Genomic DNA, 57,008 nt, shown 5'->3' with positions numbered 1-57,008 from the left:
GGTTCTTGATGCGGTCGTTGCCGGTCGGCACGATCCTCTTCAGCGACTCCGAGTGCACGGGCAGACCGCCGTCCCCTTGTGTCCTCGGATCCATGAGCACCGCGTTGCGCGGCTGGTCGGCGTCGTAGAAGTCACCGACGAACCACTTGCCGTCCCAGTACGCGGGCCACTTCTTCCCGCTCGCGTTCGTCGCGTCGTACCGGTACACCGGTCCGTTCATCGCGGCCTGGCCACCGCCCTTGAGCCAGGGCAGCCGGTAGGTGGCCTCCTCCTGCTTGTAGGAGGGGACGCCGTTCGCGTCGCGCGGGTAGTCGGGTGCTCCGCCCTGCGGCGAGTACCAGATGTTGTTGCCGGTGACGGGTGGCAGATTGACCAGGCCGTCGTTGTTCGGGGACTCGTTCTTCGGGTGGTCGCAGTCGTACCAGCCCAGCGGCTGCGAGGGATCGGGCAGGTTGCGGTCCCGGTAGGGCTGTTTGTCGCCCATGCAGTACGGCCAGCCCCGGTTGCCCGCCTTGGTGATCACCGCGAACGTGTCGTACTTGGCCGGCCCCCAGGTCGGCGACGGCTGACCGGCGTCCGGACCGACCCAGCCCGCGTAGAGGATGTCGGTCGACTTGTCGACGAAGATGCGCGCCGGGTTCCGCACGCCCATCACATAGATCTCGCCGCGCGTCTTGCCGCCGCCCTCGTCGGTCTCCTTGCCGGTGAAGAGGTTCCCCTCGGGGATCGTGTACGTCCCGTCGGGTTCCGGGTGGATGCGCAGGATCTTGCCGTTGAGGTTGTTGGTGTTGCCGGCGGTGCGGCGTGCGTCCGCGAAGGAGACTCCCTTGTAGGCGGGCTGGGGGTTGTTGCCCGAGTAACCGCCGCTGAATCCGCTGGAGTTGTTGTCGCCCGTGGCGATGTACAGGTTCCCCTTGGAGTCCCAGGCCATCCCGCCGCCCGCGTGGCAGCAGCTGTGGATCTGCACCGGCCACTCGAGCAGCACCTTCTCGCTGCCCAGGTCGAGCTTGTCGGTGGCGGGATCCAGTGTGAAGCGGGAGACGCGCCGCTCGGCCATGTGCGTGTCGCGGTTGATCCGCGAGTGGGGTGTGTAGTGCAGATACACCCAGCCGTTCTGTTCGAACTTCGGGTCGAGCTCGATGCCGAGCAGGCCCTCCTCGACCTTCGTCAGCTCGTCGCCGCCGCCCTTGTTGCCGAAGACCGTCAACTCACCCGCGAGCGTGACCTTTCCGGTCTTCGGGTCGTAGACGTGGACCTGGCCCTTTCCCTTTCCGACGTCGGGGTCGTTCCAGTCGGTGATCACGGGCCGGGAGGCGTCGGCACCGCCCCGGCCGATGTAGAACACCCGGCCGTCGGGCGCGGTGACCAGGCCGTGCGGCTCGCCGATCTGGTCGTTCTGCCCCGGCTGGTTGGGCTGGGTGAGGCGCTCCGCCTTGTAGTTCCCGGTGATCGTCGCCTTGCAGTCGGCCTGTACCAGCCGCGTCGTCCACAGCAGCGCGCCGCGCAGATGGGTGCGGAAGTCGGTCTCGTCGTAGGACGACACCGTGCCGCCCATGCCGGTGTAGAACGAGCGTCCGCCGTCGTAGTCCCGGCACCAGCTGATCGGATGGTCCCAGCCGTTGCGGGTCGCCCCCGGCTGGTAGGTCGACTCCCGCACCCGCGCCACGGTGTGCACCTCGCCGGACGGGTTCTTCACCCAGTTCGGCCACTGGTCGGGCCGCTTCCACTCGGACGGCAGGTCCTTGGTGGCCGGATGCCGCCGGTCGCCGACCTCGACGGTCGCCCGCTGGACGTTCGCCGGGCCGGAGGCGGCCGGGCGGGCACCGATGAGACCGGTGAACCAGTCCGAGTACGGCTCCGCGCGGGCCGCGTCGTGGATACCGACGAAGCCGCCCCCGGCCTCCATGTACGCCTCGAGACCGGCCTCCTGCTCCGGGTCGAGGACGTCGCCGCCGCCGGTCAGGAACACGACCGCGTTGTAACGGCCCAGCCTGGTCGCCCGGGTGAACACCGAGGCGTCGTCCGTGGCCTCGACCTTGAAGCGCTGGTTGGCCGGGCCGGACAGCCCGATCTGTTCGATGGCCTCGATCCCGGCGTTCACGACCGGGGACTCGTCCCCGGCCGCGGCGGATCCGTAGAAGAGCAGCACCCTCACGTCGGCGCCGCCCGGCGGTGACTTGATCGACATCGTTGTCAGATGTGGCTCCGGGGCCGGACGCGCGTCGGCGGCGGGGGCCGTCAGCAGGCCGGCGGCGAGGGCGCCGGCGGTCAAGGAGCCCGCCCAGAGGCGGCTCGTGGTCCTCTTCGTGCTCAACCCGCGTAAGAGTCCGGGCCTTTGATGCGATGTGAAGCGCACGTGGTCACCCATCCCTCCTCGGTCGCAGCAACAGCGCCAAGGAAGCTAGACGGCTTTGCGTGGTTCGCCAATAGGTATGACCGTGATGCATCGAACTTTGTCCTGAGTGTGGATAAACCGGGCCGCGCCCGGTACCGTCGCACAGGTTCATCACAGCTACGTCTTCGCACATTCCGTACCAACGTGGGGAGTTCGGCATGGACAGACGCGGCTTCAACCGGCGGGCGCTGCTGGGCGGCGCGGCCGTCGCGACATCGTTGTCCCTGCTGCCGGAGTCCGCCGTCGCGGACGTCCCGGCCAGGACGGCTCCGGCCGGGGGCGAGGTGAAACGCATCAAGCTCTACGCCGAGAAGCTCGCCGACGGGCAGATGGGCTATGGCCTGGAAAAGGGCAAGGCGACGATTCCCGGCCCGCTGATCGAGCTCAACGAGGGCGACACGCTGCACATCGAGTTCGAGAACACCATGGACGTACCGGCCAGTCTGCACGTCCACGGCCTGGACTACGAGTTCTCCAGCGACGGAACGAAGCTCAGCAGGAGCGACGTCGAACCGGGCGGCACCCGCACCTACACCTGGCGCACCCACGCACCAGGCCGCCGCAAGGACGGAACCTGGCGGGCGGGCAGCGCCGGCTACTGGCACTACCACGACCATGTCGTCGGCACCGAACACGGCACCGGCGGCATCCGCAAGGGCCTCTACGGACCGGTGGTCGTCCGGCGCAGGGGAGACGTCCTGCCGGACCGGACGTACACCATCGTCTTCAACGACATGACGATCAACAACCGGCCGCCGCACTCCGGGCCCGACTTCGAGGCCACGGTGGGCGACCGGGTCGAGTTCGTCATGATCACGCACGGCGAGTACTACCACACCTTCCACCTGCACGGTCATCGCTGGGCGGACAACCGCACGGGCATGCTCACCGGACCGGACGACCCGAGTCAGGTCGTCGACAACAAGATCGTCGGGCCGGCCGACTCCTTCGGCTTCCAGGTCGTCGCGGGGGAGGGTGTCGGAGCGGGCGGGTGGATGTACCACTGCCATGTGCAGAGCCACTCCGACATGGGGATGGTGGGGCTGTTCCTGGTGAAGAAGGCGGACGGAACGATCCCCGGATACGAGCCGCACGACCACGATCCCGCGCACTGACATCGAGGTCCGTCTCGCCGCGCGGCAGGGGCCGCCGCACTGGTGTCAGGCCGTGGCCTCGCGAATCCGTGCGAGCAGGGCCCGCAGCTCGGCGCGGTCCTCCGCGCTCAGGGCGGCTGTGGCCTCGGCCAGCGCGAGGCGGTCCACCTCCTCCGCTTCGCGGTGACACCGCCGGCCCTTGTCGGTGAGGCGGAGCAGGAAGGCCCGGCGGTCCTCCGGATGGCGCACGCGCTCCACCAGCCCGTCGCGCTCCAGGCTGTCGACGATGCTGGTCGTGGTCCGTGCCGCGACCCCCGTCATCTCGCTCAGGTCCCGCATCCGCAGAGGCTGTTCCGCCCGTGCGAGCATCCGCAGTGCGCGGAGTCGGGCGACAGAGGCGCCGCCCGCCCGCAGCCGGGACTCCACGAAGCGACGCAGTTGGTGGGTCGTCTCGTAGAGCTCGTCGACCAGGATGTCGCTGCTGCCCTGCACTGCCATGTCGTTTCCCCGCTCCGTCGCGACAATCAATTCTATGAGTACCCTCATAGTGAGTATGCTCAGTATGTGCTTCCGCTCCGCCGTCGCCCCGTCCTGCCTCGCCCCTCCCTGCGTCCCAGCCAGCGCCTGGTCGTCCCCGTGATGTGCGTCTGCGTGACGTTCATCGCGATCGTCGACGGAGCCATCACCACGGTGGCGCTCCCGTCGATCGCCCGCCAGTTCCGGCTGACCACCGCCGCCCTGGACGGAGTGGTCGTGGCCTATCCGGTCTGCCTGGCCATGGCCATCCCCGCCTCGGCCTGGCTGGTCGAACGATTCGGCGCCAAACGCGTCCTGCTCACCGCGCTGACCGGCTTCCTCGGCTCCTCACTGCTGTGCGGCGCGGCCGCCGGCCTCGGCCAGCTCGTCGCCTTCCGCGCGCTCCAGGGACTGTCCGCCGGAGTCCTCTTCCCCGCCTCGGCCTCCTTGCTGTTCTCCACCTTCAACTCCTCGGAGCAGGTGCGGATCTCCCGATACATGATCATCCCCCAGCAGATCGCCCCGGCCGCCGCCCCCATACTCGGCGGCCTGCTGGTGGACCACCTGTCCTGGCGCTGGGTCTTCTACGTCAACCTGCCGGTGGGCCTGCCGGCCGTGCTGTTCGGGGTGCTGTTCCTGTCCGGGCACCGCGGCCCCCGGCCCGGCCGCTTCGATCTGATCGGACTGCTGCTGAGCGCGGCGGCCCTGGGCGCCGTCATGTTCGGCGTCAGCGAAGGCCCCAACCGCGGCTGGTCCTCGGCCGGTGTGATCACCGCCCTGGTGCTCGGCGCGGTCCTGCTCGCCGCCACCGTCGCCTTCGAACTGCGCACCGCAGAGCCCCTGTTGAAGCTCTGCCTGTTCGCGGACCGGCTCTTCAGGGACACCAACCTCATCAATCTGGTGGGTCTGGTGCCGATCCTCGGCGCCATGTACCTGGGCCCGCTCTTCCTCCAACAGGGACAGGGCCGCACCGCCCTGGAGTCCGGCACCAGCACCTTCCCCGAGGCCTTCGGCGTCCTGCTGACCGTTCAGGTCGCCGGGGCCCTCTACGCCAGGATCGGCCCCCGGGTCATCGTCGGCTGCGGCCTGGCCGGTGTCAGCGCGGTCCTGCTGCTCTTCGCCACCTGCGACGAGCACACCGGCCTGTGGACCTTCCGTGGGTACATGTTCCTGCTCGGCCTCGCCATGGGCGGCGTCTTCATGCCGACCACGGTGGCCTCACTGGCGACCGTCGCGCGACCGGACCTGCCCCAGGCGTCCACGCTGAACACCGTCGTACGCCAGACCGGAGGCGCCCTCGCACCGGCGGTGGTGACCATGGCCCTGGTCATGAGCACCCCCTCGGCGGCCGCGGCGGACCCGCCCGTCACCGCCTACCAGCACGCCTACCTGGCCCTGGCCGTGATCGCGGCGGTGACCGCGGTGTTCGCCTTCACCGTCCCCGACGGCCCGGCCCGCGCCGCGGCACGCGGCACCACCGTCGCGAACCGGTCCACGCCCTTCCGGCGCCAGAGGGAGAACGCCCGCTAGGGCATCCCGCCTCTGCCCGCTCGGAGTGTCCCGCTCACCTGCCCGGTCGCGGCTCACCCCGGGATCGGACGGCTCCGTACGGACGGGCACGGACAACTGGACTCGAGGAGGGACCTCACAGGTCGGCGACGGCGCCGGCGCGGGCCTGTTCCTGCGGCACACCGGGTCGTTCCGGCGTGCTCGCGTGGATGACCAGGGACAGCAGCGCGGCGGCCGCGCAGGCGGCGCCCAGGGTCAGCCAGACGGGGTCGTAACTGCCGAACGCGTCGCGGGCCGCCCCGCCGAGGAAGGAGGCCGACGCCGCGCCGACCTGGTGGGCGGCGTTGACCCAGCCGAAGACGATGGCGCTGTCGTCGCCGTAGAAGGTGCGGCACAGGGCGATGACCGGGGGGACCGTCGCGAGATCGAGCAGGCCGAAGAGGGCGACGAAGGCCATCATCGGCGGGTCGACCGTGGCCGTCATGATCAGCGGCAGGCTCACCAGGAGCATGCCGCGCAGGAAGAAGCAGGCGGCGAGGAGTCGGCGCGCGTCGCTGCGGTCGGTGAGCCAGCCGGAGGCGATGGTGCCCATCACGTTGAAGACGCCGATGAACGCCAGGAGCGTCGAGGCGGTGGTGACCGGCATCCCGTGGTCGTGGGCGGCCGGTGCGAAATGGGTCCACATGATGCCGTTGGTGGACGCCCCGCAGACGGCGAACGCTGCGGCGAGCGACCAGAAGGGGATGCTCCGCGAGGCGCCGCGCAGAGCCGTCAGGGTGCGGCGCGCGGCACCGGGGGCCGCAGTCGGCCGCGGCACGGACGTCCGGCTGCCGTAGGGGCGTTGGCCGAGGTCGGCGGGGTGGTCGCGCACCACCAGGTACACCAGGGGAGTGACGGCGAGGGCAGCAAGGGCGAGGGTGACCAGGGCGGGGCGCCAGCCGTGGTGGTCGATGGTCCATGACAGGGCGGGCAGGAAGACCATCTGCCCCAGGACGCTGCCCGACGAGAGGACTCCGGTGACCAGGCCGCGGCGACGGGCGAACCAGCGGTTCGTCACGGTGGTGCCGAGCGTCATCGACAGCGAACCGGTGCCCAGGCCGACGAGGAAGCCCCAGCAGAGCGTGAACTGCCAGGCGGCGTTCATCGCTGTGGTGAGCAGGGCGCCCGCGGCGACGGCGCCGAGCGCGGCGACGACGATCCGGCGGACGCCGAAGCGGTCCATCAGGGCCGCCGCATAGGGGGCCGTGAGTCCGTAGAGGACCATGTTGACCGAGGCGGCGAGGCCGATCGATCCGCGCGACCAGGCGAACTCGTCGTGCAGGGGTTCCTGCAGGATGCCGGGCATGGTGGAGAAAGCGCCGGCCACGACGACGGCTACTGCGGTGAGGGTGGCGACCCACCAGGCACGGTGGGCCGAGGGGTTGCGGGGATTGCCGCTCGTTTCTCGCATGCGATCCATGCTTGGTGGGGCCCGCGGCCCGAAACCACTGGCCGGATGGACCGGTAGTGAAAGAATCCGGCCATGACTGTCACGGGTGGGACGGCGCACCGGGTGGTGGTACTGGTGCGCCCGGGACTGCTGCCGATGGAACTGGGTATCGTGCACCGTCTGTTCGGGACGGCCGAGGACGACCGGGGACGGCCGCTGTACTCCGTTGTGACCTGTGCCCCGTCGCCCGGCGAGATCCCCACGGACGCCGACTTCACCGTCAACGTGCCCTGCGGGCCCGAGGCGCTGGAGGACGCCGGCACCGTGATCGTGCCGGCCGCCCTGGAGGACTACGAACCCCAGGTCCGCGGCCGGTTGAGCGACGACGTGCGCGCGGCTCTGGAGCACATACCCGCGACGGCGCGGCTGGCGTCCATCTGCACCGGGTCGTTCGTGCTGGCGGCGGCGGGGCTGCTGGCGGGACGGCGGGCGACGACGCACTGGAAGTCGTGCGCCGAACTGGCCACGCTGTACCCGGAGATCGACGTCGATCCCCACGTGCTCTACACGGATGACCGCGGCGTACTGACCTCCGCCGGCGTGGCCGCCGGAATAGACCTGTGTCTGCACATGATCCGCGGCGACCACGGCGCGGACATCGCCAACGCCGTCGCCCGGCGCACGGTGGTACCGCCGCACCGCGACGGCGGACAGGCGCAGTACATCGAGCGGCCCGTCCCCGAGCCGGGGGACACCTCGACCGCCGCGGCGCGGGCCTACGCGCTGCGGCACCTGGACGAACCGCTCACCCTGGAGGACCTGGCCTGCCGGGCGGCGATGAGCGTGCGCACGCTGACCCGGAAGTTCCGGCAGGAGACCGGCGTCACCCCGATGCAGTGGCTCACGCAGCAGCGGTTGCAGTACGCGCGTCGGCTATTGGAGCGCACCGACGAACCGGTCGACCGCGTCGCGGCCAGGACCGGGTTCGGCACGGGGACCGCGATGCGGCAGCACTTCCGCGAGTCCCTCGGCGTGTCGCCACGCGCGTACCGCAACACCTTCCGGGGCGTCGAGTGAGGGCACGCGACCGGGATGCGGGCCGCCGCTGAGTCCTACGGTCGTGCGGTCGGGGGGCCGGAGCGGTTCACGGCGGACAGTGCCGCCCGCAGTGCGGTTCTGGCCTCGCTGTCGATGCGGCGGACCAGTTCGGCGGCCGGCAGGTCGCGGACCAAGGGATATGTCTGCCCCGCCCAGAGGTTGACCAGGTCCGCCTCGCCGCGGGCGCGGCCCGTCTGACGCAGCGGAGCGGTCAGATGGTGCACCTCCGGATAGGCGGCGGGAGCGTCCGCGGTGTGCCTGTCCAGGAACTGGTTGCGGATGCCGCGTGCCGCACGACCGGTGAAGGCCCGGGTGACGGCCGTGGCGCCGGGCCGGTGCAGGGCTTGGCGGTGCACCTCGGCCGTGCCGGCCTCGGGGCAGCACAGGAAAGCGGTGCCCAGTGCCGCCGCTTCGGCGCCCGCGGCGAGTACGGCGGCCACCGCCGCTCCGGTGGCGATGCCGCCGGTGGCGACGAGGGGCAGGTCGGTGTGTGCCGCCAGAAGCTGCAGCAGGCTGAGCAGGCCGGTGCCGGTGTCGTCGTGGGATCCGCCCCGGTGGCCGCCCGCCTCGCTGCCCTGTGCCACGAGCACGTCGGCGCCCGCCGTGGCGGCTTCGGTGGCCTCCTCGGAAGAGCCGACCGTCACCCACACCTCGCTGCCCACGCCGTGCAGGTCGGCCACGGTCTCCGCGCTGGGGCAGCCGAAGGTGAACGACACCACGGGGACGGGTTCGTCGAGCAGGACGGCGAGTTTCGCTGCCCAGTCGTCGTCCTCGAACACGGGATCGCCGAGCTCGACACCGGCGTGGCGGGCCGTGTCGGCGAGCGATGCGGCATATCGCGCCACCTCCTCCTGCCGGGCCGGCTCGCCGGGCACGAAAAGGTTGACCCCGAAGGGTTCGCTGGTGAGACGGCGCGTCACGGTCAGCCGCTCGGCCAGGGAGGTGGCGCTCAGATAGCCGCCGGCGAGAAATCCCAGCGCGCCCGCCTCGGACACCGCGGCCGTGAGTTCGGGGGTGGACGGACCGCCGGCCAGGGGAGCGAGCACGACGGGGACGGGGCGGCTGTCGAGAATCACCGAGTTCTCCTTTCCGGCCGTTCTCGGTGGCGACCGCAACCACAGGTACAGGGACGCCGACCACCAGCCGGCCTCTCGGCATTCCGGCGCACCGGTGCTCACGGCGCTGACCATGACGGCTGTCATAGTCAGGATGCTTTATGACAGCCGTCATAGCAAGTAGGTCGCGACCGGGGCCGGGTGACGCCCAGTCGGTTCGGCGTCGGCTGGTCGAGCGGGCAGTTGTGAGGATTCCGCGAAGCTGTACATGCACGGCTTTTCGCCCGGTTTCATCCATGCGTCGGCAGGTGACCCGAAGCGCGTACACGAAATGCACGTTTCCCCAAGGGCACGGACGACTTTCGATCGCAGGTGACTTTTCATGGACAACTGGCGAGACCACGCCGCGTGCCGACACGAGGATCCCGACCTCTTCTTCCCGATCGGCACCACGGGTCCGGCGCTGCTGCAGACTCAGCAGGCCAAGGCGGTCTGCCGACGCTGCCCCGTGCAGGAGGAGTGCCTGCAGTGGGCGCTCGAGACCGATCAGACCATCGGTGTGTGGGGCGGTACGAGCGAAACCGAACGCCGCGCGCTGAAGCGGCGCGCGGGAGCCCGGCGCCGCTCCGGGTAGCCCGAGCGGCGCCTCAGGATGCGCCGCACGCGCGATGCTTGCGGCGATCCCGGAGAGTGCGCCCAGTCAGTGGGGGCCGCGGTGTTGCAGCGGCCCCCATGCCGTCTTCACCCCACCACGAGATCCGCCCCCACGGTCCCGGCCACCGGGCTCTCCCGCCGCCCACGCCGGAAAAGCCGCGGTGGGAAGCCGCGGTGGGAAGCCGTGCGCCGAACGCAGGCATGTGCAGCGGATGCCGGGGTACACGAGGCCTCGTCAGCTTGTGCAGGCAGGGAGGCCTGCTCGGATCTGGGAGGGAACCACGTGACGGCAGCGACCACGGCGACGATGGACGCGCACATAGCCGGACTGCCGCAGCTCGCCGACCCGTCCGGGGTCGCACCCAAGGACGCCCGTGCGTTGTCGAAGCTGTTTTTTGACCAGTTGGCAGTGCTGGAGGAGGGTACGCCCGAGTACCAGTACGCGCGCAACACGCTGATCGAGATGAACATGTCCCTCGTCCGCTTCGCGGCGGCCCGGTTCCGAAGCCGGGGGCCGGAGGAGATGGAGGACATCGTCCAGGTCGGCATGATCGGGCTGATCAAGGCGATCGACCGGTTCGAACTCTCGCGGGAGGTGGAGTTCACCTCCTTCGCCATTCCCTACATCGTGGGTGAGATCAAGCGGTTCTTCCGTGACACCTCGTGGGCGGTGCACGTGCCGCGGCGCCTGCAGGAGGCCCGGGTCCAGCTCGCACGCGCCACCGAGGAGCTCCGCAGCCGCCTGGGCCGCGCTCCGACGGTCAAGGAGCTGTCGGAGCTGATGTGCCTGTCCGAGGAGGAGGTCATCGAGGCTCGTCTGGCGGCCAACGGCTACAACTCCTCCTCGCTGGACGCCGCCATCAACAACAGCGAGGACGGGGAGACCGCGCTCGCGGACTTCATCGGCGCCGACGACCAGGCGCTCGAACTGGTGGAGGACTTCCAGGCGTTGGCCCCCATGATCGCCGAACTCGGCGACAGGGACCGGCAGATCATTCACCTGCGGTTCGTCGAGGAACTCACGCAGGCGCAGATCGGCGAACGCCTCGGCGTCTCCCAGATGCACGTCTCCCGTCTGCTGTCCCGCACGCTCGCCCGGCTGCGCGAAGGCATGCTCACCACCAATTGAGAGACGCGCACTCCGGAATCCCCGCTTGACGAGCGGCCCCTGGAACGCCCCTGAGGCGGTCCAGGGGCCGCCTGGCGCCATACCTGCGCCCTCACAGCATCGACAGCGGCGCGCGGCGCCACGCCTGACCTGACGGTTCAGCGCCGCGGATGCGGTCAGCGGGTGGCGAGGAACTCGAGTGTGTCGATCACGCGGTTGGAGAAGCCCCACTCGTTGTCGTACCAGGCGACCACCTTGACATGGCGGCCGTCGACGCGGGTGAGGGCCGAGTCGAAGATCGACGAGGCGGGATTGCCCGTGATGTCGGACGACACCAGCGGGTCCTCCGAGTACTCGAGGATCCCGGCGAGCGGCCCCTCGGCCGCGGCGCGGTAGGCCGCCAGCACGTCGTCGCGCGTCACGTCGCGGGCGACGGTCGTGTTGAGTTCGACGATCGAGCCGACGGGGACCGGCACCCGGATCGAGTCGCCGGAGAGCTTGCCGTCGAGGTTCGGCAGCACCAGTCCGATCGCCTTCGCGGCGCCCGTCGTGGTCGGCACGATGTTGACAGCCGCGGCGCGGGCGCGGCGGGCGTCGCGGTGCGGACCGTCCTGCAGGTTCTGTTCCTGTGTATAGGCGTGCACCGTCGTCATGAAGCCGTGCTCGATGCCGGCGAGCTCGTCCAGCACCGCGGCGAGCGGTGCGAGCGCGTTGGTCGTGCACGAGGCGTTCGAGACGATCGTGTGTACGACCGGGTCGTAGGCGTCGGTGTTGACCCCGAACGCCAGGGTGACATCGGCACCGTCCGACGGCGCACTGACGAGCACCTTCTTCGCGCCCGCATCCAGGTGGGCGCGGGCGGCCTTGGCCGAGGTGAAGCGGCCGGTGGCCTCGAGCACGATGTCGACGCCCAGCTCCGCCCACGGCAGCTGCGCCGGTTCCCGCTCGGCGAGCACCGTGAGGCGACGGCCGTCGACGACGAGAGCGTCCCCGTCGACGGTCACCGGGCGGCCGAGCCGGCCGGCCGTCGTGTCGTAGGCGAGCAGCCGCGCGAGCGTGGCGGGTTCCGTGAGGTCGTTGACGGCGACGACCTCCAGGTCGCTGTCGCGTTCGAGGAGTGCGCGCAGCACATTGCGTCCGATGCGGCCGAATCCGTTGATGGCGATGCGAGTCATGAATGTGTCCCTTCGGTCCGCCACCAGGTTCCCGTGCGGCAGCCGCCCGTGACAGCGGCGCGATCGCCACGGTTCGCAAGGATCGCGCCACCCGCGGCGGGCTACTCGCCCCGGGCGAAGGTGCGCCGGTACTCGCTCGGAGTGGTGCCGAGGATGCGCTGGAAGTGCAGCCGCAGATTGGCACCGGTCCCGAGACCGACGTCGGCGGCGATCTGCTCGACACTCCGCTGCGAACGCTCGAGCAGTTCGCGGGCCAGGTCGATGCGGGCGCGCATGACCCACTGCATCGGCGTGTACCCGGTGTCTTCGACGAAGCGCCGCGAGAACGTACGCGGTGACACCGCCGCGTGCCGGGCGAGCACGTGGAGGGTGAGGGGCTCGTCGAGCCGGCGCAGCGCCCACTCCCGGGTGGCGGCGAACCGCTCGCCGAGCGGCTCGGGCACGCTGCGCGGTACATACTGCGCCTGACCGCCGCTGCGGTAGGGGGCGGCGACCAGGCGCCGGGCCGCGTGGTTGGAGGCGGCCACCCCGAGGTCGCCGCGCAGGATGTGCAGGCACAGGTCGATGCCCGAGGCGGCGCCGGCCGACGTCAGCACACTGCCCTCGTCGACGAACAGGACGTTCTCGTCGACCTGGACGAGCGGATGCCTCGCCGCGAACGCCCGCGTGTAGTGCCAGTGGGTCGTGGCACGCTTGCCGTCGAGCAGGCCCGTGGCGGCGAGCGCGAAGGCGCCCGTCGAGATGGCGGCGAGCCGCGTGCCCCGAGCGTGGGCGGCGATCAGCGCGTCGACGACGGCCTGCGGCGGGTCGTCGCGGTCCGGGAACCGGTAACCGGGGATGAAGACGATGTCGGCCCACTCCGGCGTGTCGAGGCCGTGGGCGACGTGGTACGACAGGCCGTCGCCGCCGGTCACCAGACCTGGTGCTGCGCCGCACACCCGCACCTCGTACGGCATGCTCGCCCGGGTCGTGAACACCTGTGCGGGGATGCCGACGTCAAGCGGCTTCGCGCCCTCGAGCACCAGGACGGCGACGCGACGCAGACGGGAGGCTGACACGGGGAACAGGGTACGCAGGCGCGTGGCTGTGGCTGTGTCTGGCCGCCGAGCAGGCCGGATAGGTGAGCGGACCCGACAGGCTCACCCGCGGAGGCCGGCGACGAGCGGCTCCTCCTCACGCGCTTCTGCTTGAGCGGAGAGCCGGGGCGTTTTCCGTACCCACGCCTGACGAAACACGTCCGGATGCGGGGATGAGGCGCCATGACGGTCGCGTGGTGTTCTCAAGCGATACGGGGCGCGGTGTTCGCGGCCGTCTGCGTGCTCGCCGCCCACCTGCTCTCCTCGCTGCCGGACGAGCGCCGGGAGGCGTTCATCCTCGCCCAGCCGCTCGGTCTGCCGTACGCGGAGGCCGCCGAGGTGAGCCACTGCCCGGTGGGCACGGTTCGCTCACGGGTGGCGCGGGTCCGGGCCACGCTCATGGACCGGCTGTCCGACGCGGACGAGCCCGCCGCTGTAGCGGCCTGAACCGGCGGAGGCGTACGGCGGCGTACCGCGGCACCGGCCGGCGTCACCGCCTGTGCGACACCGCCAACTCGATGAGATGACGCTTCGTCACCCGGCCGCCGTACCGGCCGTCGCTCAGGCCCGCGATGCACTCCAGCAGCCCGTTCCTGGCGGCTTCCGGCAGAGCCCGGTGGCCGGAGTAGGTCCGCAGCAGCTCCAGTGCCGGCGGCCGAGGGAGGCCGTAGCCCCGTTCGCCGGGGTCGAGAGTTGCGGCTTTGACCATGAGCCGAGTCGGACGGCATGGCAGCGAGAGCGGAGGCTTCTTTTATCGGGTGGCACGTGCCCTGTCGCACTGCGAGCATCTGCGGATGCTCACTCTTACCGATGATCTCGGTCACCTGTCCTACGTCGTCGACGGCGACGGACCTCCCGTCGTACTCGTGCACGCCGGCGTCGCAGACCATCGTATGTGGGACGCCATCGCGCCCGACCTGGCGGAACGGCACACCGTCATCCGCTACGACCTGCGTGGCTTCGGTGAGTCCGCACCCCCGACCGGCCCGTTCAGCGAGACTGACGATCTGTGCCGTCTCCTGGACCACCTCGGCCACGAACGTGTCCGGCTCGTCGGCGCCTCTTGGGGCGGTCGCGTGGCCCTGGACTTCGCCCTCACCCACCCCGGCCGAGTGCACTCCCTGGCAGTGCTCGCCCCGCCATGGCGGGGATACCACTGGTCTTCGGAAATGGTCACGTACGACGAGGCGGAAACGGCGGCGCTGGCTTCGGGCGACCTGGAGGCCGCCGTCCGTATCAACCTGGACATGTGGCTGCGCGGGCCGGCTCGGCAGTGGGAGGACGTCGGCGTCGGACTGGCCGACCGGCTCCGGGACCCGATACGAACGTCGCTGGTGAACCAGGAGATCGTGGGAGAGCACTCCCAGGGCGGCGCAACCGGCGACATCGCCGTCATCTCCGTCCCCACGCTGGTCGGGATCGGCAAGCTCGATGTCGCCGACTTCCAGGACATCGCCCGCCGGTACGCCGCCGAGATCCCCGGTGCCACCTTGGTCGAGTTCCCCACCGCCGCCCACCTCATCGCGCTGGACGCGCCGGCCGAACTCGTCTCGATACTGGGCCCGTTCCTCGATCGTTAGTGCCGGATCGGGATGTGTGGCTCACCGGGTGTCATGCCGCCTCGACGCTGGGCCGGACCCGCAGTCGTCGAAGGCATGTTTCCGGCGGGCGCTGCCGGCAGCCGCCCGTATGCGGCTGATCGGACACCGGCATAGGGTGGCAGGGTTGCACGACCTCCCGCCGCGTCGGGCGAGGACGAGGAGGCGTTTCCGTAATGGTGAAGCTACTGTTCGTGATGACCGGTGCGACGTACTGGACGCTGAAGGACGGCTCCAGACATGCCACCGGCTACTGGGCCGAGGAGTTCGCGGCCCCGTACAAGGCGCTCACGGAAGCCGGCCACCAGGTCGTGGTGGCCACTCCCCACGGCGTCGTCCCGAACGTGGACATGATGAGCCTGCGCCCGGAGATGGCAGGCAGTGCGGAGACCGCCCTCGAACTGGAGGGCATCATCCGCTCCGCGGAGGAGATGCGACGGCCGATTCAGCTGTCGGACGCCCGCCTGGAGGACTACGACGCCGTCTACTTCCCCGGCGGCCACGGTCCGATGGAGGATCTGTGGGCCGACGCCGACGCGGGCCGGCTGCTGACCGCCGCGCTCGCCTCCGGTAAACCGCTCGCCGTCGTCTGCCACGCGCCGGCCGCGATGCTGGCCACCAGGGTGCACGGCGTTTCGCCCTTCGCCGGCTACCAGGTCACGGCCTTCACCAATGACGAGGAGAACGCCGTCGGACTGGCCCCCAGGGCCCGGTGGCTGCTGGAGGACGAGCTCAAGGAGTTGGGCGTCGACTTCACCCGCGGCGAGATCTGGAAGCCGTACACGGTGGTGGACCGCAACCTCTACACAGGGCAGAACCCCGCATCGGCCGGTGTCCTGGCGGAACGGCTGCTGAAGGCCCTGACGTAGGCGTCAACACGCCCCGGAAGGCCCTTGCGCCGCCGTCGTGCCCCGGGTCGGCCAGGTGCCGGCCCCGACGAGCCGGGCGACGATCGACCGGCCCGGCCGAGACAAGGGCGCTGAGTGGAGCACGGGACTTCAGCGAGGCAGGCTGTAGCCATGCGGTCGCTGTTCGGCTCATCTGATCCTGCAGGAGCGGGCGGGCACAGCGGAGTCCTCCTGAGACTCGCGCAGTGTGTGCCGTTCATGATCATCATGCTCGCGCTGGGCATCGAGCTCTCGCCCGCACACGCCGTGGTCACCGGTCCCATCCTCGCCGCGATGCCGGCCCTGGCATCGCTCACGATGGGGCCGAAAGGCACCCTCTCGGCAGCGGCCGGAGCTCTTGCCGTCACCGTGATCACGGCGACCCTGCACGACAGCTGGGCCGGCCAGGCCTACAGCAACCTCCTGTCCCTCTTCGTGGTGTCAGTGGCCAGCATCGCCATGAGCAACACCATGCGCATGCGCAGGCAGAGCGAGCTGGACCAGGTACGCCGCGTCGCCATGGCAGCGCAACGGGTGGTCCTGCCACCCGTGCCCCCCCGGCTGGGTCCGGTGCAGATGGCCAGCATGTACCGCGCGGCAGAGACGGGGGCCCAGATCGGGGGAGATCTGTACGAGGCTGTGCACACCCGGTACGGGGTGCGGATGATCGTGGGGGACGTCCGTGGCAAGGGACTGCCCGCCGTGCGGTTGGCCGCTGCGGTGCTGGGTGCCTTCCGGGAGGCCGCGCACTATGACGCCGAACTGGTCGAGGTGATGAACCACTGCGCGGCCGCACTGGAACGGCAGAGCACCGGGAGGAACGCGATCGATCAAGGCTGTGAGGAAGAACGGGCCGAGGACTTCGTCACCGCCGTCGTTGCCCAGGTGTGCGACAACTGCACGGTCCAGGTGGTCAATCGCGGCCATCCACCGCCGCTCGTGCTGCGCAAGGGCAACGTCGAGGCCCTGATGCCCACCTCGCCGCTGCCGCCCCTGGGCCTGGAGGACTTTCTCACCGTCACGCCGACCAAGGCGGAGAACTATCCGTTCGAGCCCGGTGACCGTCTGCTGCTGCACACCGACGGCGTGATCGAGGCACGCAGCCCTGACGGGGTCTTCTTCCCCCTGCACGAGGCCGTGCAAGCTGTGCACCCGTGCACACCCTCGGAGTTCCTGGAACAGCTGCACGAGGGGTTGATCCGCCACACCGGGGGCCGCCTGGCGGACGACGCGGCGATGCTCCTGGTCGAACGGCTCGCGCAAGGAGGCGAACACGGAGGGGAAGTCATCGGCTCCTCCACGGACGGGCACAACTGACCGAAGCGGGCGCTTCACACGTCGTCGTCTGCGATCGACGCGGGGCGCGGACGGGCGGCACAGGCGGCTGTCCCCTGCCGCCCCCCTGCGGTTGCCGCGTCCCGCGCGGATTCCGCCCCACCCCGACTCGAATGCGTGCCATGGTTTGTCAGCCAGGCGTGCGCGAAAGGTGCGCCGATCGTACGCGATCCGTACGTTTCCCTGAGCTAGGGTAGGGGCCGGAGGTCTTCCATGTCGGAGTTGTTCGAGGCGGTCGAGGCGTTGATCGCGTCCGCGTCGCCGCTGCCGCCGCCGGCGGAACGCAAGCGGCTGCGCCAGGCGCATGGGCTGACGCTGGACCAGATCGCCGGCGCGTTGAAAGTGCGGCGCGCCACGGTGAGCGGCTGGGAGAACGGGAAAACCGAACCGAGGCCGCCCGAGCGCGAGGCCTACGCGCACCTGCTGAAGAAGCTCGCGGAGCTCTACCCCGCCCACTCCGCCTCCTCCGACGACCCCGCCACGGCAGCCGCCATGCCGGTCGACCAGACGTCCGCGACCGTGCCTGCGCCCTCGGTGGCCGCACCGGCGGAGGAACGGACTCCGTCCACCGGGCCGGCGCCGGATGCTGCGGCCATGACGGCCCCCAAGAACCCCTCGCCGCCCCCCACCCTCGTAACGGAGTCACGTCCGGCGGCCACCACAAGGCCGTCGATGACGCGGCCGGGTGCGCAGAAGTCCGCCCGGCAAAATCACGCGCCGCAAAAGGCCGCCCCGCACAAGGCCACCCCGCAAAAGGCCGCGCCGCAGAAGGCCACTGCGACCGAGCCCACACCGACCGAGGTCGATCCGCGGTTCGAGAAAGGGCCGCTCGCCGTCGTCGACGCCGACCGGGACGGCCAGGTCCTCGCATACTGCGTCGGCGGCCTTGTCCTGGACGTGCCCGCCAAGTCCCTCCCCTCCCTGGTCGAGTGGACCCTGACCGAAGCCGGGCTCGGCGCCCCGCGCCTGAACGGCTCGGGGAAGGACGCGGACCCCCTGCTCGTGCTCACCGCGTCCGCCTGCGAGCGCTACGGGCTGCCGGACCGGCTCGCTCAGGAGGAACGCCTCGCCGGGCGGATCCCCGACTCCCACAAGGTCGTCAAGCAACTGCAGCGGGCCCACTGGCAGTTGACCCAGCGTGGGTTCGGGCCGTGGGCGCGGATCTACCGCCCGGCCGAGGGCGGCAGGCGCCAGTGCGTGCAGCTGTGCATCCCTTCCTGGGACGCCCTGGACACGCGCCACTGGGACGGCGCGGCGCAGCTTCCGCCGGCGGAGCTCGCCCGGCTCCTGGGCACCTATGCGCAGCGGGTGATGACCCCGCGCGGCTCCACCGCGGTGACGGGCCTCGAGCTGATGACCGCTCTGCACCCGCCCACGAGGGCGAGCGAGCCGGACGCCGACGGCCGCCGTCACAGTGAGCACAACCCCGGTTCGCTGGGCAGCCGTCCGGTGGACTGCGCGCCGTGCGAGGCGCCGGACGGGCACCCCCTCCTCGCCGACCTGCCGCGGTTCCACCAGCGGGGCCCGGCCGAGATGCTGCTGGAGGAGGCGTACGACTGGGCCCGGCCGCTCACGGATGACGAGTGTCTGAAGCGCTACGTGGTCGGCATCGACGTCAACCTCGCCTTCGGCGCTGCCGCCAACGGAGCGGTCGTCGGCCTCGCCTGCGAGCCGGTTCACGTCAAGCACCCGACCTTTGACCCGAAGCTGCCCGGCTCCTGGCTGGTCGACCTCTCCCATGTCGACCTGTCCCAGGTGCTGGTCGCCAAGGAGTGGAAGCACCTCGACGGGGACCTGCTGCCCAGCCCGTTCACCCCCAGGGGCGACCGGCCCGAGGGACCGGCCTGGTACGCGACGCCGACCGTGGCCTATGCGGTCGAACTGGGCTACGACGTCGCACCCCTCGAGGCGTACGTCCGGCCCACGAGCGGCCGCTACCTGGACAGCTGGTACAAGCGGCTCCGCGACGCGTACGTGGCCACCATGGCCGACCTCGGCGTGCCGGAGGGGCTGACGCCGGAGGAGTTCCTGACGGCGATGGACGGCTACAAGCAGCGCGATGTGGAGATGGCAGTCGTCCTGTCGGCGATCAAGGCGACCGTCAAGGGCGGCATCGGCAAACTGAGGGAGCGCCCGCGCGGCGGCGGATGGCGCCCCGGCCGGCCGTGGCCGGCACTGTCCCGGCCGACATGGCGGCCCGACATCCGCGCCGCCGTCATCTCCCGGGCCCGTGTCAACATGCACCGGAAGATGCTCGCCCTCGCCGCGGCCACCGGACGGTACCCTGTGGCGATCCTGTCGGACTGCGCCGTCTACGCCGCCGACGGACCGAGCCCGCTGGACGTCCTGCCCTACCAGGGCGGCAAGACCGTGCCCGGCAGTTTCCGGCTCGGCGTCCTGCCGGGAATGGTCAAGCACGAGGGCACCCAGACCACCCTGTGGGCCGAAGAGGTGCGTGAGAGGTACGGCCAGGACCTCAACCTCGCCCGGTACATCAAGGACGGCCACGTCACCGCCACCGACGGCGGAGAGTGAGAAAGGGGCTGACCGATGGACACGGTCGGGGACGGCCTCGAAGAGGTCCTGCGGAAGGCGTTCACCCGCCCGATCCCCCAGAGCGCCGGCGCCCGGATGCGGTACCTCGTCAAGCAGCTGAAGGGCACCAGGCCGGTGGCCGAGCTGCTCGGCATCACCCAGCGCACCGTCGAACGCTATGTCAAGGACCAGCTCAAAAAGCCCAGACCGGAGCTCGCCGAGCGGCTCGAGCGCGAAGTCCGCAGACGCTGGCAGCCGCAGGTCCGCGCCCGGGCCAAGCAGCAGGCGGCCACCACGACGGGCATCGTCATCGACACCCGCGCCCGCTTCGGGTACACCGCCGCCCCGGGCACGACCGACGATCCGCGGCAGCGCCACCTCACCGTGGCGCTGCCCCCCGAGTTCGCGGCCCGTCTCTTCGATGCCCAGGAACAGGGGGCCACCGAGCAGCAGTTGCGCGACATCGCAGCCGAGGGCTTGGGCGAGATCTACTTCCGTGACCGCGGCCGCCGCGCCCAGGGCCTGGAGGTGCAGTTCACCGACGTGGAGCACGTGGAGTTCGACCTGTAGGCGCACCTCCACGACGCGAGCCCCTACCGGCGCCTGAGCCCCGCACCACGGTCAGGGTCAGTTGGGCTTCCTACGGGCCTGTTTCACCTCCCGGTCGACGGCCCAGGCATCGGCGACCGGCCCGAGGTGGCCGAGCTTGTCGGGATTGATCACCACGCGGATGGCCTGAATCTGCCCGCCGAGCACCTCGAGGACCAAGGTGTGCAGGATCCTGCCGTCGCGGTCGCGGAAGATCGCGCCGGGCTGGCCGTTGATCTCGTGCGGCTCGAACGTCACATCGATCCGGATCAGCCAGGGGAAGACGCTGCCCAGCACCCGGGCCACGTTCTCCGCGCCGATGACGGCCTTGGCCAGTTGCGGGGCCTTGCCGCCGCCGTCCCCCTCCAACTGCACGTCGGCGGCCAGCAGATTCCGCAGCCCGCCCACATCGCCGTGCTTCAGGGCGTCGAAGAACCGCGTCGCCAGCTCCTGCCGCTCCTGACGGTCCGCCGCGAACCGCGGCCGCCCGGCCTCCATGTGCCGCCGCGCCCGTACCAGGAGCTGCCGGCAGGCCGCCTCCGAACGCCCCACCGCGGCGGCGATCTCGTCGAACCCGAAGGCGAACACCTCACGCAGCAAGAAGACGGCCCGCTCCAGCGGGCTGAGCCGCTCCAGCAACAGCAGCGCCGCCATGGACACCGAGTCGGCCAGTTCCACCGACCGCGCCGGGTCCTGGTAAGGATCGCTCAACAGCGGCTCCGGGAACCACGGTCCGACGTACTCCTCGCGCCGCACCCGCGCAGAACGCAGCACATCGATCGAGATCCGTGTCACCGCGGCCGACAGAAAGGCCTTGGTCGACGTGGGTCGGGTCGCTGAGGCGTCGAAGCGCAGCCACGTCTCCTGCACCGCGTCCTCGGCCTCACTCACGCTGCCCAGAATCCGGTAGGCGATCGAGAACAGCAGCGGCCGCAGCTCCTCGAAGTCCTCGACCTTGCCCACGCCGACTCCCTCCCCGTCATCCTCGCCACCCGGCCGAACCGGCCGGCGTAGGCGGCTTCTTCCGTGCTCTTGTCCGTGCCCGTGACGTTCAGTGGAACTGTCCGGGTTCGTAGTCGCCGGCCGGCTGCCGGTTGATGACGTTCAGCCGGTTCACCATGTTCATGAAGGAGACCAGGACCACCAGGGCGGTCAGCTGCTCCTCGTCGTAGTGCTTGGCGGCATTCGCCCACACCTCGTCGGTGACCCCGCCGGCCGCGTCCGCGATCCGGGTGCCCTGCTCCGCCAGCTCCAGCGCGGCACGCTCGGCCTCGGTGAAGACCGTGGCCTCCCGCCAGGCCGCCACCAGGTTCAGCCGCACCGAGGTCTCGCCGGCGGCGGCGGCCTCCTTCGTGTGCATGTCGATGCAGACGGCGCAGCCGTTGATCTGGCTGACGCGCAGCGCCACGAGTTCCTGCGTCGCGGGCGGCAGCGGCGAGTCCTTGATCGTCTTGCCTGCCGTCATGAGGTGCTTGAGGGCCTTGCCGGCGGTCGGGTCGGCGAAGTAGTTCAGTCGCGCGTCCATGCTGTGCTCCTCCGTGGTCGTCGGTGGCTACACCCCTGAGACGGGGTAGCCGGGCTCCCTGTGACATGGACGGATGTGACCCGCGTCTCTCCGTCGCCCCTCGACGGCGTGACGCACTGACCGGGCACCGGCTTGACGCCTTCACGTCGAGGTGGGCGCGTTCGCGTCGCGGCTCTGGTCGATGAGGGCGGCAAAGGCGTCGAGGGTGCGTCGCAGCCCGAAGGCGTAGGCGTGGTCGGGGTCGTAGGCGGTGCCGTGTGCTGCGCCTGCCGCCGTGCCGACGCGGACGGCGGTGGGGTAGGTGTCCGGGTCGAGGACCCGGGCCAGGAGCGGGGCGTTGAGCTGCCACCACTGTTCGTCGTTCATGGCACTGTCGTGCTGGGCGGCCCGGGCGTCGGCGGCGGCGCGGGCGCATGCCTGGACGAAGGTGAGCAGGTAGGTGAGGCAGTCGTCCATGTGGATGTCGCTCAGGCCGAGACCTTCGAACGCGGACAGCTCGTGCTCGTACTTCCGCATCAGTCCCGGCCCCAGCGGTGGCCTGGAGGTGGAGACGGCCGCGGCCCAGGGGTGGCGTTCGAAGAGTGCCTTGTTCTCGTCGGCGATGGCGGTGACCCGTTGGCGCCAGGGCTGCCCTGCTGTGTCCGTGCGGGGCATGCGGGCGTAGGCGGCGTCGAGCATGAGGTCGAGCAGCTCGGCCTTGCCGGGGACGTAGGTGTAGAGCGTCATCGGCACCACGCCGAGTTCCTGGGCGACGCGGCGCATGGTCACCGCGTCCAGGCCTTCGGCGTCGGCGATGGCGGTGGCCGCTTCGACCACCGCGTCGATGCTCAGCCCGCGCCGTGGCCCGCGGCCGCGGTCGGGGGCGGCCTCACGCCACAGCAGTTGCAGGGTACGGGCCGGATCGCCGGCGCTGGTTCGGTCGGTAGGCACGAGTCCAATCTTCTCGCATCCGATCTCTGTACGATGTACATTGTACGTCGTACAGAGAACCGATATCGAGGAGCTCCCGTGAAGGTCACTTCCAGTGCCGTGTCACTCAACGTCGACGATGTCCAGGCCTCCAGCGCCTTCCTCCGCACGCACTTCGGGTTCCGTGAGGAGATGGCCGCCGACGGCTTCGCGTCCCTGACGCGCGACGACGTCGGCATGAACGTCGTCTTCCTGCGGCGGGGGCTTCAGACCCTCCCAGCAGACCAGCGCGACGAGCACGCCGCCGGACTCATCCTCGCCTTCGTCGTCGACGACCTCGAGGGCGAACTGGCGCGCCTGCACGCCGAAGGCGTCACGGTCACCATGCCGCTGACCGAGGAAGAGTGGGGCGAGCGCGCTTTCCAGGTACGGGACCCCAACGGCGTGATCGTCCAGTTGGTCGACTGGAACGCCACCCCGGCCACTGAGACGGCCGGGTGACCCACTGTCACAAACGCGTGCCGCGCGCCTCGTGGAGACACGGAGCGTTGGCCGACCCGCGTCGCCACGGGCCTTGTAGCCCTCGCGGCCGAGGGCCGCAGGCGGAGGGCCGGCGGGCGCCCGTGCACTGCCGGGCGCCCGCCGGCCCTCCCGCGTCGCTCGGCGGCACGGTCCTCTCCTGGTCGAACGCATGAGCGAGCGTCCGAGAGGTCTTCCGTTTTGGCGAGCGGAGGCGTATGTTCCGGATACCCCGCGACGGCGCCTCTCGAAGCGCCGGCCCGCCGGTCCCGGGACGGCGGGCCACGCGGGGGCCAAATGCCTGGTGTCTTCATCGGGCGCCGCTCAGGCGCCCACCACCGGCAGCCGCCACGTACGCGGGCGTCTGCCGACGTCAGCGGTGCGGGAGGCAGTGGATCATTCGGAAGCGGGCTTGGCTGACGCTGGCCCGAGGGCCTTGCCGACCTCTCCGACGACAACACGTCGGCCCTCGGCCGCGTAGTGGCCTTCCTGTCGGGCAAGGCGGCGAGGTGGCCTTCGCCGACACCCCCATGCGCTTCTGCGGGTGTTGGGCCCGTTCGAAGGACGACCTCCCAGTCCCCGCCCCTCGTCGCCGAAATCGGCCATGCCCGGGAGGCGGTCATCGCCGGTCTCACCCGTGGGCCGTCAGGGGCAAAGCGGCCCGCGCCCACGCGTGCCTGTCACCAGGCCGCCCCCGCCGCGCTGAACAATCGGCCTGGTCTGCAGGCAGGCACGGGTTCCAGTGGCAGAGGGGAACGACCGATGGGCACAGCAGGGCGGCCGAACCGTAGAGCTCTGTTCACCGGCTCACTCGCGGGGGCCACGGTCGCGCTTGCGGGGTGTTCGTCGACGAGCGCCGGCACGTCGGGGAGCAGTGCTTCGCCCGGAGCGCGGCCGACCACGCCCGCCACCGCGTTCGCGAGACTGATGGACGGCAACGGACGCTGGGTGAGCGGAAGCCTTCAGCATCCCGACCGGGATCCGGACCGGCGTCAGTTCGTGGCTCAGGAACAGGAGCCCTTCGGGGCGGTTCTGTCGTGCATCGACTCCCGGGTGCCGCCTGAACTTCTCTTCGACACCGGGCTGGGTGACCTCTACGTGATGCGCACGGGCGGGCAGGCGGTCGACCCGGTGGTCACGGGTTCTGTCGAGTACGGACCCATGACGAGTGGCACCCCGCTCATCGTCGTCCTCGGTCATCAACGCTGCGGCGCCGTCAAAGCGGCGTACCGGTCCATGCGTGACGGCGGACCTCTGCCCGGCAACCTCCAGACGATCGCCAAAGCTCTGAAGCCTGCGTACGAGCAGGCAGTGAGGGAGGGCGGTGCCGACCCGGTCGAGACGATGGCACGGGCCCAGGTCAGGTTGACCGCTACCGCCCTTCGCTCCAACCATGACCTCGCCCCACTGGTGCGCAAGGGCTCCCTGGCGGTCGTCGGCGCCTACTACTCACTCGACACCGGCAAGGTACAAGTCCTGACCGGCGCGCCTTCCTGAACCCGCGCGGAGAAGGCGGACGGGCATTGCCAGGCGGTGACCGGCTTCCAGCACCTCGGAGTCATCCGATCAATGACTGAACTCGTCTTCGGTACCTCGTCATTGACAGCTCCTCAACTCCGCTGAATCATCAGACATCCGATGAATGAGGAGCCGCTCATGAGGATGTATCCAAGACGTCAGGTCCTGGGCACAGCGGCGGGCGTCGCCGCCGCGGCCGCCCTTCCGCTCACCGCGGCGACGGACGCACAAGCTGCCGGCCCCGACAGCGACCGGGCGGAGGCCTGGGTGCCCGTCCCCGACCCGGTGCCCGTTCCGCTCGACGCCCTGTACGACAACGACGGCATCGACACCGCCGCGGGGCGCGGCGGTGACTTCGACGGCTCCGGGTACACCTTCCCGGGTGAGGAACTGCCCACCGGCCGGGTCGAGGTCGACGGCGTCCCGTTCCTCTTCCCCTCTGCGGCCGCGGGTGCGAGGAACAACGTCGTCGCGCTCGGCCAGCGCGTCGAACTCCCCAAGGGCCGCTACCTGTCGGCCTTCTTCCTCACCGCGGGCAGCTACGGCAGCGCCTCGGGCACCGCCACGGTGCACTACTCGGACGGCTCCGCCACGACCGCCGGCCTCGGCGGCGCCGACTGGTACGCGGCGGGCGGCACCCTGTCGGCGCCCTACCGCTACCGGCCCGACGGCGCCAGGGACGAGCACCGCGTCGGCATCGGCACCGCCGAGGTGTGGATCGACCCGCAGCGCGAGGCGGTCGCGCTCACCCTGCCGGTCACCAACCCGGCCCAGGCAGGCAAAGCGTCGCTGCACGTCTTCGCCCTCACCCTGCAACCCGTCGCCCAAGGGCGGGCGCTGGCCCTGCGGGACGCACACTCCACCGCCTCCCTGCTCTCCTCCAGCGGCGCCCAGAGCGTCGAGGCCACCGTCGTCAACGCGGGCACCATCGTCGTTCTGGCGGACGACGCCGTGTCCGTGCGTGTCGACGTGCCCGGCGCCCGCACCGTCGAACCCGCCCGCGTCCGCCGTCTGGACCCGGGTGAACAGGCCCGCGTCCGCATCGGCATCCGCAACAGCCCCGGCACCGTGCCCGGCACGACCCGGAACGGCTCGATCACCGTCACCGGCGGTGGCAGCCAAGTCGCCAGCGCGCAAAGCCCGTTGACCCTCGGTGTCGCCGACTACCGGCCCACCGGCGACTCCCTGTCCGCGCACCAGGCGCCGTACTGGTTCCAGGCCGCCAAGTTCGGCATCTTCATCCACTGGGGCGTTTACTCGGTCCCGGCCTGGTCACCGGTGGGCAAGCAGTACGCCGAGTGGTACTGGAACCACATGCAGGACCCGGCCAACGCCGTACACGCCCACCACCGCGAGACCTACGGCGAGGACTTCGCCTACGACGACTTCATCCCGCGCTTCACCGCGGAGCGGTTCGACCCGCGGGCCTGGGTGGAGCTGTTCCGGGACGCCGGTGCCCAGTACCACGTCCTCACCTCCAAGCACCACGAGGGCTTCGCCCTGTGGGACACCAAGGTCTCCGACCGAAACGCCGTGAAGATGGGCCCCCGACGGGACCTGGTGAAGGAGCTGTTCGAGGCGTCCCGACGGTACGCCCCCGAACTCCACCGCGGCCTGTACTTCTCGATGCCCGAGTGGTTCAACCCCGACAACCCCTGGATGGGCCACGCCCCGCGCAATCCGTACACACAGCAGCCGGTGCCGTACACCGGTTACACCGCCGGCAAGGACTACGTGAAGGACTACCAGGCCCCGCAGATGCTGGAACTGATCCACGGCTACGACCCGGAGATCATCTGGTGCGACATCGGCGGCGCCAACGACAGCCTCCATGTGCTCGCCGATTACTTCAATCACGCAAAGAACCGCTCCCGGCCCATCGACGTCACCGTCAACGACCGCTCAGGGATCGCCTTCCACGACTTCACGACCCCCGAGTACACGACCTACGACAACACGGTCGTCGCCAAATGGGAGTCCAGCCGCGGCCTCGATCCCTTCAGCTACGGCTACAACCGTGCCACGCCCGACGACGCCTACATGACCGCCGAGGAGGTCGTGCACAGTCTCGTCGACATCGTCTCCAAGAACGGCAACTTCCTCCTCGACATCGGTCCCCGCGCCGACGGCACCATCCCGGAGATCATGCAGACCCGTCTGCTTGAGACCGGCCGCTGGCTGCGGACCAACGGCGAGGCGATCTACGACACGACGTACTGGTCGCGGATGGCCCAGCTGGGCGAGGACCTCAGGTTCACCGTCCGCCCGGGCGAGGCGTTCTACATCCACTCGCTCGCCGAGCCCGGCGCCACGCTCACCGTCGAGGCCCCCGTGCCGGTCCGCAGCGGCGACAAAGTGACCATGCTCGGCCACGACCGGCCCCTCAACTGGACCCTCCGCAACGGCGCCCTGGTCGTCGACGTACCGGCGGCGGCTCGCAGGGCGGGCCGGTACGTGTGGGTGTTCAAGGTGGAGTGGCGCGACTGAGCCTGCCGGGAACGGGCGGTACGGCCTCACGAGGTGGGCGGGGAGGCGGGGGTGAACAGCAGGTGGCTGCTGTTCATGGAGCCGGCCCGAAGCGCTGGACCCGACCGGGCCGGATCCACGGCAGTGCGCCGGGGCGGCAGGGAGGGATGGCGAAGTCGACGGCGTGCTCCCCGCTGCCCTCGATGATCATGTACGCCCACCGAGAGGCCGCTGTCCATGCCCGCCAGCAGCAGATCGGCGCCGCCGAGCCGTGTGCCTCCGGCCGGCAGCGAGACCCCGGGGGAGTAGCGGTCCCTGACCACCTTGCCGAACTCGCCGCGCTCGGCGGCCGCGAGCGTGTCACGGGCTTCCCGCCAGCTGGCCTCCGTACGGCGCAGCGCGTCCTCGTGCGCCGTCGCCGCGGTGGCGGTGAGGGCCTGCGCCAGAGCGGTGCGTGCCTGCTTCAGCCGGTTGCGCACGGTACCGACGGGGATCGTGCAGGCTTCGGCTGTCTGCTGACAGGAGGTGATCCCGGTGGAGAAGTAGCGCAGGACGACGACCGCCAGGCGCAGGGTCGGTGGCAGCGCCTCTACGGCCTCCCAGACCCAGTCCCGCAGTGCATGGCTCTGCAGGACCTGCTCGGGCGTGCCGCCGTCCGGCGGCAGCGGAACCTCCGCCACCGGCTCGACGCGCCGGGAGGCAGATCTCAGTACCAGTGGTTGGCCTGCCAGAACGACCAGGCCTTGCAGGGACTGCCGTAGCTGGTGTTCATGTAGTTGAGGCCCCACTTGATCTGGGTGGCCGGGTTGGTCCGCCAGTCGGCGCCGGCCGAGGCGTACTTGCCGGCGGGCAGGGCCTGGAAGAGACCGTAGGCACCGGAGGAGGCGTTGACCGCGTGGTAGTTCCAGCCGGACTCGTGGTCCACGATGTTGCTGAAGCACTGGAACTGGTCCGCGGCGACCATTTGACTCGCCATCGCCTGAATCTGCGCAACCGTGTAGCTGCTCTGGACGGGGAAGCTGGAGGAGCCGCCCGCGCCGACGCTGCTGGACGCGGCCTTCGCCTCGGCGCGCTCCTTGGCCGCCTTCTCGGACGCCGCCTTCTTCGCGACCGCGGTCCGGGCGGCCGCCTGGCGGGCCGCCTCCTCGGCGTCCTTCTTGGCGCTCGCGTCCGCGGCGACGGCCTGGGCGTCGGCCTGCTGCGTCAGCGACGCGGACTGCACCTGCGCCTGCTGGCCCGCGGGTATGTCCGCGAGGAGCGTGGTGTCGTCCGACGCCGCCTCGGCGCCGTTCGACTGCTCGGTGTCGGCCGAGGCGACTCCGACGACGCTTCCGACAGCGGTGACCGCCGTGGCCGAGGCCACCACGACTCCCCGGACCGATATCCGACTCACGCGCTCACCTTCCGGTACGTCCGTGACGTCACGACGTGACGGCGAGAGCGTATCTCCCTTGCCGGTTCCGGCAGTTGGAAAATGGCCATCTGCGCAACACGTGGTACCTGGAGCACGCCGCCGCGGCCCGGCTCGGCTTCCTGGCCTCGAAGTCCTGAGCCCGCGCATCCCCTCCCGGGCCGCCCCGGTGCCCGGCGCTGGCGTGTCCGGTCGGCTGCCGTGGGCGGAGCGGTCGCGCCCACATCGGGGAAGAGCCCCGGCTTTGACGGTGGTGGCAGTGACGGATCACCACCCCGCGGACGGCGCGTACCCCGGGATTCCGGCACAGGCGGCCCGGGCGGTGTGGCCGCTGCGGCCCCCTGTGCGCTGCGGGCGGCCAACATTAAGTCATTCGACTGTCGCCCCTGGCCCGTGCCTCGACGATTCTGGAACAGTCGCCCGCGTGCCAGGTGCCGGGTGGTCGTCATCCTCGGAGGAGCCAGCCGTGAACCGTACTCCCGTCGTCTTCATCCATGGCGCATGGGTCGATGCGCTTTCCTGGGAGTCGTGGGCAGAGCGCTTCGCCAGCCGGGGGTTCCTCGTCTTCACTCCGGGATGGCCGGGGGAGGCCGCCGTGGCCCGGGAGGTGCGCAAGTCGCCCGAGACGCTCGGCGGCATCGGACTGGACGCGCTGACGGACCACTACGCCGACATCGTACGGTCGTTCGAGGTTTCGCCGGTGATCGTCGGCCATTCGGTCGGTGGGCTCATCGCGCAGCATCTCATCGGCGCCAACGTCGGCCGGGCAGCGGTGGCCATCGCACCCGCTCCGATCAACGGCGTCCCGCTGCCCGCCTCCGGGACCCGCTTGTGGACCCCCGACCAGGCGGACACCGCCGACCCGCTGGTGTCCCTGTCCCCGGAGCAGTTCCACCACGTCTACGCCAACACCGTCGAAGCGGCGGAGTCCGACCGGCTCTTCGAGCGCTATGTGGTGCCGGCACCGCGCCGTCTGCTCACCGACCTCGGGTGCGCCGACGCGGACCGCAGCCCGCGCGCCGTGGCGGACATCGCCAACGCGCGTCGTGGCCCGCTCCTGCTGATCTCCGGGCAGGAGGACCGGCTGGTGCCCGACGCCGTCACGCGCGCGGTCTACAAGCAGTACGGCGACTCCACGGCCGTGACCGACCTGAAGCAGTTCGCGGACCGTGCCCACTCGCTGGTCATCGACAACGGATGGCGCTTCGTCGCCGACTACGTGCTCGGCTGGCTCGACGAACGCGGCGTCCGCGGCCGTCCCGCGGATGGATGAACACACCGCCGCCGACGGACGGAACCGGTCGTACCGGGCCGTCGGCCACCAATGTGGTCACACGGCAGGGGGTCACAGCTTCCGGTCACACGTTCTGCTCACCGGGGATCTTGCCCAGTGCGTCGCGCAGCGCGGCGCGCGAGGTGATGCCGAGCTTGGGGAAGACGCGGTACAGGTGGGAGCTGACCGTGCGCGGCGACAGGTGCATGCGTTCGCCGATCTCCTTGTTGGTCAGCCCGCCGGCGGCGAGGTCGGCGATCCGGCGTTCCTGCCAGGTCAGCGCCGCGAGGTGCGCGGAGGAGGCGAGGGTGGCCGCCCCGGTGGCACGGAGCTCGGCCCGGGCCCGTTCGGTCCAGGTGGGTGCGCCGAGCCGTTCGAACGCCTCCGCGGCCAGGGTCAGGGACAGCCGCGCGGCTTTGCGTCCTCGGGTGTGGCGCAGGCGGATGCCGTGGGCGAGGCGGATGCGGGCGTGTTCGAAGGGGAAGACGGCGGCGGCCGGGTGGGTTTCGGCACGGTCGTACATGGCGTCGGCTTCGGTGGGATCGGTGGCGGTCATGGCGAGCGCGCCGTAGGTGATCAGGGCGAGCCGGGGGGAGATCTCGGGGAGGTTGGCTTCTTGTGCGGCGAGGGCGTGGGCGCGGGCTTGTTCGGCGCGGCCGGTGTGCAGGGCTGCTTCGACGAGGTCGAGGAGCGTGCGGGAGGCCTGGTGGGCGTAGGGGGTGAAGGCGCCGGGGGGTGTGATGCCGATGGCGTGGAGGTAGGCGGCTTCGTAGTCGCCTTCGCTGAGGGCGGCGGTGGTGCCGATGGCGTCGGCGATCTGGGTGAGGAAGCCGACGCCGCGAGGACGGGCCCAGGCGTCGACCGCGGCCTGGAGTTCACGTGCGCGCTCGACCTGACCGCGCATCGCGGCCAGCAACCCGAGATAGGCACGCGTGTGATGAGCGAACAGCGCATTCCGATGAGACGTGGTCAGTTCCAGGCAACGTTGTCCTGTGCGCTCGGCCTCGCCCCACTCGCCGACCGCCATCTGGTCGAGCATGATCTGGTGCAGCATGGTCATGCCGACCGACGCGGCCCCCGTCTCCACCTCGCGGTCCACGGTGCGCTGCAGATACGGCCGGTACTGGCTGAGCGTGTCCACGTGGTAGGCGGCGGCGCACAGGCGGGTGACGTCCCACGGTTCGAGATTGCCGAGGCCGGCGAAGGCGCGCTCCACCCGCTCGCGCACGCCCGCACCGCGCCGCACCACGTCGCCCCAGGCGTCCTGGTAGATGCGTGACATGAACGGCACCAGGTCGCCCAGGGAGTCGAAAAGCTCGTGAGTCCGTACCCACGATGTCTCGTCGCTCGCGTACTGGTTGATGGCCAGGAGCAGGTTGACCAGTCGTGTGAGCATCTCGTCCGGCTCCCGTACGCCGCCGGCTCGCATGCCCTCGATCGCCGCCAGCACCTGACGCTGCGAGGACCGTACGTCCCCGTCCTCGTACAGCGCGACGTAGGCCGATGCGACCACCGATGCCGGGGACTGGCTCTGCCCGAATCCGGTGTCGGAGCCGACCAACCGCTGGGCCCGGTCCAGTTGGCCGGCGTGTCCGGCGATGAACGCCGCGCTGCCGAGCCGCCTGGACCGCTCCTCGTGGCTCTCGCTCAGCTCCGCGGCACGGGTCAGCCAGGCCACCGCGGCAACGGCGCCGCCGCGCCTGGTGGCGGAGTCCGCGGCTGCTTCCAGTACGGCCGCGACCTGCTCGTCGGGATCGACCGTCGAGGCCGCCAGATGCATGGCGTGCCGTTCCAGGTCCTCGCGGTGTACTTGGGCGAGAACGGCGTGGGCCGCGCGCCGCTCGTTGGGTGTGGCCATCTGGACGACCGTCGACCGCACCAGGGGATGCCGGAAGACGAAGTTCCCGGTGAGCGGATCGATGCCCAGCAGGCCGCAGGCCGCGGCCTCGTCGGCGTCCATCATGCGGTAGCGCGTGCCCTCCGGGCGGCCGGCCGAGGCGCCGGCCCCGACGCCGTCCAGGGCGCCGCGCAGCAACTCCGCGCGCACGGCGTCGCCGAGGGTCTCGATGCGTGCACCGTACACATGCTGGAGTCGGTGCGGCAGCGCGATGCCGGTGTATCCGGGCAGTTCCCCGGGGTCGCGTCCCACCCGGCCGCCGCGGACGTGGGGCGGCAGTTCCAGCAGGGCCAGCGGATTTCCCTGGGCCTCGTCCAGCACCAGACGGCGGATCCGGGGGTCCAGCCCGGGATGGCGCATGTCCAGGAGCTGTTCGGATGCCTTCTCCGACAGCGTGGTCACGGGCAGTTCGGGCAGCGCGGCGGTGTCGAAACCCGAGCGCACGGCGGCGCGCAGACCGACTATCAGCTTCACCGAGCTGCCGGTGAGGCGGCGTCCCACGAAGCCGCAGACCTCGGTGCTTGAGGCGTCGAGCCACTGACCGTCGTCCAGCACGAGCAGGATCGGTTTCTGCGACGCCGCGAGCGACAGCAGGTCGAGGACGGCGATGCCGAGGGTCATGACCGACGGGGGAGTCCCCTCGCTCCTGGCGAACACGACGTCGAAGACTCTCCGGTGCACCTCGTCCAGCCGGTCCAGGTAGGACAGCAGCGGATACAGGAACTGGTGCAGGCCCGCGAACGGCAGTTCCGACTCGGCCTCGACGCCGGCCGCCCGGATCACCCTGTGCTGCGCACCCGTTGCGAGTTCGGCCACGTGGTCCAGCAGGGCGCTCTTGCCCACACCCGTGTCACCCCGCAGGACGAGAGCCCGTCCCCCGGAGGCCGCCACGAACGCCGACAGCGTCTCCTGCTCGCTCTCGCGGCCGACCATGGTCCCGGTGATCGACTCCACTGTCCCCCACTCCCTTCCCCGCCGAACCACTCCGGTCCGCACGCCGACGTGCCCCTGCGTACGCACCGCGACACCCATGACGTGCTCGCCACCTCTGTCGGCCCACCTGGGACGAAGACTAAATGCCCCCACGGGTTCACGTCACTTGGTATGGCCGAAATGTTGCTTGTCGGACATGTGGCGCGCCATATGCCGGGTGTGCCTTCGGCCTGCGGGTCATGGGCCGTTGGCCTGACGCACCGCCCTGTACGAAGACGTACCAGGCGGACGCCCTCGCGGGGCCGGTGCGTGCCGCGGTCACCGGCCCAATCGTAGCTGCCTTCACATGTGAGCTACTGTCATACGTATCGACGGTGCGCGTGAGTACGGGCACCGTCAGGTGGAGGCCGACAGGTGCACCAAGCGCCGGAGGCCGAGAGACCGGCTGGGCCGGCAGACCGCCCCGCGCCCGCGTGGCAGGTGTGGCGCGATGATCGAGCGGGAGCGTCGTGCGCTGTTGCGCCGCCGTCCGGCAGTGACATCGAACCCGCGGCCCCGGTGGCACACGTTTCCCGATGGTGTGCGCCGACCACCGGTGGTCGGCGCACACCGCTCCCCTACTCGACCGCTTGGCCGCCCTCATGGCGCAGGCCAAGGCGAGGAGTCCGCCACGGCTGACGGCGCGGCGCGCTGTGAGCTGTGGCGGCACGGATCCGTACCGCCGCAGCACAGGCCGACCGACCCTCGGGACCCCCTGGACGCATGTGTTCCTGAGGGCCGTCGGTGTGTCAGGACGCTCCGAGGCCGTTCAGCAGAGTGTCGACGACGACGTCCGCCGCCTGTGCGGGGCTCAGTTCGGGCAGCTGCCGGGACACGAGGTGCATGAGCTGGGGCAGCAGCGCGCTCGCCCATCCCTCCGGGAGGCCGGGGCGCAGGAGGCCTTCGTCGGTGGCGCGTTCGAGGAACGCGTCGACCTCGGCGACACAGGCGTCCCGGCGCCGGCGGACGGCCTCGTCGGTGAGCATGCGGGCGAGGTCGACGGGCCAGGTGCGGTTGACGGCGATGATGTTCTCGACGTAGCGGTGCAGGGCGACGGCGACGGGTGCCTCGCGCAGTCGTGCGTCCTCGATGGCGTGCTCGATGGCTGTGAGGCGGGATTCGTAGATGGCCGCGAGGAGTTCCTCGCGGGAGGCGAAGCGGCGGTAGACGGTGCGCCGGTCCACACCTGCTTCGGCGGCGATGCTGGCGATGCTCGCGCCGGGATCGGCGGCGAGCATGCGCGCTCCGGTGGTCAGGACGGCTTCCAGGTTGCGTGCTGCGTCGGCTCTCACCGCACCGAGTCTAGTGGCGGAATGTGGAGCCTGAGCCACCTATTGCCTCTCGAGAGTAGAACCCCATCCCGTAAGTGCTACAGTGAAGTGACAGATAAGGCAGGTAGTGCCAGATCGATGGGTCTGATCGTCCGGCGGCGGTCGGCATACCGCCCATGTGCACCACTTCCAGAAAGGCAAGTTCCGATGTCGAAGGCATACAACTCCCCATCGCCCAAGGCGGGTGGTGTCGCCGCCGCGATGAGCGCGCTGTTCCTGGCAGTCCTCCTCGCGTCCCTGGACCAGACGATCGTCTCGACCGCGTTGCCCCGGATAGCGGAGGACCTGAACGGGTTCGACGACATCGCGTGGGTCAGTGCCGCGTATCTGCTCGCGTCGACGGCGGTGACACCGCTGTGGGGCAAGCTCGGCGACATGTTCGGCCGCAAGCGGCTGTACCTGGCCGCGACCTCGATCTTCCTGATCGCGTCGGTGGCCTGCGGCCTGGCGCAGAACCTGCCCGAGCTGATCGGGGCCCGCGTGCTGCAGGGCATGGGCGGCGGCGGCATGATCGTGCTGACCTTCGCCCTCGTCGGTGACATCGTCGCCCCGAGCGAACGCGGCCGCTACCAGAGCATGTTCGGTTCGGTCTACGGCGTCGCCAGTATCGTCGGCCCCCTGCTGGGCGGCGTCTTCACCGACCAGCTGTCCTGGCGATGGGCCTTCCTGGTCAACCTGCCCGTCGGCCTCGTCGCCCTGACCGTCGCCGCGCGGGCGCTGCCCGCAGCCACCCGGGGCGCCAAGGCCCGCATCGACTACCTCGGCTCCACCATCCTGGCCGCCATCTCCACCGGCCTGGTCCTGATCACGTCCTTCGGTGAACGCTGGGGCTGGAGTTCGCGGGCCATCGTCGGCCTGACCCTCGCCACCGTCGCGCTGGCCGTGCTCCTGGTGCCGGTCGAGCGCCGCGCCGCCGCCCCGGTTCTGCCGCCGGCCATGTTCGCCTCCCGGACCGTGGTCTTCTCCTCGCTGATCGGGTTCTTCGCCAACGCCACGATGTTCGCCGTGCTGGTCTACCTGCCGACCTACCTCCAGATCGTCCACGGAGTCTCGGCCACGCTCTCCGGCATCCACATGCTGCCCCTGGTCGCCGGTCTGGTCGTCAGCCAGTCCCTGGCCGGACGCTGGGCCGCACACGTGGACCGGCTGCGAGCGATCCTCCTGGGGGGCCTGCTCGCCAACCTCGCCGGGCTGCTCCTGCTGGGCACCGTCGGGGCGGCCACCGACACCCTCGTGCTGAGCGTCTACTTCCTGATCACCGGTGTCGGTATCGGCATGGTGCCCATGGTTGTGCTGACCACCGTCCAGAACAGCGTGCCCGCCGCCGATCTCGGCGCCGCCAGCGCCGTGGTCACCTTCGCCCGCTCCATCGGCGCGGCCTTCGGTGTCGCCGTCTTCGGCACCCTCCTCAACAGCGGCTTCGCCGGCCGAACCCGTGGCCTGCCGACCGCCGGCGGCTTCGACGCCGCCCGCCCCGACACCATCGGCCATCTGCCCGCCGCCCTGCGAGACACCGCACTGGACGCCTTCGCCCACGCCACGGCCACCGGCTACCTCTGGATCGCCCCCACCCTCGCCGTCGGCATCCTCCTCGCCCTCTTCCTCAAGCCGGCTCGGAAGACGAGTGAGACGGTCGGCAGTCCCGCGCCCGCGACCGCCAAGGACGTTTGCCCGGCCGCCTGACCCACCGGACAACGCGCCCTCGACCGGCCGACGCCCTCACCGGGTGCCGGCCGGCGGCGTTTCCGGACGGCCGCCGGCCTCGCGTGGTGGTCCCGACTACGAGCCGCCGTCCGCAGGGGCACTCCCCGAGAGCCTCTTGAGCTGGGCGAGCCACAAGGCGTTCGGGCGCCTCGCCCACAGGGGGACAACGCGCTGAAAGCACCCGCGAGATACGTATTTAATGAAACCTACCCCGCCCCGCCACCGGGGCGGACGCGAACCCCGAAGCATCGACAGGTCGTCCGACCGGGTACCGCAGACACATATCACCCGCGCTGAGCAGAAGGCCATCGATTCCCGTGTCCCGTTTCCCATGACACAGCCGCTCCTCGCGCCGCCCCGTAACGGCACACGCCGAACGAGGGGAATTACGAGGCTGAGTGCTCCGACCCCCGCGCACTCGGTGCAGCCCTGGTCGAGGTCCTCGGCGAGGGCGGCGGTCGGACAGGTGAGCCGTTCCACGCCCGCCCCTGTCGCCGCGCATTGTCAGCTCCCAGCGGTACCGCGTCTTCCCCAAGCCCGTCATTCCCCTCGGCGCCGCACTGCGCGACGCGCCGGCCAGGCTGGAGGAGGACCCGAGCAGCTGACGCAAGCCGCCGAGGTGACTGCCTCAGTCGAATGACCCAAGCCTCCAAAGACCGGGACCCGGGGGAAGAAGGCGGCCTCCCACGGCGGTGGGGTTGTCCGATGTCCCCACCTGCGGCGCCGGACGGCAGACCGCTGCCTCGCACTCACCGGTTGCCTTTGTCCGCGTTGTACCGTCACATGACTGATGTGTCTGCTTTCATCACGGCGAGAGTATGCGGTGTGTCGGCCCGACCGGATGTGGCGTTCGGCCGACCTCGCGGAAGAAACGGTCCCGAACCTGCCATCCCACGCACGGCACGAGCATTCGTCACCTGTTTGACAGGTGACGAAGCGTGTGGGAAGGTCATCGCCATCGCGCCAAGGCGCCGCGATGATCTCGTTCCGCCGGTGTGAGCGGGAGGTCCCGGGCGCGAGCCGGTCACCGGAAACGCACGACGGAGGGCTTCACATGATCAACAGGCGTACATTCAGCAAGGCCGTCGGCCTGGGCACCGGCGCGGCCGCGGTCTCGCTGTCCGGCCTGCAGGCCAACGCGTCCGCCGCCACCGGCGCGACCGCCTCCCCCCAGCCGAGCGGCACACCTACTCCCACCGTGCCCACCATCACTCCCGGCACCCACACCAGCTTCCGCACGCTCAAGCAGGTCAAGGCAGGTGTCCTCGACATCGGATACGCCGAGGCCGGACCCTCCCACGGCCCGGTCGTCATCTGCCTGCACGGCTGGCCGTACGACATCCACAGCTACGTCGACGTCGCCCCGCTCCTGGCAGACCTGGGCTACCGCGTCATCGTTCCCTACCTGCGCGGCCACGGCAGCACCCGTTTCCTGTCCCGGCACACCCCGCGCAACGCCGAGCAGTCCGCGATCGCTCTCGACATCATCGCGCTGATGGACGCCCTCAAGATAGAGAAGGCCGTGCTGGCCGGCTTCGACTGGGGCTCGCGCACCGCCGACATCATCGCCGCGCTGTGGCCCGAACGCGTCAAGTCCCTGGTTTCCACCACCGGCTACGTGATCACCAACGTCAAGGCGCAGCTGGCGCCCGCCGCCCCGGCCGTCGAGCACAACTGGTGGTACCAGTGGTACTTCGCCACCGACCGCGGCAAGCAGGCCATGGAAAACGAGGATCAGCGCATCGCCCTGTGCCGCTACGTGTGGACCCTCGTCTCCCCCAGCTGGAACTTCGACGAGGCCACCTTCCAGCGCACCGCCCAGGCCTTCAAGAACCCCGACTACGCCGCCATCGTCCTCTACAACTACCGCTGGCGCATCGGCCTCATCAAGGGCGAACACCGCTACGACCGCTACGAGGAGCAGCTGGCGGCGCAGCCCTCCATCCACGTACCCACCATCACCCTCGACCCGGCCCTCGACCCCTTCACGCCGCCCGGCGACGGCGCGAACTACCGCAACCACTTCACCGGGCCCTACGAGCACCGCACCATCGCGAACATCGGCCACAACCTGCCGCAGGAAGCACCCACCACCTTCGCCCAGGCCGTCGTCGACTCCGACCACCTCTGAACCCCCGCGTCCGCCACCGACGCGGCAACCGACACACCGCTTCGGTCACTCCCGGGAGGAGTCCCAGATGGGCGAAATGCAGTGGAACCGTCTGACCGCCGCGCAACTGCGTGACCTAGCGGCAACTTGACGCAACGGTCGGCCAATTCACGCCGTCACCACCTTGACAGGTGACGGATTGCATGAAGATTCGTCACCAGTCAAGACGGTGACTAATGGCGAGGAAGTCAGCCCGCCATCGTCGAAGTACCTGAACCTGAAACGCCTGAAAGGGGTTTGTCGTGGTGAGCATCAAGGGTGGACGCAAGCGAGTGGTGACGGGTGTCGTCTCGACGCTGACGGCGGGTCTCGCGCTCGGCGCGTTCGCCCTCAGCGGCACCGCCAACGGGGCGACCAAGACCTCCGAGGCCGCCGCAGCCGGCAGATACGCCAAGCCGACCATCGTCCTCGAGCACGGCGCCTTCGCCGACGGCTCCAGCTGGAACGGCGTCATCGCCGACCTGCGTGCCGACGGCTACCCCGTGGTCGCCGCCGCCAACCCCCTGCGCGGCCCCGCCTCCGACGCTGCGGCCCTGCGTACCCTCCTCGACCACATCAAGGGGCCCAAGATCCTGGTCGGTCACTCCTACGGCGGCAGCGTCATCAGTGAGGCCGCGACCAACGACCCCGAGGTCAAGGCCCTCGTCTACGTCGCCGCCTTCCTCCCCGCCCCCGGAGAGAGCGCCCTGGAACTCACCAACAAGTACCCGGGCTCCACCCTCCCCGGTGCCCTCGACCCGGTCACCTACAAGCAGGCCGACGGCACCACCGTCACCGACCTGTACATCCAGCAGGACAAGTTCCACCACCAGTTCGCCGCCGACGTCCCCGCCGCCCAGGCGGCCCTCATGGCCGCCGAACAGCGCCCCATCGCCCAGGCCGCCCTGGAGGAGAAGGCCACCACCGCCGCTTGGAAGAGCAAGCCCAGCTGGGACATCGTCACCACCGAGGACCTTAACATCCCTGCCGCCGTCCAGCGCTTCATGGCCAAGCGGGCCCACGCCCACACCACCGAGGTGGCCGCCTCCCACTCCGTGGCCGTCTCCCGCCCCCACCTCGTCGCCGACGTCATCGAGCGGGCCGCCCGCGCCACCGTCCGCTGACACCCCTTGAAGGACGGCGGGACTCATGTCCCGCCGTCCTCGCGTGACGCCGCAGACATCAGCGGCATGTGAGACGCCTTTTCGCCGGGCCCGAGCGCCGTCCGGATCACCGTCTCAGGACGCTCCGACGCCGCGCAGATACGTGTCGACCACCCTGTCGGCAGCCTGCCCGGGGCTCAGATACGTATGTTGATGCGACACCAGGTTCTCCAGCTCCGGCAGCAGCGGCCCCGCTCATCCCTCCGGATGGTCCCGGCGAGGGAGGCCCTCGTCGCGCGGGATGGCCCGGCGCAGGAACGCGTCGACCTCGGCGACACAGGCGTCCCGGCGCCGGCGGACGGCGTCGTCGGCGAGCATGCGGGCGAAGTCGACGGGCCAACCTGGAAGCCGTCCTGACCACCGGAGCGCGCATACTCACCGCCGATCCCGGCGCGAGCATCGCCGGCATCGCCGCCGAAGCAGGTGTGGACCGGCGCACCGTCCACCGCCGTTTCGCCTGCCGTGGGGTACTCCTCGCGGCCATCTACGAGTCCCCGCTCGCGGCGATCAGGCACCCGTCGCCGTCGCCGTAGCCCTGCACCGCTACGTCGAGAACATCATCGCCGTCAACGGCACCTGGGCCTTAAGAGCACCGTCTGTGAGGAAAATCAGCGAGTTGCCACCTCTCTTATGTGCGTATAGCAAGTAGAAGTGCTACATTGGAGTGACAGTTGAACGAGTAGTCCGAACGAACCGACAGCACCGGAAGAGAGAAAGCGCATGATCACCTACGACCGGCTTTTCATCGGTGGTTCCTGGGTGGAACCGAGCAACCCGGAACTGCTCGACATCGCCTCGCCGCACGACCAGTCGGTGGTCGGCCGTGCCGCGCAGGCGCAGCCGGCGGACATCGACCGCGCGGTCGCCGCGGCGCGGGCGTCCTTCGAGACGGGCGAGTGGCGTCTGACCCCGCCGGCGGAGCGGATCGCGGTCCTGCGGCGCTTCAACGCGCTGCGTGAGGAGAACGCGGAGAAGATCGCGCACCTGATCTCGCTGGAGAACGGTTCGGCCGGCTGGTTCACCCGCGCTGGGCAGCCCAGTCTGACCCGGCAGGCGAACGCCTACCTCAAGGCGGCGGAGGAGTTCGGCTGGGAGGAGACGCTCGTGCCCTCCGACCCGGCGTCCCCGGTGCGCAGCGTGGTGCGCCGCGAGGCGGTCGGCGTGGTGGCCGCCGTGATCCCCTGGAACTCGCCGTTCTCCTCGGCCACTTCGAAGATCATCCCCGCCCTGGTCGCCGGCAACTCCGTGGTCCTCAAGGTGTCGCCGGAGAACTCGCTGAGCATGGGCTTCCTGGCCGAGTTGCTGGAGCAGGTGGGTCTGCCCGAGGGCGTGATCAGCGTCCTGCCCGCGGACCGGGAGACCAGTGAGTACCTCGTGTCGCACCAGGAGGTCGACAAGATCGCCTTCACCGGCTCGACAGGGGCGGGCCGCCGCATCGCCTCGATCGCGGGTGAGCAGCTCAAGCGGGTCAGCCTGGAGCTGGGCGGCAAGTCCGCCGCCATCATCCTCCCCGACGCCGACATCGAGAAGGCCGTCGCGGGCGTGAAGTTCGGCTCCCTGCTCAACAACGGGGAGTCGTGCATCGCCCAGACCAGGATCCTGGCCCCGCGCAGCCGGTACGAAGAGGTCGTGGCCGCGCTGAAGGAACTGGTGGAGTCGCTGAGGGTGGGCGACCCGAACGACCCGGACACCTTCATCGGCCCGATGATCCGCCCCGACCAGCAGCAGCGGGTGCGCAACTACATCCAGCTCGGCATCGAGGAGGGCGCCCGCCTGGTCACCGGCGGCCCGCAGATCCCCGAAGGGCTGGAAAAGGGCAACTACGTCACGCCCACCCTCTTCGCAGACGTCGACAACTCCATGCGCATCGCGCAGGAGGAGATCTTCGGCCCCGTCCTGGTCGTCATCGCCTACGACGACGAGGACGACGCCGTCCGCATCGCCAACGACTCCGAGTACGGCCTCTCCGGCGGCGTCTGGTCCTCCGACGAGGAGCACGCCCTGGCGGTCGCCCGCCGCGTCCGCACCGGCACCATCACCATCAACGGAGCCCCCATCGGCTTCGACGGCCCGTTCGGCGGCTTCAAGGCCAGCGGCATCGGCCGCGAGTTCGGCGCGGTCGGCCTCGGCAGCTACACCGAGTACAAGACCATCACCGTCTGACCCGGTCGTACGACACGCGCCACGGAGCGTTCCCGTTCCCCTTGGTGCCCATAGAGGTACGCGCCCTGCTACAGCGCACGCCATGCTGCGGAGTTCGTCTCCTCGGCACCGAGGCCGATCAGGGCTGCGGCCATGGTCGCGGCAGCGGTTGCCCTACGGAGTCTCGCTTTGGAGCGGCTCCGCCGGTGTTCTTCACCACTCCGTCACCATCTTGATCGGTGACGAAGGATGGTGCACGCTGACAGTGGTCGCCGAAGGCGGCACGTAGGACTCCATCCACGATCAACGAAGTGGAGCATGGTCATGGACAAGGAACTCGCCATGGATGCGGACGCGGCGGCACGGCACGCGCGCTTCGGGGCGCTTCCCGAGCGGATCCGCTTCGAGGATATGACCGAAGAGGTGAAGGCCGCGCCGAGTGGTGGGGGTCCTGCCTCGTTCAACCCCGAGGGCTCGTGGCAGTACTACTCGTGCCTGGCCCTCGACCTGGGCCTGTAGAGCCTTCACTCCGGCCGGCGACTGCCGTGCCTCTCTCGCCGACCGGGCCGCCCGCCTGAGTGCCGGCTCTGGACCAGGTCGGCCAGGTGAACCGTCATTCATGCGGCTGGTTCCATCCGGGGCCCCGCTGCTCGGACGCCTGGCGTACAGGCCGGCCGCGAAGGTCCTGTACAACGCGTCGAACGGTGTGGGCCCGTCTGTCGCCGCCAGGCGCAGCCACTCTGAAGCGTCGGCGGGTTGACCGGTTCGGCGTGACACGTGGCGGAGACCGCCAAAAGACATCAGTCACCACCTTGACGGGTGACGCGAAGAAGTGCCATGATTTCATCACCGCCTCAGCCGGTGATGAAGGAGAGCGTCCTGGTCGGGAGGTAGGTGGCCCAAGAGATCACCCTCATCCACGGCGACGACGGCGAGTTCTCCCTCTCCGCGGTCCTCAACCCCGTCCTCGGCGGCGTGGACCAGGCCACCGCCGAGGAACTCGCGCACGCCGCCCACCAGATCTGCCCGTACTCCAAGGCCACGCGCGACAACGTCCCCGTCACCATCAACGCCGGTGCCGCCGCCTGACCCGTCCTTTCCCCAGGCCGCGGGTCCCGTGCCCCTTCCCCCGGCACGGGACCCGCCCCCTTCCCGGCCAGACCCACCACACACCTACCGAAGAGCGAGGGCACGACATGGCCGCCACGGCGCACACACCTGTAGGGCACGTCAGGCTCCGGCGTCCCGCTCGCAGCAGCGTCTCCGCCGCCGTCCCCGCCGAGCGGCCGCCCCAGAGCGCGGCAGACTCCGAGGAGCGTGCGTGGCCCACCGTCTCGCAGTTGTGGACCTGGGCGGAGAGCGTGGTGCTCTTGGGATACGGTCCGCCCGCATCCAGCTTCCTCTGACGGGCGGCGCCCCACGGGGAAGGCCCGTGGGTGCGGCTGGCCCGTGGGGGTCCCGCCCGAGCGGGCGACCGCACGACGCGGAATGTCAGCGGTGTCGGCCGTGACATGTGAGGGCGCCCTCGACGGCGGTGGCCCATGGAGGGCGGAGCGCCCAACCCTCACACGTATCCCAAGACTGTTCGGTGCCGGTGTGTTCAGTAAGGAATTGGTCACCGCTGTCGGAGCGGGCCGGTGGGACACACCAGGAGCCGCATGGCTTAAGGGCCCGCGACGGAGGACCGGCAGGGACACACCGTCAGGTGACTGATGCGGCACACATCGCTAGCGGCCGACAGTGAGGGCACAGCGCCCATCGACGTGGCCGTGAGTGCCGGTAGCGGGCGTGGTCACGGTGCTCACAGCGGGGCTCACGCTCAGCACGTTCGTCCTCGGTGGCACCGCCACCGACCCAACCTGTCCGATCGTCCGAACCATCGAAAGCAGGATCACAGCCGTGGACATGAAGCTCGAAGTCGTCGTTCTCCCGGTGTCCGACGTGGACCGTGCCAAGCGCTTCTACGTGGAGCGGCTCGGCTGGCGCCTCGACGCCGACTTCCCGATCAACGACGGCTACCGGATCGTGCAGGTGACCCCGCCCGGCTCCGAGTGCTCGATCATCTTCGGCGAGGGTCTCACCCGGCAGGAGGCGGGCACGCTCCACGGCCTGCAGCTGACCGTCACCGACATCGTCGAGGCCCAGAAGGAGCTGGAATCCCGCGGTGTGGAGGTCTCCGGCCCGTTCCGTGACGAGACAGGCGCCTTCCATCACGCCGGCGACTCCCACCGCGTTCCCGGTCTGCACCCCGAGCGGGCCAGCTACGGCACCTTCGCGGCCTTCAAGGACCTGGACGGCAACGAGTGGTTCCTCCAGGAGGTCACCGTGCGCGCCCCCGGCCGCTGAGCCCCGGTCCCGGCGCGGCCGGCCTGCCCGCCGCGCCGGGACCGCCACATCAACCGGGTAGGACACCCATCCGACCGACCCCCGTCCGACCGACCCCCGTCCGACCGAGCCCATCCGACCGGCCCTGTCCGACCGAGCCCATCCGACCGGCCCTGTCCGACCGATCCCCGTCCGACCGGCCCTGTCCGACCGACCGACGTCCATCCACCGGAGCACACATGACGACCGAGAACATCCGCACCTACGACGTCATCGTGATCGGCGCAGGACCGGTCGGCGAGAACGTCGCGGACCGCACAAGCGCCGCGGGCCTGAGCACCGTCATCGTGGAGAGCGAACTCGCCGGCGGCGAATGCTCGTACTGGGCCTGCGAACCCAGCAAGGCATTGCTGCGCCCGGCCCTGCTCCGCGCCGACGCCGTACACGTTCCCGGGCTCGGCCCCGCCGTCAAGGGCCCGCTGGACACCGAGGCCGTCCTGGCGCACCGCGACCGCATGGCCGCCGACTGGAAGGACGACGGCCAGGTCGAGTGGATCGAATCGGCAGGCATCGACCTGCTGCGCGGTCACGGACGCCTGGCGGGGGAGCGCGAGGTGTCGGTGCGGACGCCGGCCGGCGACACCGTCCGTCTACGCGCCCGGCACGCCGTCGCCGTGTGCACCGGCAGCCGGGCGGCCCTGCCCCCGCTGCCCGGCATCGAGAACCTGAGGCCCTGGACCAGCCGGGAGGCGACCAGTGCCCGGAAGCCGTCCGGCCGCCTGGCGGTCGCCGGGGCCGGTGTGGTGGGCGTCGAGATGGCCACCGCCTGGCAGGCGCTGGGCAGCCGGGTGACCCTGCTCGCCCGGGGGGAGGGGCTGCTGCCCCGCATGGAGCCCTTCGCGGGGGAACTGGTCACCGAGCGGCTGCGAGAGGCCGGCGCGGACGTGCGGTTCAACGTCTCGGTCGTCGCCGCGCAGCGGGTGCGCGACGGAGAGGTCCGGATCACGCTGTCTGACGGCGGTGAACTCACCGCCGACGAGATCCTCTTCGCCACCGGCCGCGCCCCGCGTTCGGAGGACATCGGGCTCGACACCGTGGGACTGGCCCCGGGTGACTGGATCGCCACCGACGACAGTCTGACGGTCACCGCCGTCCCCGGGAACTGGCTGTACGCCGTGGGAGACGTCAATCGCCGGGCGCTCTTCACCCACCAGGGCAAGTACCAGGCCCGCATCGCCGGTGCCGTGATCGTCGCGCGGGCCCGCGGTGAGCGACTGGACACCGGCCGCTGGGCGCCGCACAGCAGCACGGCCGACACCGAGGCCGTCCCGGGCGTCGTCTTCACCGACCCCGAGGTCGCCTCCGTGGGCCTGACCGCCCGCGAGGCCGAACGCACCGGTCGCGCCGTCGAGGTCGTCGACTACGAGATAGGCCACCTCGCGGGCGCCCTCCAGTACCGCCCCGACTACCGGGGCAAGGCCCGCGTCCTCATCGACCGGGACCGTCAGGTCGTCGTCGGCGCCACGTTCGCCGGGCCGGGCGTCGCCGAACTGCTGTACTCGGCCACCGTCGCCATCACCGCGGAAATGCCCGTCGAGCGCCTCTGGCACGCCGTACCCGCATTCCCCACGATCAGCGAGGTGTGGCTGCGCCTGCTGGAGACCAGGAGGGACTCATGACCACCGCACACGACCTCGCGCTGATCGCCCTGGGAGTGCCTCCCGACCGGCCCGTGGAGCAGGGCGACCTCTCCCTCGCGCTGGCGGGGGCCGAGGCGGTCGATCTGCTGGAGAGCGGGGCGCTGACGCTGGTCGGCGACCGCATGGTGCCCGGTACGCGGGTGGCGACGGGTGACCGCCTGCTGGACCAGGCACTCGCCTTGCTCGTCCGGCGGGAGCCGTACGAGACGGTCGAGGACTGGCTGTGGCGCCGCGGCAGCGAACTCGCCGCGGCCTACGTGGACGACCTGGAACGGGCCGGGCTCATCGTCCACCCGCGGGGTCACGGTCTCCGGTCGCGCTTCGCGCGGACCGTGCCGGCAGACTCCCCGGAGCGCCGGCGGGCGGAGGAGCGTCGGGCCTCGGGCGATCCGGTCCTCGCCACTCTGACGGCCGTCCTGAGGATCGGCGACACCCCGTCGGACGCGTGTGAGAGCCCAGAGGGGGACGCGGTGAACACGGTTCTGGCCGCCGTCGGGGAGGCGGTGACGGAGTTGGAGGCAGTACGGTTGCGCCGGGGTGTCGAGCAGGGCGCGTTCGACAACATATGGCGAGGTTAGGAATCTTGCGACGGACGCGCACCCCGACGAGGTCACACCTGTGAGTGCGGCAACCGAGTGTGTGTTCCGGGATGGGAGCCCGGCTCTACCTTGCCCACACCGAACTCAGCGACGACCACGGTAGGCCGCTCCGCCCAACTGGTCGACGGTCCCGGGTGGCGGCTCTGGCGGTACGGCTGCAGGAACCCGTGCTCAACGTGGGGAAGTGGCGGTCGGACGTGGCACTGGACGTCCCGGCCTGAGCCCAAGGTCGTGGAGGCGGCCGGTTTCAGCTCGCGCGGCTCGCTCGGGCGCACATGTGCCTCTCCGTCCCGCGGCGGACAGCGTCGCACGGCACACACCCGCGTCCGGTCGCGGGAGCCACCGCGCGCGGGACGAGCGGAGGTGTCAGCCGGCCACCCGCGACTTGACGAGGGTGTACATGACGGAACGCTGTTGCTTGTGACGCTGGATGCGTCCCTTGGCGACCAGGGACTCGAGGGTGTTCCGCACCACCTGCGGCGTCGGGTTGCGGTCCGGGTACCTCTCCAGAAGTTCGTCCCGCAGTTCCTTCGCCAGGCGCGGCCCGTCGTGCTTGCCGAGCAGCTCCAACAGGAGGTCACCGAGCAGAGGACGGCGCGACTTCCCCTTCGCGCCGGCCTTCGCCGCGTCACCCGCCGGAGCGGTCCTGGCCGAGGCCGAGCGTCGCGCAGCGGCTCCGGCAGGGGATCGCTTCGGCTTCGCGACGACGGGCTCGTCCTGCAACTGTTCGGGGAGACGTGACGAGTCTGCGAAGCCCTCATACCGCTGGGCGAGGCTCAGGATGTCCGACAGGAGGGCCTCCTCCTGCTTCAACACGGTGAGCTTCTCCGTCAACTCCTGCTGTCGACGGCGGTTCTCCTCCAGGTCCGACGCGGCTTGTTCTACCAACCGCGATCGGAGCGTGCCGGCTGATTGGCTGGTCACAACCGTTTCACTCCCTCGATATGGATGACGTTGCGCATGGTACCCACGCCGAGGGTCCCGTGCAGATAAGTGTCAATGCCGGACGGTACGCCGGGCATGTTCACCTTTCACGATAAGCGCCGATGTACTTGTGCATGTAGCTGGTGCCGATTTCTCTTCGGCCGCTCAAGGCACGCGGCCGCCACCCGCACGAGGCTCCTTCGCGCAGACTGCCCGGCAAGTGTGTCACCGAACCTTCCGTGACGACCCTTTACGCGGATTTGTGTGTCGGGCCTGAGCATGGTGGGCCCGGATGACCTGACTCTCCCCGATATGTGGGTCCGGATCCGTCACCCTGTGGCACGCCCACGGGCCGCAGGGGCCGCCTCCTTCGCCGAACCGTGGTGCACGGGTCCGTAGTCGGGAAGCAGCACGTCCGCGTCCATGCTCTCGATCGGGCCAGCGAGTCGAGGGTGCGGGAGCGTTCGGTGTGAAATATGGCGGGCAGCAGTTGCGGTCCGTTCATCCGTGACGTCGGGTGCGCGGTCACCCGGGCGTCGCCGGTGATCAGGGATGCCGCTGTCGGCCAGGTGGTAGGCGCAGTGGCCGCGGGTGTGCCCCGTTGTGTGCACGGGAGTGGGGCCGCCGGGCAGGTCGAGCGCCCCACCCGCGGGTGGAATGCCCGCAGTTCGGAGACGGGAACGTGGGCGGTTCCTCCGGCGCACAGGACGTACACGGCCCGCGGGAGCACACCGGCCACCATGCCTGCGTGTGTTCGGCCGCGCCGATGTGTTCGCGTGCGTGGGTCTTGGTGCATCCTCCCCCGCAGCGGCTGCTCACCCTGCTGAGACATGTCGTGCTCCGGGGAACGCCCGTCTCCGTGACCCTGCCGGACGAGCGGGAGACGGCGTACCGGCGCTTCTGCGAGGACATCGTGACCATCCTCAGCTCCGGCGACGCCTTCGCCTACCGCGGCCACCGAGCCATGTATTTCTGAGACACCTCGGGCCTTCCCGGAGACCTCCTGCCGGGAGTCGTTGAAGCGGTCTCCTGTGGGCCCCTCGGACAGGTCCGGCGGCTCCCCGGCTGCCTCCCCACCCAGTGCACGGGAGGCGGCACCCACCGTCCGCGCGCGGGACGAGGGGCGTGCTGCTCTCAGGTTCCGCGAAACCCTCGCAGCGCTGCGGGCGCTGGTTCCGGCTAGCGCCGCGATCGCACGATGCCCGCGATCGCACCATGCCCGCGATCGCACGATGCCCGCGACCGCACGATCCCCGCGACCGCACGATCCCCGCGGTCGAGGGGTCAGCGCGCGGTCACGGCGGACGCGGTCTTCTTGCGTGCGCGGTAGGCGGCGGCCTTGTACTTGTTGCCGCAGGACTCCATGCCGCACCACTGCCGCCGCATGCCTCGCGACCGGTCGATGTAGACGCGCGTGCACTCGGGGTTGCCGCACTCCTTCATCAGGGGGACGTCCGGGCCGCTGAGCAGTTCGACGGCCTGCCGGGCGACGGTGGCCAGGGCCTGCTCGGGGGTCGCCTCGGTGTGCCGGCCCGTGAGGGTGAGCTGCGGAGTCGCGGGGGTCTTGCGCGCGGCGCCGTTGACCACGGCGAGTGCCTGGCGGTCGAACTCCTCGCCGAGCCTGCGGTTGGTGACGAGCTGGTAGATCGCCTCGCGCACGGCGATCGCCTCCCGGACGTCTTCCTCCTCGCCAGGGGTGATCGTGTCCACCAGTCCCGACTCCAGGTACCAGGCGTTGAGCCGCTCCGGGGTCACGAACATCTCGAACCGGGTCGAGCGCCGGGCGCGGAGGGTGGCCGCGAAGTCCAGCGCCGGATGCCCGCATACGAAGACATGGTTGAGATTCACATCACCATTTTGACAGGTGACGCCCGTGGAGCGCAAGCACCGCCACGAGAACCGTCATCCTTCGATGCGGTCAACCGGGTGAGACGGGGAAGTGATCGTACGGCACCGAGCGCGCCGGGCGCCGGTCAGGCGGCCGGGAGCCGGCCACCGCCGCCCTCTCCCGCTGTCCGCCTCCCGCCTGAAGCCGCAACTCGCGCCCCTGCCACCGCCGACGCAGCCAGCGGTCGTGACCGGCCAGGACGATCGCGCCGGGACCCGTGCCCAGCGCGGCCTCCGGTTCGTCGCACAGCACCGGGGACAGGCGGGTGGTCGGCTCGTCAAGGAGCAGCGCCGACGACCTGCGCTTGAGCAGCGCGGCCAGGGCAAGCCGGCCGCGTTGCCCGCCGGACAGTGAGCCGAGCGTGCGGTCGTGCCCGAGCGCGCCGAGCCCAGGCCGTCCAGCACCAGCGCGGCGAGCCCAGGCCGGTTCGTCCACGCCGGCGAGCACCCGCAGAGGGGTGGACTTGACGGCGCCGTTCTCCACGATCAGGGCGAGCCGGTGGCCGGGGGAGGCGGTCAAGGAGACGCCGTCGAGGACACGCCGTCCGCCCAGGGAGCGGACGAGGCCGTGGGCGAGCAGAGCGGGCTGGGGCACAGGAATCCGTCCAACGCGATCGGTGGTCGGCCCGCCGGGCGCACGGGCCTCGGACGCGGGCCACTGCACGCTCCCGGCGGCTCACACCGCGGGGGCCCCCGTCTCCTTGAGCACGCCGTCGGCCAGCCGCAGCCATCGGCTGACCCCGATCTCGGCGAGGAACCGCTCGTCGTGGCTGACCACCATGAAGGCGCCCTGGTAGGCGTTGAGCGCGCTCTCGAGCTGCCCCGCGCTGACCAGGTCGAGGTTGTTGGTCGGCTCGTCGAGCAGCAGGAGGTGGGGCGCCGGTTCGGCGCACAGTACGCAGGCCAGGGTGGCGCGCAGCCGTTCCCCGCCGGAGAGCACCCCGACCGGCAGGTGTGCCCGTGCGCCCCGGAAGAGGAATCGGGCGAGCAGGTTCATCCGCTCCGCCTCGGGGCGCTCGGGGGCGAACGCGGCGAAGTTCTCCGCCACGGTGCGGTCCAGGTCCAGCAGGTCCAGGCGCTGCGAGAGGTAGGCCATCCGGCCGTCGTTGCGTTTGATCTCCCCGCTGTCCGGGGCGAGGTCGCCGGTGATCAGACGCATCAGGGTCGTCTTGCCCGCGCCGTTGGGGCCGGTCAGCGCGATGCGCTCCGGACCCCGGACGGTCAGGTCGACACCGCCCTCGGCGAACACGGCCTCGTCTCCGAGACGCACCTGCATCCCTTCGCCGAGGAACAGGTTGCGACCGGCGGGCACCTTGGTGTCGGGCAGTTCCAGGGTGAGGCGCTGCTCCTCGCGCAGCGCGCGCCCGGCCTCGTCGAGGCGGGCCCTGGCCTCGCTGACCCGGGCCGCGTGCATCTGCCCGGCCCGGCCCGCGGACTCCTGCGCGCCCCGCTTCATGTTGCCGGCGAAGATGCGGGGCAGACCGGCGTTCTTGAGGTTGCGCGCGGCGTTGCTCGCGCGGCGCTCGGCGCGTTCGCGGGCCTGCTGCATCTCCCGCTTCTCCCGCTTCAGCTCCTGCTCGGCGTTGCGGACGTTCTTCTCGGCGACCTCCCGCTCGGCGCGGACGGCCTCCTCGTACTCGCTGAAGTTGCCGCCGTACAGGCGCAGTTCGTGGCTGCCGAGTTCGGCGATGCGTTCCATGCGGTCGAGCAGCGCGCGGTCGTGGCTGACCAGGAGCAGACAGCCGTTGAAGTCCGACAGCACGTCGTAGAGCTTGTGCCGGGCCTGAAGGTCGAGGTTGTTGGTGGGCTCGTCGAGCAGGAGCACGTCGGGGCGCTTGAGCAGCTGGGCCGCGAGGCCGAGCGAGACGACCTGGCCCCCGCTGAGCGTGCTCAGACCGCGGTCCAGGGAGAGGTCGGCCAGGCCGAGACGGTCGAGTTGGGCGCGGGTGCGCTCCTCGATGTCCCAGTCGTCGCCGATGGTGGTGAAGTGCTCCTCGCTCACGTCGCCGGACTCCACGGCATCCAGGGCACGGATGACCTCGGCGACGCCGAGCACCTCGGCGACCGTGAGGTTCGCGCTCAGGGGCAGGCTCTGCGGGAGGTAGCCGAGCGTGCCGCTGACGGACACCGAGCCGGTGGCGGGCTCGAGTTGGCCGGCGATCAGCTTGAGCAGGGTGCTTTTGCCGGAGCCGTTGGGGGCGACCAGGCCCGTACGGCCGGGGGTCGCGGCGAAGGACAGGTCGTCGAAGACCGGGGTGTCGTCGGGCCAGGCGAAGGAGAGGTTCGAGCAGACGATGGCGGCGTCGGACATGGAAGCGACCTCGGAGGTACTGAGGGCAGAGCTTCGAGTTCTGCCCTGGGCAGACATGGGAAAAGGGGTACGACGAAACGGACCACCTTGGCAGCGCCCCTGAGCGCCGGCCGGTGGCCGTCAGATCCGGATCTCACCCGGAGATGTCGTCGTCACCCGCCACGTCTGCGACTCCTCGATACACGGTCTACGTCTCTCGGAGCTTAGCACCTGTCGTGGCCTTGCCCGGTTCCGGCCGTCCGGAGCGCATGTGTGCCCGTGGGCACATGTCGAGCGGGGCACATGCCGCGCTGCCCCCGTTCGCCGTGTTGTTGACAGCCGGACGTCGACCATGACACTATCGTCACCAGTTGAATAGGTGACGCTGTCGTTGTGTGGCTCGACCATGTTCACACGTGTGGACCCGCCCGGCCGGCGCCGTCTGCCGTGCGTCCGCACCTCGCCGGGATCGTCACCACTTGGAAGGGGCACACTGACCATGGCAGGAAAGCCGAAGCCGAGGGCCGAGGGCGCACCGGTGGGACGGCGGGCGATGCTGGGCATGCTCGGCGCGGGCGCCGCGGGGCTCGCCGCCGCGCCCTACCTCCAGCGTGGCTGGGAGGGGTTCCTCGGCGCCGCCTCCCAGGTCGACGCCACCGGGCTGACCGGCCTGCTGCCCGATCCGGGCGGCTTCCGGTACTACAGCGTCGTCGGCTCGGTGCCGCACAAGGACGAGACGAACTACGAACTCACGGTCGGCGGACTGGTGGAGAAGCCGAAGACCTACACGCTCGCCGACCTGCGTGCGATGCCGCAGACCCGGGTCGTCCATGACGTGCTGTGCACGGATGGATGGCGTGTGGACAAGACGCCTTTCGAAGGGGTGAAGCTGGCGGACATCCTGGACGCCGCCGGAGTGCGCTCCCCGGGCGCGGCGGTCCGCTTCACCTGCTTCGACGGTGCCTACACCGAGAGCCTCACCCTGGAGCAGGCCCGCCGCTCCGACGTCCTGGTGGCACTGAACATGCAGGACAAGCCCATCACCCACGACCACGGCGGACCCGTCCGTCTCTACGTGGCCCCCATGTACTTCTACAAGTCGGCCAAGTGGCTGTCCGGCATCTCGGTCACCGACAAGGTCGTTCCCGGCTACTGGGAGGAACGCGGATATGCGATCGACGGCTGGCTCGACGGCGCCGACCGGCACGGCGACGCGGCCTGATCCCTCCGACCGGGTCCGCCGTTTCAGCACCGCCGAGCGGATGGTCCACCGGGCCACCGGCTACCTGATGCTGGTGTGCCTGGTCTCCGCCGCCTGCCTGTACCTCGGGCCGCTCGCCCAACTGGTCGGGCGCCGGCACCTGATGGTCACCGTGCACGAGTGGTCGGGCATCTCGCTGCCGCTGCCCTTCCTGCTGGGACTCCTCTCGGCCGACTTCCGCGCGGACGTGCGCAGGCTGAACCGGTTCGCGGTCTACGACCGGCAGTGGCTGCGGGCCGTCCGCAGGCGCAGGACCGCGCCCGAGGCGCGCCCGGCCGGCAAGTTCAACGCGGGGCAGAAGCTCTACGCGGGCTGGATCGCCGGCGCCGTCCTGGTGATGATGTTCACCGGCCTGCTGATGTGGTTCATGGGCCTGCTGCCCTTCATCTCCCGCACCAGCGCGATCTTCGTCCACGACCTGCTGGCCTGGGCGATCACCTTCGTCGTCCTCGCGCACATGCGCAAGGCGTTCGAGGATCCGGAGGCGAGGCTCGGGATGCGTACCGGATACGTTAGCCGGTCCTGGGCGCAGCGGTACCACTCCCGGTGGCTTCGGGAGGAGCGCGACGGCAGCGTGACCGGGGGAGCGGACGAGGTGTGACGTTGCCCGGGCGGCGGGCGATTCCCTGAACGGCCGGGGCAAGACCGCCTGGTTGGAGACGGGCATCCCGGGCCCCCGGACGCTGCCGGAATGACCTAACACGTTCGTCACCGTCCTCGTCCGAGGCCCGTGGTCGCGGACCGTCATCTGACTGTTGTCGGGTGCTCGGCGTGCGTACAGAGTGGGAGCCGGTCGACGGAGTCCGGCCACTGGTTCACCTGAAGTTCAAACCAACCCTCCGTCACCGTCTTGACCAGTAATAAGGTCCGGATCATTCTCCGGCGGACCCGAGGCTGCCTCGGGTCGCACACCCAGGTCAGGGAGGCGCACGCGCGGACGTCGTCCGCGGTGAGACCGCCGCCCCGGCCACTGTCCTGCTCATCCGCCATACACATGTGTCGCCGCGCCACCAGGCGCACACCTACTTCCCGGATGGATACCCATGAGACGACGACTTCTGACCGCCCTCGCGGCCGGTGTGCCGCTGGCTGCGGCGGTGTACCTGCCGACCGCGTCGGCGGAACCCCAGAACTCCGCCTCCACGCCGCTCAATTGCGACACGGTGTCGGTGAAGGCCCCGCCCGGCACCGAGGTGCAGTCCGTGACGGCGGTGCGCCAGGAGGGCGGCACCATCCAGGGCACCGGGGTCCTGCAGGGCACGGTCACCGACGTCCCGGCCTTCTGCGAGGTCACGGTCACCCTCACCCACCCGGGCGACAGCGACCGCGCCAAGGTGCGGACCTGGCTGCCCATCAGCGGCTGGAACGGCCGCTTCCAGGGACTCGGGGGCGCCGCCTACCTCGCCGGGGACAACAATGTCGGCCTGGCCACCGCGGTCAAGAACGGCTACGCGGCGACCACCACGGACGCCGGCGTCGGCGACGCCCTCGACACCAGCTGGGCACTGAACACCAAGGGGCAGGTCAACGCCGCCCTGCTGAAGAACTTCGCCTCCCGCTCCCAGCACGAGGCGGCGGTCGTCGGCAAGGAGGTCGTCGACGGGGTCTACGGCAAGCGCGCCTCCTACTCGTACTTCACCGGCTGCTCCACCGGCGGACGCCAGGGCTACATGGAGGCCCAGCGCTATCCGACCGACTACGACGGCATCCTCGCCGACGCGCCCGCGATCAACTGGGACGAGTTCGAAGTTGCCACCCTGTGGCCGCAGGTGGTCATGAACAACGAGAAGACCTACCCGACGCCCTGCGAGTTCAATTCCTTCACCGACGCCGCCGTCAAGGCCTGCGACTCCCTCGACGGCGTCAAGGACGGCCTCGTCAACGACGCGTCCCGCTGCGACTTCGACCCGCGCCGGCTGATCGGCACCAAGCTCGTGTGCAACGGCAAGGAGCTGACCATCACCGCGGCCGACGCGGCCGTGGTGCGCAAGATCTGGGACGGTCCGCGCACGCCATCGGGCAAGAAGCTGTGGTCCGGCGTCCCGATCGGGGCGAACCTGGCGGCTCTGGCGGGCGTTTCCGACCCCGACGCCGACGGGAACGTCAAGGGAGCGCCGTTCCCGGTGCCCGCCGACTGGGTCAGGCTGTGGGTGGCGAAGGACTCGTCCCTCGACATCTCGAAGATCACTTACAGCCGATTCACGCAGCTGTTCAAGCAGTCCGAGGCCGAGTACGACAAGGTCATCGGCACGGACGACCCGGACCTTTCCGCCTTCCGCAAGTCCGGCGGCAAGCTGCTGACCTGGCACGGCCAGGCCGACCAGTACATCCCCACCCAGGGCACCGTGCAGTACCGCAAGCAGGTCGAGCGGGAGATGGGCGGCTCCAAGCGGGTCGACGACTTCTACCGTCTCTTCCTCGCCCCGAACACCAACCACTGCGGCCTCAACGGCCTTGACGGTTCGGCCGACGGCCTCGCCGCGCTCACCGCCTGGGTCGAGCACGGCAAGGCGCCCCAGACGCTGCCGGCCACCCTCGTCAACGCCGATGGTCAGCCGATCACCCGCGACCTGTGCAGCTACCCGTCGGTGTCCCGCTACGAGGGCCACGGCGACACGGCTGCCGCCTCCAGCTTCCGCTGCGTCTCCCCGTCCCGGCACTGACCGGCCGGGCCGCCGCCGACTCCCCGACCTGAGAAAGGCCGAACCATCATGAGCACGCAGACAGCGACGCCTTCGAGCCCGGCGACGACGGGCGAGCGCTCCTCCCTGATGAGGCTGTACCTGAGCCGCGGCGTCCTGGCCGCGGCGTGGGCCCTGGCGTTCGCCGGAGCCCACGAGCACGTCGACGCCGTGGCGATCACGCTGCTGGTCGTCTATCCGCTGATCGACGCGGTGTCCTCACTGATCGACTACCGTGCCACCCCCGACGGTTCCGAGCGCCGGGTCACCGCGCTCAACGGGGTGCTCAGCACGCTGGCCGCCATCGCGGTCGGCCTCGCCGGCGTGGGCGGCGAGGCCCCGGTGCTCCATGTGTTCGGTGCCTGGGCCGTCATCTCCGGTGCCGCCCAGGTGATCGTCGGACTGCGGCGGCGCGGCCCCGAGCTGGGCAAGCAGTGGCCGACCCTGATCTCGGGCGGGCTGTCGTTCGTCGTCGGCATCTTCTACAACATCCAGGCCGCGGGCGACAATCCCTCGCTCGACGTGCTGTCGGTGTACGCCACCGGCGGCGGGGTGTGGTTCATCCTCCAGGCCCTGCTGCTGGGCTGGAAGTCCCGGCAGCTGCGCACCCGGACCGTCTGACCGCAGGACTCCCTTCCGGTGCCGTCCCGGCCCGCGCCCCGAGGCGCGGGCCGGGATTTTCGTGTCGCACGGACGGGACTTGGACCGTCAGGTGACGCGGTAACGCACCGGGAGGGACGTCACACCGCGGATGATGCAGGAGTTGAACTCTTGGGGCCGAGCTTCCGCAGCCGGGCGTACGGTCCGGGGGTGTGCGACATGAAGACCGGATCGAGGTCCACTCTGCCGTCCTGATACGGGGACTGCTCGTGCGGCTCATGGCGCGTCTCTCCCGTTCCGGCGGTCTCGTGGGGCCCGGGGGGTGCCCGGGCGGCGCCCCCGGGCCGTCGTCATGGGAACGAGCCCGGTTCCGGTGCGGAGTTCAGGCCCGCGCGGGACGGGGGTGCGGACACGCCGCAGGGGCATGCGCGGTGCGCATGCCCCTGCGGCGTCGGAGAACTCAGTTGTCGCTTTTGAAGATCGTCAGCACCCGCAGCACCTCGAGGTAGATCCACACGAGCGTCGTGGTGAGACCGAAGGCGGCCAGCCAGGCCTCCTCCCGCGGGGCGCCGTAGGCGACGGCGTCCTCGACCTGCTTGAGGTCCAGGGCGAGGAAGGCCGCACCGAGCAGGATGCCGATGACGCCGAAGACGATGCCGAGGCCGCCGCTGTGGAAGCCGAGGCCGTTGCCCGCGCCGAAGGCGGTGAAGAGAGAGTCGGCGACCAGCAGCAGAAGGAAGCCGGTCGCGGCGGCGGCGAGGAATCCGGCGAACCTCTGGGTGACCCGTATCCAGCGCATCCGGTACGCGATGAGCACGCCCGCGGCCACGGCGAAGGTGCCGAGCACCGCCTGGACGACCACGCCCGGCGCGATGTAGGTCGAGACCGTGCTGGAGAGCACGCCCAGGAAGGCGCCCTCGAACGCCGCGTACCCGAGGATCAGCGCAGGAGACGGCGTCCGCTTGAACGCCTGGACCATGGACAGGACGAAGGCGACGACGGCGGCGCCCACGGCCAGGCTGTAGGACCGGCCGATGTTCGCCTCGTCGACGGGCAGCAGGAGCCAGGACAGCACCGCCGTCAGGGCCACGGTGCCGAGGGTCGTCGCGGTGCGGACGATGACGTCGTCCATGGTCACCGCGGTCGAGCCGGCGCGCAGGCCGGTGTCGGCGGGGGAGGCGCAGGGGTTGGTCCGGTAGTCACCGGCCGGGCTGCCGTCGACCGTGGCACCCACCGGCTCGCGGTGATACGCGCCCACCGGGCGTGCGTCACGGGTGGCGCCCCAGCGGGAGAAGATCGGGTTGCTGGTCCTCACGTCATTCCTCCTCGTTCGCCGCATTAGCGGCTTGCCGCACAGCGTTGTCGTCGGGCGCCGGTGGCGGCACACGTGTGCCCGTGGAACATCCACCGGGCCGACGACGGCACCCTGTGCGTCACCACATTGACAGGTGACGTGATGGGGGGCAAGTCCCGCCCGCCCGGGCCGGACGGGCGGTCATTCGGACGGTGCTGCCGGTTCGTCGAGCAGTTCCCTGAGGAATCCGTCCCAGTTCAGGCCGTCCATCTCCGCCTCGGCCGAGACCGTCCGGTAGGTGGCGTCGAGCCACTCCGCCAGCGGCGCGGTGGGCAGCTCGAACAGGGCCTCCATCTCCTCGGACTCCAGAAGCAGCCACGACGTGGGCCGCTCTCCGGGCAGGGCCGGCCACATCC

At 70.4% G+C, this 57,008-nt stretch carries 48 protein-coding genes and 3 pseudogenes (2 of these 51 cut by a window edge); 30 read left to right on the top strand and 21 right to left on the bottom strand.

The window, feature by feature from the left end:
• Positions 1-2,368, bottom strand: partial view of a ThuA domain-containing protein gene (locus ACIRC0_RS25670; RefSeq protein ID WP_403619765.1) — the 5' portion only. Its footprint begins 158 nt before the window's first position; the window shows 2,368 of its 2,526 coding nt (coding positions 1-2,368); its start codon is at positions 2,366-2,368; its stop codon lies beyond the left edge, outside the window.
• A 185-nt stretch (positions 2,369-2,553) separates the two neighbouring features.
• Here ACIRC0_RS25670 and ACIRC0_RS25665 point away from each other — a divergent pair, with 185 nt between their 5' ends.
• Positions 2,554-3,510 (top strand): multicopper oxidase domain-containing protein, encoded by a 957-nt coding sequence (locus ACIRC0_RS25665; protein WP_403619762.1) that lies wholly within the window; start codon positions 2,554-2,556, stop codon positions 3,508-3,510.
• Between the two features lie 45 nt (positions 3,511-3,555).
• On the opposite strand, the gene ACIRC0_RS25660 is transcribed toward ACIRC0_RS25665, so the two are convergent.
• Positions 3,556-3,987, bottom strand: coding sequence for a MarR family winged helix-turn-helix transcriptional regulator (locus tag ACIRC0_RS25660; protein WP_403619759.1), 432 nt, complete (start codon positions 3,985-3,987; stop codon positions 3,556-3,558).
• A gap of 141 nt (positions 3,988-4,128) precedes the next feature.
• Between ACIRC0_RS25660 and ACIRC0_RS25655 the strand changes: the two genes are divergently transcribed.
• A complete protein-coding gene (locus ACIRC0_RS25655; protein ID WP_403620336.1) occupies positions 4,129-5,535 on the top strand; it encodes a DHA2 family efflux MFS transporter permease subunit in 1,407 nt (468 codons plus the stop codon).
• Between the two features lie 115 nt (positions 5,536-5,650).
• Here the strand turns inward: ACIRC0_RS25655 and ACIRC0_RS25650 are convergent, their stop codons facing one another.
• Complete coding sequence (locus tag ACIRC0_RS25650; RefSeq protein WP_403619756.1) at positions 5,651-6,964, bottom strand: MFS transporter; 1,314 nt, start codon at positions 6,962-6,964, stop codon at positions 5,651-5,653.
• Positions 6,965-7,036: 72 nt separating this feature from the next.
• On the opposite strand from ACIRC0_RS25650, the gene ACIRC0_RS25645 reads away from it, so the two are divergent.
• Complete coding sequence (locus ACIRC0_RS25645) at positions 7,037-8,020, top strand: GlxA family transcriptional regulator (RefSeq protein ID WP_403619753.1); 984 nt, start codon at positions 7,037-7,039, stop codon at positions 8,018-8,020.
• 35 nt (positions 8,021-8,055) lie between these two features.
• Here the strand turns inward: ACIRC0_RS25645 and ACIRC0_RS25640 are convergent, their stop codons facing one another.
• The gene (locus ACIRC0_RS25640) at positions 8,056-9,114 is read right to left on the bottom strand and encodes a nitronate monooxygenase (RefSeq protein ID WP_403620334.1); all 1,059 of its coding nucleotides are present in this window, start codon (positions 9,112-9,114) and stop codon (positions 8,056-8,058) included.
• A gap of 364 nt (positions 9,115-9,478) precedes the next feature.
• Between ACIRC0_RS25640 and ACIRC0_RS25635 the strand changes: the two genes are divergently transcribed.
• Both ACIRC0_RS25635 and ACIRC0_RS25630 read left to right on the top strand, forming a co-directional pair.
• Entirely contained in the window at positions 9,479-9,730 is a 252-nt protein-coding gene (locus tag ACIRC0_RS25635) for a WhiB family transcriptional regulator (RefSeq protein ID WP_403619751.1), read from the top strand.
• A gap of 327 nt (positions 9,731-10,057) precedes the next feature.
• Entirely contained in the window at positions 10,058-10,879 is an 822-nt protein-coding gene (locus tag ACIRC0_RS25630; protein ID WP_403620331.1) for an RNA polymerase sigma factor SigF, read from the top strand.
• 155 nt (positions 10,880-11,034) lie between these two features.
• Here the strand turns inward: ACIRC0_RS25630 and gap are convergent, their stop codons facing one another.
• Together gap and ACIRC0_RS25620 are read right to left on the bottom strand one after the other, a co-directional pair.
• Positions 11,035-12,033: a type I glyceraldehyde-3-phosphate dehydrogenase gene (gene gap / locus ACIRC0_RS25625; protein WP_403619748.1), complete on the bottom strand. Its 999-nt coding sequence runs from the start codon at positions 12,031-12,033 to the stop codon at positions 11,035-11,037.
• Between the two features lie 101 nt (positions 12,034-12,134).
• Positions 12,135-13,091 (bottom strand): GlxA family transcriptional regulator, encoded by a 957-nt coding sequence (locus ACIRC0_RS25620; protein WP_403619745.1) that lies wholly within the window; start codon positions 13,089-13,091, stop codon positions 12,135-12,137.
• Positions 13,092-13,349: 258 nt separating this feature from the next.
• Here ACIRC0_RS25620 and ACIRC0_RS25615 point away from each other — a divergent pair.
• Positions 13,350-13,556 (top strand): annotated as a pseudogene (locus tag ACIRC0_RS25615) (sigma factor-like helix-turn-helix DNA-binding protein); the annotation flags it as partial.
• Positions 13,557-13,599: 43 nt separating this feature from the next.
• Here the strand turns inward: ACIRC0_RS25615 and ACIRC0_RS25610 are convergent.
• A pseudogene (locus tag ACIRC0_RS25610) lies at positions 13,600-13,755 on the bottom strand (SAM-dependent methyltransferase); the annotation flags it as partial.
• A 148-nt stretch (positions 13,756-13,903) separates the two neighbouring features.
• On the opposite strand from ACIRC0_RS25610, the gene ACIRC0_RS25605 reads away from it, so the two are divergent.
• The 5 genes from ACIRC0_RS25605 to tpg all read left to right on the top strand — a co-directional run bounded on the left by ACIRC0_RS25605 (position 13,904) and on the right by tpg (position 20,034).
• The gene (locus ACIRC0_RS25605; RefSeq protein WP_403619742.1) at positions 13,904-14,689 is read left to right on the top strand and encodes an alpha/beta fold hydrolase; all 786 of its coding nucleotides are present in this window, start codon (positions 13,904-13,906) and stop codon (positions 14,687-14,689) included.
• A 194-nt stretch (positions 14,690-14,883) separates the two neighbouring features.
• Positions 14,884-15,576, top strand: a complete 693-nt coding sequence (locus ACIRC0_RS25600; RefSeq protein ID WP_403619739.1) for a type 1 glutamine amidotransferase domain-containing protein — start codon at positions 14,884-14,886, stop codon at positions 15,574-15,576.
• Positions 15,577-15,813: 237 nt separating this feature from the next.
• Positions 15,814-16,911: a PP2C family protein-serine/threonine phosphatase gene (locus tag ACIRC0_RS25595; RefSeq protein WP_403619736.1), complete on the top strand. Its 1,098-nt coding sequence runs from the start codon at positions 15,814-15,816 to the stop codon at positions 16,909-16,911.
• 231 nt (positions 16,912-17,142) lie between these two features.
• Positions 17,143-19,464 carry a telomere-associated protein Tap gene (tap, locus tag ACIRC0_RS25590; RefSeq protein ID WP_403619733.1) on the top strand — a complete coding sequence of 774 codons (2,322 nt, stop codon included), beginning with the start codon at positions 17,143-17,145 and terminating at the stop codon, positions 19,462-19,464.
• A gap of 15 nt (positions 19,465-19,479) precedes the next feature.
• Positions 19,480-20,034, top strand: coding sequence for a telomere-protecting terminal protein Tpg (gene tpg, locus ACIRC0_RS25585; RefSeq protein WP_403619730.1), 555 nt, complete (start codon positions 19,480-19,482; stop codon positions 20,032-20,034).
• A gap of 57 nt (positions 20,035-20,091) precedes the next feature.
• Here the strand turns inward: tpg and ACIRC0_RS25580 are convergent, their stop codons facing one another.
• The 3 genes from ACIRC0_RS25580 to ACIRC0_RS25570 form a co-directional block, all read right to left on the bottom strand.
• A complete protein-coding gene (locus ACIRC0_RS25580) occupies positions 20,092-21,015 on the bottom strand; it encodes an RNA polymerase sigma-70 factor (protein ID WP_403619727.1) in 924 nt (307 codons plus the stop codon).
• An 88-nt stretch (positions 21,016-21,103) separates the two neighbouring features.
• The gene (locus tag ACIRC0_RS25575; RefSeq protein WP_403619724.1) at positions 21,104-21,577 is read right to left on the bottom strand and encodes a carboxymuconolactone decarboxylase family protein; all 474 of its coding nucleotides are present in this window, start codon (positions 21,575-21,577) and stop codon (positions 21,104-21,106) included.
• A 141-nt stretch (positions 21,578-21,718) separates the two neighbouring features.
• Complete coding sequence (locus ACIRC0_RS25570) at positions 21,719-22,507, bottom strand: TetR/AcrR family transcriptional regulator (RefSeq protein WP_403619721.1); 789 nt, start codon at positions 22,505-22,507, stop codon at positions 21,719-21,721.
• 78 nt (positions 22,508-22,585) lie between these two features.
• Between ACIRC0_RS25570 and ACIRC0_RS25565 the strand changes: the two genes are divergently transcribed.
• The 3 genes from ACIRC0_RS25565 to ACIRC0_RS25555 all read left to right on the top strand — a co-directional run bounded on the left by ACIRC0_RS25565 (position 22,586) and on the right by ACIRC0_RS25555 (position 27,010).
• Positions 22,586-22,987, top strand: coding sequence for a VOC family protein (locus tag ACIRC0_RS25565; RefSeq protein ID WP_403619719.1), 402 nt, complete (start codon positions 22,586-22,588; stop codon positions 22,985-22,987).
• A gap of 966 nt (positions 22,988-23,953) precedes the next feature.
• On the top strand, positions 23,954-24,502 hold the full coding sequence (locus ACIRC0_RS25560; protein ID WP_403619717.1) for a carbonic anhydrase: 549 nt from the start codon (positions 23,954-23,956) through the stop codon (positions 24,500-24,502).
• A gap of 159 nt (positions 24,503-24,661) precedes the next feature.
• On the top strand, positions 24,662-27,010 hold the full coding sequence (locus ACIRC0_RS25555) for an alpha-L-fucosidase (protein ID WP_403619714.1): 2,349 nt from the start codon (positions 24,662-24,664) through the stop codon (positions 27,008-27,010).
• Positions 27,011-27,036: 26 nt separating this feature from the next.
• Here ACIRC0_RS25555 and ACIRC0_RS25550 read toward each other — a convergent pair whose 3' ends face one another.
• Together ACIRC0_RS25550 and ACIRC0_RS25545 are read right to left on the bottom strand one after the other, a co-directional pair.
• Entirely contained in the window at positions 27,037-27,669 is a 633-nt protein-coding gene (locus ACIRC0_RS25550) for an RNA polymerase sigma factor (protein ID WP_403619711.1), read from the bottom strand.
• A 26-nt stretch (positions 27,670-27,695) separates the two neighbouring features.
• Positions 27,696-28,382, bottom strand: coding sequence for a transglycosylase SLT domain-containing protein (locus ACIRC0_RS25545; RefSeq protein WP_403619708.1), 687 nt, complete (start codon positions 28,380-28,382; stop codon positions 27,696-27,698).
• Between the two features lie 35 nt (positions 28,383-28,417).
• Between ACIRC0_RS25545 and ACIRC0_RS25540 the strand changes: the two genes are divergently transcribed.
• Both ACIRC0_RS25540 and ACIRC0_RS25535 read left to right on the top strand, forming a co-directional pair.
• Complete coding sequence (locus ACIRC0_RS25540) at positions 28,418-28,540, top strand: hypothetical protein (protein WP_403619705.1); 123 nt, start codon at positions 28,418-28,420, stop codon at positions 28,538-28,540.
• A gap of 326 nt (positions 28,541-28,866) precedes the next feature.
• Positions 28,867-29,673 carry an alpha/beta hydrolase gene (locus tag ACIRC0_RS25535; protein ID WP_403619702.1) on the top strand — a complete coding sequence of 269 codons (807 nt, stop codon included), beginning with the start codon at positions 28,867-28,869 and terminating at the stop codon, positions 29,671-29,673.
• Between the two features lie 85 nt (positions 29,674-29,758).
• Here the strand turns inward: ACIRC0_RS25535 and ACIRC0_RS25530 are convergent, their stop codons facing one another.
• Positions 29,759-32,503 carry an AAA family ATPase gene (locus tag ACIRC0_RS25530; RefSeq protein ID WP_403620328.1) on the bottom strand — a complete coding sequence of 915 codons (2,745 nt, stop codon included), beginning with the start codon at positions 32,501-32,503 and terminating at the stop codon, positions 29,759-29,761.
• A 788-nt stretch (positions 32,504-33,291) separates the two neighbouring features.
• Positions 33,292-33,780: a TetR/AcrR family transcriptional regulator gene (locus ACIRC0_RS25525; protein WP_403620325.1), complete on the bottom strand. Its 489-nt coding sequence runs from the start codon at positions 33,778-33,780 to the stop codon at positions 33,292-33,294.
• 240 nt (positions 33,781-34,020) lie between these two features.
• Between ACIRC0_RS25525 and ACIRC0_RS25520 the strand changes: the two genes are divergently transcribed.
• The 3 genes from ACIRC0_RS25520 to ACIRC0_RS25510 all read left to right on the top strand — a co-directional run bounded on the left by ACIRC0_RS25520 (position 34,021) and on the right by ACIRC0_RS25510 (position 38,850).
• Positions 34,021-35,556 (top strand): MDR family MFS transporter, encoded by a 1,536-nt coding sequence (locus ACIRC0_RS25520; protein WP_403619699.1) that lies wholly within the window; start codon positions 34,021-34,023, stop codon positions 35,554-35,556.
• Between the two features lie 1,075 nt (positions 35,557-36,631).
• Positions 36,632-37,708 carry an alpha/beta fold hydrolase gene (locus ACIRC0_RS25515; protein WP_403619696.1) on the top strand — a complete coding sequence of 359 codons (1,077 nt, stop codon included), beginning with the start codon at positions 36,632-36,634 and terminating at the stop codon, positions 37,706-37,708.
• A 281-nt stretch (positions 37,709-37,989) separates the two neighbouring features.
• Complete coding sequence (locus ACIRC0_RS25510) at positions 37,990-38,850, top strand: alpha/beta fold hydrolase (RefSeq protein WP_403619693.1); 861 nt, start codon at positions 37,990-37,992, stop codon at positions 38,848-38,850.
• A 234-nt stretch (positions 38,851-39,084) separates the two neighbouring features.
• On the opposite strand, the gene ACIRC0_RS25505 is transcribed toward ACIRC0_RS25510, so the two are convergent.
• Positions 39,085-39,207 carry a hypothetical protein gene (locus tag ACIRC0_RS25505; protein ID WP_403620374.1) on the bottom strand — a complete coding sequence of 41 codons (123 nt, stop codon included), beginning with the start codon at positions 39,205-39,207 and terminating at the stop codon, positions 39,085-39,087.
• Positions 39,208-39,260: 53 nt separating this feature from the next.
• Between ACIRC0_RS25505 and ACIRC0_RS25500 the strand changes: the two are divergent.
• The 7 genes and pseudogenes from ACIRC0_RS25500 to ACIRC0_RS25470 all read left to right on the top strand — a co-directional run.
• Positions 39,261-39,469: pseudogene (locus ACIRC0_RS25500) on the top strand (TetR family transcriptional regulator); the annotation flags it as partial.
• 140 nt (positions 39,470-39,609) lie between these two features.
• The gene (locus ACIRC0_RS25495; protein WP_403619690.1) at positions 39,610-41,052 is read left to right on the top strand and encodes an aldehyde dehydrogenase; all 1,443 of its coding nucleotides are present in this window, start codon (positions 39,610-39,612) and stop codon (positions 41,050-41,052) included.
• A gap of 303 nt (positions 41,053-41,355) precedes the next feature.
• Positions 41,356-41,550, top strand: a complete 195-nt coding sequence (locus ACIRC0_RS25490; protein WP_403619688.1) for a hypothetical protein — start codon at positions 41,356-41,358, stop codon at positions 41,548-41,550.
• Positions 41,551-41,925: 375 nt separating this feature from the next.
• Positions 41,926-42,120 carry a hypothetical protein gene (locus tag ACIRC0_RS25485; protein WP_403619685.1) on the top strand — a complete coding sequence of 65 codons (195 nt, stop codon included), beginning with the start codon at positions 41,926-41,928 and terminating at the stop codon, positions 42,118-42,120.
• 810 nt (positions 42,121-42,930) lie between these two features.
• A complete protein-coding gene (locus tag ACIRC0_RS25480) occupies positions 42,931-43,377 on the top strand; it encodes a VOC family protein (RefSeq protein WP_403619682.1) in 447 nt (148 codons plus the stop codon).
• Positions 43,378-43,595: 218 nt separating this feature from the next.
• A complete protein-coding gene (locus ACIRC0_RS25475) occupies positions 43,596-45,035 on the top strand; it encodes a dihydrolipoyl dehydrogenase family protein (protein ID WP_403619679.1) in 1,440 nt (479 codons plus the stop codon).
• Entirely contained in the window at positions 45,032-45,634 is a 603-nt protein-coding gene (locus ACIRC0_RS25470) for a GPP34 family phosphoprotein (RefSeq protein WP_403619677.1), read from the top strand. Before ACIRC0_RS25475 ends, ACIRC0_RS25470 begins: the two co-directional genes overlap by 4 nt.
• Positions 45,635-46,021: 387 nt before the next feature.
• On the opposite strand, the gene ACIRC0_RS25465 is transcribed toward ACIRC0_RS25470, so the two are convergent.
• The 4 genes from ACIRC0_RS25465 to abc-f all read right to left on the bottom strand — a co-directional run bounded on the left by ACIRC0_RS25465 (position 46,022) and on the right by abc-f (position 50,777).
• The gene (locus ACIRC0_RS25465) at positions 46,022-46,579 is read right to left on the bottom strand and encodes a hypothetical protein (RefSeq protein WP_403619674.1); all 558 of its coding nucleotides are present in this window, start codon (positions 46,577-46,579) and stop codon (positions 46,022-46,024) included.
• A 1,284-nt stretch (positions 46,580-47,863) separates the two neighbouring features.
• Positions 47,864-48,427 (bottom strand): CGNR zinc finger domain-containing protein, encoded by a 564-nt coding sequence (locus tag ACIRC0_RS25460; protein WP_403619671.1) that lies wholly within the window; start codon positions 48,425-48,427, stop codon positions 47,864-47,866.
• Between the two features lie 70 nt (positions 48,428-48,497).
• A complete protein-coding gene (locus tag ACIRC0_RS25455; protein WP_403619668.1) occupies positions 48,498-49,061 on the bottom strand; it encodes an ATP-binding cassette domain-containing protein in 564 nt (187 codons plus the stop codon).
• 81 nt (positions 49,062-49,142) lie between these two features.
• Positions 49,143-50,777, bottom strand: a complete 1,635-nt coding sequence (gene abc-f / locus ACIRC0_RS25450; protein ID WP_403619665.1) for a ribosomal protection-like ABC-F family protein — start codon at positions 50,775-50,777, stop codon at positions 49,143-49,145.
• A gap of 478 nt (positions 50,778-51,255) precedes the next feature.
• On the opposite strand from abc-f, the gene ACIRC0_RS25445 reads away from it, so the two are divergent.
• The 4 genes from ACIRC0_RS25445 to ACIRC0_RS25430 all read left to right on the top strand — a co-directional run bounded on the left by ACIRC0_RS25445 (position 51,256) and on the right by ACIRC0_RS25430 (position 55,319).
• A complete protein-coding gene (locus ACIRC0_RS25445; RefSeq protein WP_403619662.1) occupies positions 51,256-51,978 on the top strand; it encodes a molybdopterin-dependent oxidoreductase in 723 nt (240 codons plus the stop codon).
• Complete coding sequence (locus ACIRC0_RS25440) at positions 51,926-52,618, top strand: cytochrome b/b6 domain-containing protein (protein WP_403619659.1); 693 nt, start codon at positions 51,926-51,928, stop codon at positions 52,616-52,618. Before ACIRC0_RS25445 ends, ACIRC0_RS25440 begins: the two co-directional genes overlap by 53 nt.
• Before the next feature lie 442 nt (positions 52,619-53,060).
• Entirely contained in the window at positions 53,061-54,680 is a 1,620-nt protein-coding gene (locus tag ACIRC0_RS25435) for a tannase/feruloyl esterase family alpha/beta hydrolase (protein ID WP_403619656.1), read from the top strand.
• Positions 54,681-54,728: 48 nt separating this feature from the next.
• Positions 54,729-55,319: a DUF308 domain-containing protein gene (locus ACIRC0_RS25430; RefSeq protein ID WP_403619653.1), complete on the top strand. Its 591-nt coding sequence runs from the start codon at positions 54,729-54,731 to the stop codon at positions 55,317-55,319.
• A 439-nt stretch (positions 55,320-55,758) separates the two neighbouring features.
• On the opposite strand, the gene ACIRC0_RS25425 is transcribed toward ACIRC0_RS25430, so the two are convergent.
• Entirely contained in the window at positions 55,759-56,613 is an 855-nt protein-coding gene (locus ACIRC0_RS25425; RefSeq protein ID WP_403619650.1) for a Bax inhibitor-1/YccA family protein, read from the bottom strand.
• 180 nt (positions 56,614-56,793) lie between these two features.
• Positions 56,794-57,008, bottom strand: partial view of an SsgA family sporulation/cell division regulator gene (locus ACIRC0_RS25420; protein ID WP_403619647.1) — the 3' end only. It continues 253 nt past the right edge of the window; the window shows 215 of its 468 coding nt (coding positions 254-468); its start codon lies beyond the right edge, outside the window; it ends in the stop codon at positions 56,794-56,796.

It is taken from the genome of Streptomyces sp. NPDC093984 (assembly GCF_044764595.1).
Taxonomy (GTDB): Bacteria; Actinomycetota; Actinomycetes; order Streptomycetales; family Streptomycetaceae; genus Streptomyces; species Streptomyces cynarae.
This window is presented reverse-complemented; position numbering and strand designations above follow the sequence as displayed.

Excerpts from the sequence above, each read along its gene's own strand:
- ACIRC0_RS25650 (WP_403619756.1), bottom strand. The coding sequence starts at position 6,964 with ATGCGAGAAACGAGCGGCAATCCCCGCAACCCCTCGGCCCACCGTGCC.
- ACIRC0_RS25555 (WP_403619714.1), top strand. The coding sequence starts at position 24,662 with ATGAGGATGTATCCAAGACGTCAGGTCCTGGGCACAGCGGCGGGCGTC.
- ACIRC0_RS25635 (WP_403619751.1), top strand. The coding sequence starts at position 9,479 with ATGGACAACTGGCGAGACCACGCCGCGTGCCGACACGAGGATCCCGAC.
- ACIRC0_RS25575 (WP_403619724.1), bottom strand. The coding sequence starts at position 21,577 with ATGGACGCGCGACTGAACTACTTCGCCGACCCGACCGCCGGCAAGGCC.
- ACIRC0_RS25645 (WP_403619753.1), top strand. The coding sequence starts at position 7,037 with ATGACTGTCACGGGTGGGACGGCGCACCGGGTGGTGGTACTGGTGCGC.
- ACIRC0_RS25595 (WP_403619736.1), top strand. The coding sequence starts at position 15,814 with ATGATCATCATGCTCGCGCTGGGCATCGAGCTCTCGCCCGCACACGCC.
- ACIRC0_RS25490 (WP_403619688.1), top strand. The coding sequence starts at position 41,356 with ATGGACAAGGAACTCGCCATGGATGCGGACGCGGCGGCACGGCACGCG.
- ACIRC0_RS25495 (WP_403619690.1), top strand. The coding sequence starts at position 39,610 with ATGATCACCTACGACCGGCTTTTCATCGGTGGTTCCTGGGTGGAACCG.
- gap (WP_403619748.1), bottom strand. The coding sequence starts at position 12,033 with ATGACTCGCATCGCCATCAACGGATTCGGCCGCATCGGACGCAATGTG.
- ACIRC0_RS25520 (WP_403619699.1), top strand. The coding sequence starts at position 34,021 with ATGTCGAAGGCATACAACTCCCCATCGCCCAAGGCGGGTGGTGTCGCC.
- ACIRC0_RS25430 (WP_403619653.1), top strand. The coding sequence starts at position 54,729 with ATGAGCACGCAGACAGCGACGCCTTCGAGCCCGGCGACGACGGGCGAG.
- tpg (WP_403619730.1), top strand. The coding sequence starts at position 19,480 with ATGGACACGGTCGGGGACGGCCTCGAAGAGGTCCTGCGGAAGGCGTTC.
- ACIRC0_RS25470 (WP_403619677.1), top strand. The coding sequence starts at position 45,032 with ATGACCACCGCACACGACCTCGCGCTGATCGCCCTGGGAGTGCCTCCC.
- ACIRC0_RS25655 (WP_403620336.1), top strand. The coding sequence starts at position 4,129 with ATGTGCGTCTGCGTGACGTTCATCGCGATCGTCGACGGAGCCATCACC.
- ACIRC0_RS25665 (WP_403619762.1), top strand. The coding sequence starts at position 2,554 with ATGGACAGACGCGGCTTCAACCGGCGGGCGCTGCTGGGCGGCGCGGCC.
- ACIRC0_RS25605 (WP_403619742.1), top strand. The coding sequence starts at position 13,904 with ATGCTCACTCTTACCGATGATCTCGGTCACCTGTCCTACGTCGTCGAC.
- abc-f (WP_403619665.1), bottom strand. The coding sequence starts at position 50,777 with ATGTCCGACGCCGCCATCGTCTGCTCGAACCTCTCCTTCGCCTGGCCC.
- tap (WP_403619733.1), top strand. The coding sequence starts at position 17,143 with ATGTCGGAGTTGTTCGAGGCGGTCGAGGCGTTGATCGCGTCCGCGTCG.
- ACIRC0_RS25515 (WP_403619696.1), top strand. The coding sequence starts at position 36,632 with ATGATCAACAGGCGTACATTCAGCAAGGCCGTCGGCCTGGGCACCGGC.
- ACIRC0_RS25475 (WP_403619679.1), top strand. The coding sequence starts at position 43,596 with ATGACGACCGAGAACATCCGCACCTACGACGTCATCGTGATCGGCGCA.
- ACIRC0_RS25435 (WP_403619656.1), top strand. The coding sequence starts at position 53,061 with ATGAGACGACGACTTCTGACCGCCCTCGCGGCCGGTGTGCCGCTGGCT.
- ACIRC0_RS25630 (WP_403620331.1), top strand. The coding sequence starts at position 10,058 with ATGGACGCGCACATAGCCGGACTGCCGCAGCTCGCCGACCCGTCCGGG.
- ACIRC0_RS25600 (WP_403619739.1), top strand. The coding sequence starts at position 14,884 with ATGGTGAAGCTACTGTTCGTGATGACCGGTGCGACGTACTGGACGCTG.
- ACIRC0_RS25660 (WP_403619759.1), bottom strand. The coding sequence starts at position 3,987 with ATGGCAGTGCAGGGCAGCAGCGACATCCTGGTCGACGAGCTCTACGAG.
- ACIRC0_RS25525 (WP_403620325.1), bottom strand. The coding sequence starts at position 33,780 with ATGCTCGCCGCCGATCCCGGCGCGAGCATCGCCAGCATCGCCGCCGAA.
- ACIRC0_RS25445 (WP_403619662.1), top strand. The coding sequence starts at position 51,256 with ATGGCAGGAAAGCCGAAGCCGAGGGCCGAGGGCGCACCGGTGGGACGG.
- ACIRC0_RS25505 (WP_403620374.1), bottom strand. The coding sequence starts at position 39,207 with ATGCTCGCCGACGACGCCGTCCGCCGGCGCCGGGACGCCTGTGTCGCC.
- ACIRC0_RS25530 (WP_403620328.1), bottom strand. The coding sequence starts at position 32,503 with ATGGTCGGCCGCGAGAGCGAGCAGGAGACGCTGTCGGCGTTCGTGGCG.
- ACIRC0_RS25440 (WP_403619659.1), top strand. The coding sequence starts at position 51,926 with ATGCGATCGACGGCTGGCTCGACGGCGCCGACCGGCACGGCGACGCGG.